The sequence below is a fragment of the Mesorhizobium sp. J18 genome, assembly GCF_007829525.1.
Lineage (GTDB): Bacteria > Pseudomonadota > Alphaproteobacteria > Rhizobiales > Rhizobiaceae > VLJP01.
The window spans coordinates 1-40500 of the sequence record NZ_VLJP01000028.1; the positions used below are offsets into that span (position 1 = coordinate 1).

At 60.9% G+C, this 40500-nt stretch carries 37 protein-coding genes, 1 tRNA gene and 1 pseudogene; 14 read left to right on the top strand and 25 right to left on the bottom strand.

Features of this window, described 5'->3' with window-relative positions:
* Both L598_RS11885 and L598_RS11890 read left to right on the top strand, forming a co-directional pair.
* Nucleotides 1-966, top strand: a pseudogene (locus L598_RS11885) (IS3 family transposase); the annotation flags it as partial.
* 176 nt (nt 967-1142) lie between these two features.
* Nucleotides 1143-1490 carry an RcnB family protein gene (locus L598_RS11890; protein WP_144862742.1) on the top strand — a complete coding sequence of 116 codons (348 nt, stop codon included), beginning with the start codon at nt 1143-1145 and terminating at the stop codon, nt 1488-1490.
* A 709-nt stretch (nt 1491-2199) separates the two neighbouring features.
* Here L598_RS11890 and L598_RS11895 read toward each other — a convergent pair.
* On the bottom strand, nt 2200-4977 hold the full coding sequence (locus L598_RS11895; protein WP_144862743.1) for a glycosyltransferase: 2778 nt from the start codon (nt 4975-4977) through the stop codon (nt 2200-2202).
* A gap of 438 nt (nt 4978-5415) precedes the next feature.
* Here L598_RS11895 and L598_RS11900 point away from each other — a divergent pair, with 438 nt between their 5' ends.
* A complete protein-coding gene (locus L598_RS11900; RefSeq protein ID WP_144862744.1) occupies nt 5416-6846 on the top strand; it encodes a hypothetical protein in 1431 nt (476 codons plus the stop codon).
* A gap of 36 nt (nt 6847-6882) precedes the next feature.
* A complete protein-coding gene (locus tag L598_RS11905) occupies nt 6883-7623 on the top strand; it encodes an FkbM family methyltransferase (protein WP_144862745.1) in 741 nt (246 codons plus the stop codon).
* Here L598_RS11905 and L598_RS11910 read toward each other — a convergent pair.
* Nucleotides 7620-8453 (bottom strand): sulfotransferase family 2 domain-containing protein, encoded by an 834-nt coding sequence (locus L598_RS11910; RefSeq protein WP_186445016.1) that lies wholly within the window; start codon nt 8451-8453, stop codon nt 7620-7622. The genes L598_RS11905 and L598_RS11910 overlap by 4 nt on opposite strands.
* A gap of 140 nt (nt 8454-8593) precedes the next feature.
* Here L598_RS11910 and L598_RS21440 point away from each other — a divergent pair, with 140 nt between their 5' ends.
* Complete coding sequence (locus L598_RS21440; protein ID WP_186445017.1) at nt 8594-8740, top strand: hypothetical protein; 147 nt, start codon at nt 8594-8596, stop codon at nt 8738-8740.
* Between the two features lie 25 nt (nt 8741-8765).
* On the opposite strand, the gene L598_RS11915 is transcribed toward L598_RS21440, so the two are convergent.
* A complete protein-coding gene (locus L598_RS11915) occupies nt 8766-9128 on the bottom strand; it encodes a hypothetical protein (protein ID WP_186445018.1) in 363 nt (120 codons plus the stop codon).
* Nucleotides 9129-9414: 286 nt separating this feature from the next.
* Between L598_RS11915 and L598_RS11920 the strand changes: the two genes are divergently transcribed.
* Entirely contained in the window at nt 9415-10341 is a 927-nt protein-coding gene (locus tag L598_RS11920; protein WP_144862771.1) for a carbohydrate kinase, read from the top strand.
* 72 nt (nt 10342-10413) lie between these two features.
* On the opposite strand, the gene cysQ is transcribed toward L598_RS11920, so the two are convergent.
* The 4 genes from cysQ to L598_RS11940 form a co-directional block, all read right to left on the bottom strand.
* Nucleotides 10414-11238, bottom strand: a complete 825-nt coding sequence (gene cysQ, locus L598_RS11925; protein ID WP_186445019.1) for a 3'(2'),5'-bisphosphate nucleotidase CysQ — start codon at nt 11236-11238, stop codon at nt 10414-10416.
* Entirely contained in the window at nt 11238-13160 is a 1923-nt protein-coding gene (gene cysN / locus L598_RS11930) for a sulfate adenylyltransferase subunit CysN (protein WP_144862748.1), read from the bottom strand. The genes cysQ and cysN overlap by 1 nt, the downstream gene beginning before the upstream one ends.
* 2 nt (nt 13161-13162) lie before the next feature.
* Entirely contained in the window at nt 13163-14068 is a 906-nt protein-coding gene (gene cysD, locus L598_RS11935) for a sulfate adenylyltransferase subunit CysD (RefSeq protein ID WP_144862773.1), read from the bottom strand.
* A 181-nt stretch (nt 14069-14249) separates the two neighbouring features.
* On the bottom strand, nt 14250-15395 hold the full coding sequence (locus tag L598_RS11940; protein WP_144862749.1) for a DegT/DnrJ/EryC1/StrS aminotransferase family protein: 1146 nt from the start codon (nt 15393-15395) through the stop codon (nt 14250-14252).
* Between the two features lie 262 nt (nt 15396-15657).
* Between L598_RS11940 and L598_RS11945 the strand changes: the two genes are divergently transcribed.
* A complete protein-coding gene (locus tag L598_RS11945) occupies nt 15658-17028 on the top strand; it encodes a phosphomannomutase (protein WP_144862750.1) in 1371 nt (456 codons plus the stop codon).
* Between the two features lie 115 nt (nt 17029-17143).
* Here L598_RS11945 and L598_RS11950 read toward each other — a convergent pair whose 3' ends face one another.
* Both L598_RS11950 and L598_RS11955 read right to left on the bottom strand, forming a co-directional pair.
* A complete protein-coding gene (locus L598_RS11950) occupies nt 17144-17392 on the bottom strand; it encodes a hypothetical protein (protein WP_144862751.1) in 249 nt (82 codons plus the stop codon).
* A 109-nt stretch (nt 17393-17501) separates the two neighbouring features.
* The gene (locus L598_RS11955; protein ID WP_144862752.1) at nt 17502-17711 is read right to left on the bottom strand and encodes a cold-shock protein; all 210 of its coding nucleotides are present in this window, start codon (nt 17709-17711) and stop codon (nt 17502-17504) included.
* Nucleotides 17712-17974: 263 nt separating this feature from the next.
* On the opposite strand from L598_RS11955, the gene L598_RS11960 reads away from it, so the two are divergent.
* From L598_RS11960 to L598_RS11970, 3 genes are read left to right on the top strand one after another with little or no spacing between them, the layout of a single operon-like run.
* Nucleotides 17975-18550 carry a hypothetical protein gene (locus tag L598_RS11960; RefSeq protein ID WP_144862753.1) on the top strand — a complete coding sequence of 192 codons (576 nt, stop codon included), beginning with the start codon at nt 17975-17977 and terminating at the stop codon, nt 18548-18550.
* The gene (locus tag L598_RS11965; RefSeq protein ID WP_144862754.1) at nt 18547-19131 is read left to right on the top strand and encodes a hypothetical protein; all 585 of its coding nucleotides are present in this window, start codon (nt 18547-18549) and stop codon (nt 19129-19131) included. Before L598_RS11960 ends, L598_RS11965 begins: the two co-directional genes overlap by 4 nt.
* Nucleotides 19128-19715, top strand: coding sequence for a hypothetical protein (locus tag L598_RS11970; RefSeq protein ID WP_144862755.1), 588 nt, complete (start codon nt 19128-19130; stop codon nt 19713-19715). Before L598_RS11965 ends, L598_RS11970 begins: the two co-directional genes overlap by 4 nt.
* A 2-nt stretch (nt 19716-19717) precedes the next feature.
* On the opposite strand, the gene L598_RS11975 is transcribed toward L598_RS11970, so the two are convergent.
* Nucleotides 19718-20983: a hypothetical protein gene (locus tag L598_RS11975; RefSeq protein WP_144862756.1), complete on the bottom strand. Its 1266-nt coding sequence runs from the start codon at nt 20981-20983 to the stop codon at nt 19718-19720.
* A 190-nt stretch (nt 20984-21173) separates the two neighbouring features.
* Here L598_RS11975 and L598_RS21445 point away from each other — a divergent pair, with 190 nt between their 5' ends.
* Nucleotides 21174-21311: a hypothetical protein gene (locus L598_RS21445; RefSeq protein ID WP_186445020.1), complete on the top strand. Its 138-nt coding sequence runs from the start codon at nt 21174-21176 to the stop codon at nt 21309-21311.
* 7 nt (nt 21312-21318) lie between these two features.
* On the opposite strand, the gene L598_RS11980 is transcribed toward L598_RS21445, so the two are convergent.
* From L598_RS11980 to L598_RS11990, 3 genes are all read right to left on the bottom strand, one after another.
* On the bottom strand, nt 21319-21738 hold the full coding sequence (locus tag L598_RS11980; protein WP_144862757.1) for a DUF983 domain-containing protein: 420 nt from the start codon (nt 21736-21738) through the stop codon (nt 21319-21321).
* 87 nt (nt 21739-21825) lie between these two features.
* Nucleotides 21826-23229 carry a mannose-1-phosphate guanylyltransferase/mannose-6-phosphate isomerase gene (locus L598_RS11985; RefSeq protein ID WP_144862758.1) on the bottom strand — a complete coding sequence of 468 codons (1404 nt, stop codon included), beginning with the start codon at nt 23227-23229 and terminating at the stop codon, nt 21826-21828.
* A 94-nt stretch (nt 23230-23323) separates the two neighbouring features.
* Nucleotides 23324-24682: a DUF2793 domain-containing protein gene (locus L598_RS11990; protein ID WP_144862759.1), complete on the bottom strand. Its 1359-nt coding sequence runs from the start codon at nt 24680-24682 to the stop codon at nt 23324-23326.
* A 317-nt stretch (nt 24683-24999) separates the two neighbouring features.
* On the opposite strand from L598_RS11990, the gene L598_RS11995 reads away from it, so the two are divergent.
* Nucleotides 25000-26952: a nucleoside-diphosphate sugar epimerase/dehydratase gene (locus L598_RS11995; RefSeq protein ID WP_144862760.1), complete on the top strand. Its 1953-nt coding sequence runs from the start codon at nt 25000-25002 to the stop codon at nt 26950-26952.
* A gap of 2 nt (nt 26953-26954) precedes the next feature.
* On the opposite strand, the gene L598_RS12000 is transcribed toward L598_RS11995, so the two are convergent.
* Both L598_RS12000 and L598_RS12005 read right to left on the bottom strand, forming a co-directional pair.
* Complete coding sequence (locus L598_RS12000; protein ID WP_246658730.1) at nt 26955-27395, bottom strand: hypothetical protein; 441 nt, start codon at nt 27393-27395, stop codon at nt 26955-26957.
* A 193-nt stretch (nt 27396-27588) separates the two neighbouring features.
* Nucleotides 27589-27663 (bottom strand) — tRNA-Gln (locus tag L598_RS12005).
* 404 nt (nt 27664-28067) lie between these two features.
* Between L598_RS12005 and L598_RS12010 the strand changes: the two genes are divergently transcribed.
* Nucleotides 28068-29315: an O-antigen ligase family protein gene (locus L598_RS12010; protein ID WP_186445021.1), complete on the top strand. Its 1248-nt coding sequence runs from the start codon at nt 28068-28070 to the stop codon at nt 29313-29315.
* Here L598_RS12010 and L598_RS12015 read toward each other — a convergent pair.
* The 9 genes from L598_RS12015 to L598_RS12055 all read right to left on the bottom strand — a co-directional run bounded on the left by L598_RS12015 (nt 29281) and on the right by L598_RS12055 (nt 38245).
* Nucleotides 29281-30489 (bottom strand): glycosyltransferase family 4 protein, encoded by a 1209-nt coding sequence (locus L598_RS12015; protein ID WP_144862762.1) that lies wholly within the window; start codon nt 30487-30489, stop codon nt 29281-29283. The genes L598_RS12010 and L598_RS12015 overlap by 35 nt on opposite strands.
* A gap of 3 nt (nt 30490-30492) precedes the next feature.
* The gene (locus tag L598_RS12020; protein ID WP_186445022.1) at nt 30493-31167 is read right to left on the bottom strand and encodes a sugar transferase; all 675 of its coding nucleotides are present in this window, start codon (nt 31165-31167) and stop codon (nt 30493-30495) included.
* On the bottom strand, nt 31164-32303 hold the full coding sequence (locus L598_RS12025; protein ID WP_144862764.1) for a DegT/DnrJ/EryC1/StrS family aminotransferase: 1140 nt from the start codon (nt 32301-32303) through the stop codon (nt 31164-31166). The genes L598_RS12020 and L598_RS12025 overlap by 4 nt, the downstream gene beginning before the upstream one ends.
* Nucleotides 32304-32313: 10 nt before the next feature.
* Entirely contained in the window at nt 32314-33168 is an 855-nt protein-coding gene (locus tag L598_RS12030; RefSeq protein ID WP_144862765.1) for a sulfotransferase, read from the bottom strand.
* Complete coding sequence (gene wecB, locus L598_RS12035; RefSeq protein WP_246658731.1) at nt 33161-34315, bottom strand: UDP-N-acetylglucosamine 2-epimerase (non-hydrolyzing); 1155 nt, start codon at nt 34313-34315, stop codon at nt 33161-33163. The genes L598_RS12030 and wecB overlap by 8 nt, the downstream gene beginning before the upstream one ends.
* Nucleotides 34315-35415 (bottom strand): NAD-dependent epimerase/dehydratase family protein, encoded by a 1101-nt coding sequence (locus L598_RS12040; protein ID WP_144862766.1) that lies wholly within the window; start codon nt 35413-35415, stop codon nt 34315-34317. The genes wecB and L598_RS12040 overlap by 1 nt, the downstream gene beginning before the upstream one ends.
* A gap of 2 nt (nt 35416-35417) precedes the next feature.
* Entirely contained in the window at nt 35418-36440 is a 1023-nt protein-coding gene (locus tag L598_RS12045) for a polysaccharide biosynthesis protein (protein ID WP_144862767.1), read from the bottom strand.
* 108 nt (nt 36441-36548) lie between these two features.
* Nucleotides 36549-37535: a UDP-glucose 4-epimerase GalE gene (gene galE / locus L598_RS12050; protein WP_144862768.1), complete on the bottom strand. Its 987-nt coding sequence runs from the start codon at nt 37533-37535 to the stop codon at nt 36549-36551.
* A 104-nt stretch (nt 37536-37639) separates the two neighbouring features.
* Nucleotides 37640-38245 carry a biotin transporter BioY gene (locus tag L598_RS12055; protein ID WP_144862776.1) on the bottom strand — a complete coding sequence of 202 codons (606 nt, stop codon included), beginning with the start codon at nt 38243-38245 and terminating at the stop codon, nt 37640-37642.
* 118 nt (nt 38246-38363) lie between these two features.
* On the opposite strand from L598_RS12055, the gene L598_RS12060 reads away from it, so the two are divergent.
* On the top strand, nt 38364-39269 hold the full coding sequence (locus L598_RS12060; RefSeq protein WP_144862769.1) for an MBL fold metallo-hydrolase: 906 nt from the start codon (nt 38364-38366) through the stop codon (nt 39267-39269).
* Between the two features lie 8 nt (nt 39270-39277).
* On the opposite strand, the gene L598_RS12065 is transcribed toward L598_RS12060, so the two are convergent.
* A complete protein-coding gene (locus tag L598_RS12065; protein ID WP_186445023.1) occupies nt 39278-40057 on the bottom strand; it encodes a DUF1499 domain-containing protein in 780 nt (259 codons plus the stop codon).
* Between the last annotated feature and the right edge of the window lie 443 nt (nt 40058-40500).

Consider the following 40500-nt stretch of genomic DNA (forward strand, 5'->3'; position numbering starts at 1 on the left):
GAAGCTGAAGAAGCTGTTGGCCGACCAGATGCTGGAAGCGGCCGCGCTTAAGGAGCTTCTGTCAAAAAAATGGTAGGGCCCGCCGTGAAGCGCGAAGCCGTCGCGCATCTGCAGGCCGTCATGGGCCTGTCGGAACGGCGGGCCTGTTCCATCGTCGGAGCGGACCGGAAGATGGTGCGCTACCAGTCGTGCCGTCGGCCGGAGACAGAGTTGCGCGGTCGGCTACGGAATCTCGCCAACGAGCGCCGCCGCTTCGGCTATCGTCGGCTATTCATCCTGCTGCGGCGGGAGGGCGAACCATCGGGGGTCAATCGCATATACCGTCTCTACCGGGAGGAAGGGCTGACGGTTCGCAAGCGCCGATCACGACGACGAGCAGTCGGCACACGTGCTCCGATCCTGGTTGAGGCAAAGGCAAACGCTCGATGGTCGCTGGACTTCGTGCATGACCAGTTTGCCTGCGGGCGGCGGTTCCGGGTGCTGAACATCGTCGATGACGTGACGCGGGAATGTCTTGCCGCAATCCCCGACACCTCGATCTCCGGCAGGCGCGTTGCTCGTGAACTGACCGGCCTGGTCGCTCGCCGCGGTAAACCGGGGATGATCGTGTCCGATCACGGCACCGAGTTCACTTCGAACGCAATCCTGGCCTGGTCGAAGGATCATCGTGTCGAGTGGCACTACATCGCGCCCGGCAAACCGATGCAGAACGGCTATGTCGAGAGCTTCAACGGGCGGATGCGCGATGAGCTCCTGAACGAGAGCCTGTTCTTCGGCCTCGACCATGCCCGCAGCGCCATCGCCGAATGGGTGGAGGATTTCAATACGACGAGGCCGCACTCCTCGCTTGGCTATCAAACCCCGGCGGCTTTCGCCGGGCTTCTCGCCGCAACCGCCAATCCGGTTGCTCAACACGCGCCTCAGGGCGTAACACAAACGGACGAGGCTCTAATCGCCGCTGGATGAAAGTTCAGTGGCAGGTCAGTTGGAACATGCCGTTCGAACCGTTCAAGAGAACTTTGTGCGCTTGAATTAACCTTCCTAAATCCCTCGGTTCATTACATAAACTTAATGAAGGCGTTCATCCTGGGTTCACTGTCCGGGCATCACATTCCATGCATCGGAAACAGGAGAAACCATCGATGAAACGCCTCAGCAAAATCCTTCTCGCCGCCGTTGCCGCCTCTGTGATGATGGCTCCGCTGGCAAATGCCCAACCCCGCCACGACAACCGGCCTCCGGCATACCAGCATGTCGAGAAGAAGCGTCCGGCAGTGTACAAGAAGCATGTTTCAAAGCAGCATGCCCGTCACCATTGGAAAAGGGGCGATCGGATATCCGACTGGAAGAAGCGGGCTGCTGTCCGTGACTATCACCGCCATGGACTGAAGAAGCCGGCACGGGGGCAACAGTGGGTCAAGGTCGATAACGACTACCTGCTGATCAGCATCGCGACAGGTGTCATCGCCGGCATTGTGGCCAGCCGATGAACTCCACAGGGCCTCGCCGTCGGGCGAGGCCCTGCCCTACGGCTTGGCCTCTTTCCTTCGTCCGATGCTGTCTCGCGAGGCATCGGGCCGGATCGGGCGCGATATGGTGAGACAGTCCCTTATTCTGTTTCTGCTCACCGTCGCGATTCGAGCGACCGGCTATTCGACCGCCATGCAAAACCCCTGAACAACAGCATATGTTCCGGCCGGCGGGTGCGGCTCCCTTCAATGAGCCCGAACAGAATTGCCGCGCGAAGACGGGCACAATTTCACGAATGTCAACTCCCCATTATTGACCGGGCAGAATCCGCTAGTCGGCTGCCGCGATGCGAACTGCTAAAGGGTGCGCCCGTAAAGGTGCAGGAACCAAAGCCACCAAGCTGACACCGCACCAGACAGAACGCCGTCGGCTGCCCTAGCGGGGGCTTGGGTGCAGTGCAGCCGACGGCGTAAACTCTTCCCAAGCGACGCAACCCCATCGCCAGGATGGAGTGACAATCACGCCGGCCGTAACCCTCTTTTATTTTCTGCAGTGGCGAGCGCGGAAAAGCGCATGGGCCAGGGTTCCAGGCGCCTCTGGCGCGCAAGTTGCTGAAGAGTGGTCTTCCTGCTTGCGGGAAAGCCGGTCTCCGAGCGCGGAGCCAGAGGCATAAGTGCAAAGGCATGCCCAACTTCGCCTTGCCGCAAACCTCAGGCCTAGAACCTCATCTCATTGTAACGCGCTTGCCAAATCCTCGACTTCATTTCGATATGCGCGCCAAATATTGGCGAATGGCAGGTTATGTCCATTCCATGGTTTGTTGATGCCAACAAAATGAACAAGCTTGGGCTGATTCAATATCTCCTGTGTCGGCCAGGCGTTCCAGTCTTTCGGTAGCGGGCACCAGTTGCCGGCGGCAAAACAGTTCAACAATTCTTGATCGTTCAATCCGTACCTGGTCACATAAGGAAGAAACTCTTCACAAAACCGGATCTTACGCATCTGTTCCAGATCCAGAACGAGAACTCCAGCATTGAACGTGGGAAATGCGAGATCCGAGCGCAAAGCCATTCGTCGCCGGAATTCATTTGCGAAATTCGGTGCCAACCGTATCGATGCCGGGATAACATAGGAGAACCCACCAGAGGCTTCCGGTGCGATACTCCCGCGCGCTGCCAGTGGCATGCCCCCTAAATCGATGTCGTAAAGCGTACCGACATCACCTAGAACGACAACATCTATGTCGATATAAGCAATTTTTCTGACATCTGGCAGGATATATGGAAGCAGCAGGCGATCCATGGTTGAGAATGTCGTCCGAGCATACATTCCTACGATATTTCCGTAGTCGATACTATCGAACGGAAGAAACTGAACACAGCATTTACTCGAAGAGAGCCGTTCTCCAATGAGATTGTAATGCTTTTCCTCAAGGCCCCGCGACAGGATGTGAAATTGAACCGGTCTTTCACTGTTGCGGAGAATAGATTGCAGAACGACGCACAGATAGGATGCGTATCCTCTATCCGCAGCCAGGGCGACATGCACTATCGAGGCCGGATCGACATCAGGGCTGAATTCACCGTAGGAAACTCGCCCGCTTAATGGTTCGGCCACCAATGCTTTGACGTCATCTGCCGACAACCGGATATCCGGGATATTTGCACATCGGCCCTTTGCTTCATCCACATCTTCTCGGCACATGTCGGACCAGGCTGAATAGACTTGATCCGCGTCAACTCCGGTCGCAATGAGGTTAAGAATTGCCGCTGTCTTTTCCAGCAAGGGATTTCGGATGCTTTCAATCATCTCATGGTCAAGATCAAGCAATCCCTCAAAGCGAATGTCAGACTGTCTGTTCGGCCTGAACTCCACAGGCAATCCCATTGCCGCGCAAGGCAGATAGGCGTGAAGTCGTGACGTTACGATCCGATCATATTGGGTGCGGTACTCCTCAAGAAGGTCTACCGCCTGTCGAAGATTGGTGGAGAAATCTGTCCATCGATATTCGGCCTTCCCATGCGTAATTTTCCTGCTGCAATTTCCCTGTTCGTCAGCCAATGACGGTGCATCGATAAAGGCCGTTTGGCCAGACTGGCTTCCTGTCTCGCGCGGGGCGAACAGAGTATCGATGGTTGTCGTCACGCATCCTGAGAAAAAGGCTGGAACCCCCCGCGACTGCAGAAGGTATACGGTGGTCCAGTCGCGGCATCCTATGGGAGAGTAGCGTCTTAAGTATTCGATACCTTCATCGTTTAACATCTCCGGCTTGTTGCAGTGGAAAGAAAGAAAGATCGGCCGGACATTGGGATGATAAGGAAACGCCAACCTGCCGGAAAATGATTTGTGCATATGCCACCCGAACGCCAGCAGCCAGGTGCCGGGCGGCGGCGGCGCGTCATAGGTTGCGTCGCGGTCCAGCACCGTCAGAGCAATTTTTGCTTTCTGTCCTGTAGCGATCCGGTCCTGACGAACCCTGCTCTGCAATGAAGAGATGGCCGCCGTCAAAGTGCTGTGACCTTCAATGTCAATGTTTGACAGCCGTAGGATGCAGCCAAGCATCGCAAGCGTCTGGATATAGTCCCCAATATTGATTGAGGTAAAACTCACATCCGGTTGCTTGTAGTCTAGGAGGGCGACGATCGGAGCTCCGGATGCAGCCGCGGCGTCGTGCCATGCGATTTTTTCAAGTACAAATTTCTCGTAGGCTGAAAACCACTCTATCTGGTTCTTGAGGGGGCCAACCAGAATCTTCTTTCGTTCTGGCGCTTGCCTGATCCTATCAGCCAATACCAACGCGCTATCTTTAAGACCGTTTCCGTACAAAGCACGGATCAGCGAGTGCAGATAACCGGGGTTCTCTTCCCCAACCATCATATTGGCGAGAAAATCCCGTTCCATCGTGACTTCATCAGGGCATTTGCTCGCCAATGCGCTGATGAACTCCGGATAAGCGAGCTTTCTTAATTCATCTCGATCAGCACGCAGGAACGCATCAAGCGCAGAGGGCAAGAGATTGCGCCTCGCCAACAGAACACCGAACGCAAGATATCCTGCCGACATTGTTGAAGGATTGGCGAGAAGTGAAAGAACGATCGGCATGGGAAATGGCGCGTCGCCCCATGCCATCTGGGTTCTGGTTGTCTTTACCGCCGCTTCCGATAGCGAACACCCCTGCTTCAGGGCGTCAACGAACACGACATCGTAGAGCGAGCGTGCGATACGAACGGCATCCTTATTTCCGAACTCAGACCGCAGGGCCGCCAGCGTGACATTGCTGACTTTGCCTTCCAAAAGGTCGATCAGATGGTCTTTTCTACTTGCCTCAAAAGCCGCTTGGCTTATGTCGCGCTCGAGTGACGCGAGGCTTCCTGCCAGGCTATCGGCCCGCTGCCGCTCGCCAGCTAACTCGTCCTCAAGCTCCTTGATGCGGTCTCTGAGAGCCCTGGTTTTCCCGTTGGACAGGATGTCGCGAATTGGATTCCATCCGGCCAGGCTCCGTTTCAATGCGCCCCCCAACTATAGCTGCCCCTCTACCCCCCTACTCAAGATAACGGAAAGTTACAAATGGAAATTATTAGGCACAGGGAATTGTGGGTGGCGCAACCTGCCCAGGCATGTCTCGGTAAGGTATCAACTAGAGGTGGCTTCCCTTTCCAGAAATTACGGGATGATTCGGGTCGCTGACGCAGGCCAGAATCCGGGCCTTTTTAGCTCCCGTGCGGCTGTCCGCATTCCTGCAGCCATGACTGTCCCTGCGCAGGGAGGGCCTCCTCACCCTTCACATAGAGCCTTGATGGTGCTTGAGGGGCTGGCAGGCCGATAAGATGGTCATTTTCGGCTCGAGGGCAGGTCGCCAGGGCGCTAAAGCCTTGCAGTCACGCTGATTTTGCGATTTCTGTGCGGCCAAGGTCGAAGGCCAAGACCGTCATCAGAAGCGATGCTATGACCAACGAAAAGAGATTTCCGGAGATCCTGTTCTGGGCCTTCTGTCTGATCGTCTTTTCCAAGATCGTCTGGTACGACATTCGCGTCTATTGGCCCGCGGCCGACCGTCGCGATATCATGACCACCTTCTATACCGGGTGGATCGCGGCCCAGGGCCTCGTCTACCTTCCCATTCTCGTTCAATTGCTTAGACAGTTTCGCCCCGCCGTCCTTGTCTTCGTTGCGGCCGTGACTCCCTACCTCCTGCTCGGAGCGCTGGAGGGCCGGATCAATGTCTTCCTATTCGGCGATTTCGCCCGTTACGGCGCCTCTGCCGGGTTCCTGCTCTTTTCGCTCTGGGCGGTGAAGAACGTGCCCGCGAGGACGATGCTGACGGCGATCCTGACGACAATGGCCGTTTATTTCGTGCTGCGGATCGGCCTCCATCTCTTCCTGGCGGAAGGCGGCAGGATGCGCTACGGCCGCGACTGGGAGGTTCTGTTCTCGACCATCCTCATCGCGTCGGCTGCCATGACCCGGGGCATACGGTTCGGCCTGCTGCTCGTGGCGATAGCGCTCATTGTTTTCGTGACGGCATTCGGCCTCACACGATCGCTCATGCTCGGCATCGCGATCGGAGCCGTTTCCGTCATCGGCCTGTCCTTGCTGGACGGCCGCTTTTCGTGGGCCAGAAATGCTCGCATTCTGGCGGCGGCGGGCGTGGCGGTGGTGGCTGTCGGCATTCCCATGACTGCTTCGATCCCGGTCTTCGACCGGCTCAGGATCTCGCATGTGATCGCGGAATCGGACCGCATCCCCCAAAAGGCCGGAGAGCCCGCCATCGAGACGGATGACTTTGTCACCCGCTCGACCACAAGCCCGACGACAGCCAGCGGGGAACCTGCGAACAGCAAGCCGTCCCGGATGGACAAGGCACTCGCGGACTGGGAAAAGGCGGTCGCCGTAGGCGATCATTCGATGGATTCACGGATCGCCGAATCCGCCTTCTTCCTGGAGGCCATGCGGCAGAGCGCCAAGACGCTGCTTTTAGGATCCGGAGGAGGCGATTACGTTACCCTTGCCACCCCAAGCGCCGAACGCAAGGTTCGCGGCGCGCATAACACCTATGTCACGCTTCTCTACCGGCATGGCGTGATTCTCGGCGCGGTCCTCATCTGCTTCCTGGTCTTCTTCGGTCTGCCGACCAATTTCATGCAGTTGCGCGCTTCCGATGAGCCGGCCTGGCAGATTCTGCTCTCCGCCCTGATCGGCTACCGCATATCAGCCGCCGCTCTGGCATATCTACACCAGGGCCTGATGGATGATCCGCTCGTCTTCCTTTCGATAGCCATAGCTCTTGCCGGACCGTCGGCGCCATCCTTCACGCAGGCCTTCAGAGAACGGCAGCAGCAGGATCGCGCTATTGCGGCCGGCAATGTTTGGCATTAGCCCGTGTGGGCAGTTAGGGGCAAGGAAGGGGATGTCATGCCTGCCAGGCGGGACCAAGGCATACTGCTTCCGCTCAAGTTCCTGATCGGACATCGCGCCTATCGTGCAGCATCGCGCCCGGCCGCCTTTGTGCTCAGCCATACTCCGGACAGGGTGAAATACGGCATTGGCGAAAAAATGCGCCGCTCCAAGATGCCCTATTCGATCATCCGGCACGGCGATGTGGTTGTTCAGGTGGGCGCGCCCCGGGACCTGGTCCAAGCAGGCCGTTCGCGTTCGGTTTATTTCCTGCGGTTGGTCGGCCCTGCAGGCCGCGTCGTCGTGTTCGAGCCCGATCTGAAAAGCGCCGCCTGTCTCGAGGATTTCGCCGCCGGCAACGGCCTGGCTGACCGCCTCGTCATGGTGCGCAAGGGTGCCTGGTCGACGGACGGCACTTTGGCCTTTCTGTCAAATCCCAATCATCCGGCATCCAATCTCGTCAAAGGTGCGCTCGATATCGACACGAGCCGCTATGTGGAGACTTCCATATCCGTGACGTCGATAGACGCGGAGCTGAAGCGCCTGGGCATCCCGACGCCAAGGCTTGTAAGCATCACCGCGAACGGCTCGGAAACGGTCATCCTGTCGGGAATGAAAGGTGTCATTCAGGAAGGCCTGGCCTATATTGCGCTTGCGGTAACGGGCGCGGACTATCCGACGATGATGAAACAGATCGGCTACGAACTCGCCGCAAATGACGACCGGGGTTTCACCTTCCGCAAGGCTGGAGCAACCTAGTCGAAGCTTGCCAGGCCGAGGGCTTCGGCTTTCTGTGCATTGACCGCGTTTACCGGCAACATGTGATGCTCGAACGGCATCATGCCAAGCTTGGGCTTGTACCAGAGATTCCTGAGCAGGATATTTCCGTATTCACCGAAGCCCCGAAAATTCCGGGCTTCAACCGCCGATCTCGCCATCCATTCCGGCAGACGCTCCCGGTAGAGATCCTGCGCGAAGCTCAGCAGCTCCATGTCGAGGCCGTTGCGTTCCTCGGCCTTTGCGCGCTGCGCCTCGGTCAGTTCCAGACTTGTCCTGCTCTTGTTCTGAGGCGCGCTGCTGGCACTGGAAAACGCCGCCATGCCCAGATTTACGCCGACCAGCCGCAGGAATTCGTCATAACTGTCCGTGAAGCCGAAGAATTCCAGATTGTTTTCGAGAACTTTCTTGGCCTGCGAGAGATCACGGATACCGGCGATGAATTTGGTCTGATAGTTCCACCTCGAGCGCAATTCCATCCAGTCATCCAGCGATCCCTGGAAACCGCGCCTTTCGCTGTCGTGCTTGAACTCCGAGAGATAGCGGTCGACCGGATCGCGCAGCAGAGTGAATTTGGCGGATCTCGGTCCATAATCGATATGCGGCTTGAGCGAATGGCCTGCCACGGTGACGGCGAAAGGAGCAGCCGCCAAGGTGGCATCGAAATCGTCGATCGTGGCTTCGTTCGCCCTTATATCGACGGGGATCAGATCGACATGCCTTATGCCTAGGATCGACCTGAATAACCGGATGAGGGTCGTGCCGCCGTTTTTTTCACAATGGCAGAAAACAAGGCGTCGCGGATCGCTCACTTTGGCCTCTCGCTTCAAGGCGTCAATATCGCGCAGCCCATAGGAACTCAAGGCGCCGAAGATGTGGCATATCCGGCTACTCGGAAAAGGAAAATTCTGTTACAGCCCGGTTTACCTCCATAGCGCGGATTCCTCGCCACATGAAACCGAACCTTCTCTACATGATTATCGGCGCGCTGGTCGTCCTCGTCCTCGGCCTTGGCGCCTATATCCTCCGCGAAGAGACAAAGCCGTCCGGCGTCGAACTGAGGATCGACGAATCGGGCATCCAGCTTCAGGAAAACTGAGCCGCAGGGCGGCCCATGCCGCGGCTCAATTGTCCCAACGATGCTCGGGGTCGCAGGGAGTGACCTCGTAGATCAGGCAATTGGCGGGGTTTCCCCTGATGCCCGATACCCGTCGATGAGTGATGGTTTCGCCCGGCTTCAGAAACGTTTCGACGGCGATCTTTCCGTTCTCGGATTTCATCGTGAAGCTGCAGGAGGCGTAGTGGTTCGTTGTGTTTGCATAGGTCAGGCGCGGGCTGCTCCACAGAACCTGGATTTCCGATGGCCTGGCGGGACGGTGATTGGCCGCATCCGATGCCAACGCGCAATCCTCGGCCTGCACCGGGGACAAGAACGCGGCCGAAAAGATCGACAGCAAAATGGCAGCCAGCAGGGCTGTTCTTTTCATAAAGCCTCACCACAAAACACTTGACGCCAGGCGTTTATCACACATCACGGATTATTTCTCCTCCCACATTTTGGTGAGGCGCCGGTGATATATTCGGGCGCACAAGTTGCGGTCATTCCGTCGGGACAGCAGCAATGGTTCGACCCAACCTTTTGATTGACTTCAACCGGCACTCGTCCCATTCGGAAACCGCTTTGCTCGGAAGATGTGACCGGATGGGAGGTGGAATGTCCGACATCAGCACATGGACCCGCTGTCGCGCCCGCCGGAAGACGAGGCCGCGCCCATGATCCTTTGTTGCGGCGAAGCCCTGATTGACATGCTGCCGCAGACCACGGCAGAAGGCGTCCCGGCTTTCGTGCCTTATCCTGGCGGCGCGGTCTTCAACAGCGCCATCGCGCTGGGCAGGCTCGGCGTGGCGACGGGTTTCTTTTCCGGCCTGTCGGAGGATCTGTTCGGCAAGCAGCTTCAGGCCGCCCTGGCCGCAAGCCATGTGGATATCCGCTATGCCAAGATTTCGAACCGGCCGACGACGCTCGCCTTCGTCAGTCTTGCCGGCGGCCAGGCAAGCTATGTCTTCTATGACGAGAACACCGCCGGCCGGATGATCACCGCAGGCGATTTGCCGGATATCGGCAATGATGTGGACTGTCTTCTCTTCGGCGGCATCAGCCTGATCCCGGAACCCTGCGGCTCGGCCTATGAAAGCCTCATGGCGCGCGAGCACAAGCGTCGCGCCATCATGTTCGATCCGAACATACGACCGGCTTTCATTCCCGACCGGCAGGCCCATGAGGCGCGCATGCGCCGGATGGTCGCCATGGCCGACATTGTAAAGATTTCGGAGGACGATCTGGTCTGGTTCGGCGAGACCGGACCGCAGGAGGAGATCGCGCGGCGCTGGCTGGAACTCGGGCCGAGGCTGATGGTGATCACGCGCGGCGGCGACGGTGCTACGGCCTTTCTGCATGGCGGGCCGACGGTCCATGTACCTGCGCGTCCTGTTCAGGTCGCCGATACTGTCGGCGCTGGCGACACTTTCAACGCCGGATTGCTGGCCGCCCTCCACGAGCGCGGATTGCTGAGCAAGCAAGGGCTGGCGGAACTCGATGAAAGCGAGGTGCGGGATGCCCTCTCCTTCGCCATCGGCGTGGCCGCTGTGACCGTCACCCGCGCCGGGGCGAATCCGCCTTGGCTGCATGAACTGGGGTGATTTTGCTGACGCTCACATTTCGTCAGGGCAGATCGCCGAAGCTGCTTCCCGCCGCCGACAGGAACCGGTGATTCACCCGGCGACCGCCCAGGCCTCAGAGACGAAAAAGGGATTGGCGAAGTCCGTATCGTCCGGCTGGTTGCGCTTGCCATAGGTGAGCGGCTCGCCTTCGAGCGTCAGTGTGCGGCCGCCTGCGGCACGCAGCACGGCATCGCCGGCGGCCGTGTCCCATTCCATGGTGCGGCCGAAACGGGGATAGAGATCGGCGGCACCCTCGGCCAGAAGGCAGAATTTCAGCGAGGAGCCGACCGAAACGATCTCCGCGCCGGGAAATTTGGCGATGAAGGCGTCGGTTTCAGGCGTGCGATGCGAACGGCTGGCAACGACCGTCGGCACGTCCCTCGGTTCGCGGACCTTGATCGCCTTGCGGCTCTCGACCCTGTGGTCGGGTGTGGTGACGAGCAGTTCCGCCTGTCCCGGCCGGCCGGAATAGAGAGCGGTCTTGGCTGGCGCATAGACGGCGCCGAGCACCGGCACGCCCTGGCGAACGAGTGCGATATTGACAGTGAAGTCATTGCGCCGGTTGATGAATTCCTTCGTGCCGTCCAGCGGGTCGACGAGAAAGAACTCGCCGTCCAACCTGCCAGGCAAACGACCGGCACTCGCCTCCTCCTCGGCGACGATCGGCGTGTCGGGATAGCTCTCGCGCAGGCCCTTCAGGATCACCGCCTCGGCCAGTCGGTCGGCTTCCGTGACCGGCGAACAATCGGACTTCCTCTCGACATCGAAGCCGGTTTGGTAGATTTCCATAATGACGCCGCCCGCGGCCAGCGCCAGTTCCTCCAGCCGCGCCACAATAGCGGCTTCGCGCTCTGCCACGTCCGCCCCGGCATCCATCAGCAGTAACCCCGCTCGCGCAGCCAGTCTTCGAGATAGTCCACCATCTCCTCGGGCGACCGGCCGACGGTCTGCAGATGGATATCGGCCTGTTCCGGCGGTTCATAGGGCGAATCCACGCCGGTGAAGTTCTTGATCTCGCCTTTCAGCGCGCGCGCATAGAGACCTTTGGGATCGCGCTTCACGCATTCCTCGAAGGGCGTATCGACGAAGACCTCGATGAATTCGCCCTCCTCCATCAGCTCGCGCGCCATGCGCCGCTCGGCCCGGAAGGGCGAGATGAAGGAAACGAGCACGATAAGACCGGCATCGGCCATCAGGCGCGCCACCTCACCGACGCGGCGGATGTTCTCGACACGGTCTTCCTCGGTGAAGCCGAGATCGCGGTTCAGCCCGTGGCGGACATTGTCGCCGTCGAGGATGTAGGTGTGGCGGCCGGAGACGTGCAGCTTCTTCTCCAGCAGATTGGCGATGGTCGACTTGCCGGAGCCCGAAAGGCCGGTGAACCAGAGAACCGCGGGCTTCTGGTGTTTCTGCTCGGCGCGCGAATGCTTGGTCACGTCCAGCGCCTGCCAGTGGATATTCGCCGCGCGGCGCAGCGAATGGGTGATCATGCCCGCGCCGACCGTGGCATTGGTCAGCCTGTCGATGAGCACGAAGGCGCCCGTCGTCCTGTTCTCGCCGAAAGGATCGAAGGCGATCGGTGACTGGACGGAGATATTGCAGACGCCGACCTCGTTGAGTTCGAGCGACTTTGCCGCTTCATGGGCGAAACTGTTGACATTGATCCGATATTTCAGCTCGGTGATCGTCGAGTTCACCTGATCCGTCTCGGTGCGCAGCAGATAGGAACGGCCGGGCAGAAGTGCGTGCTCGTTGAACCAGATTATCTTGGCCTGGAACTGATCGGCCACTTGCGGGCGCGCATCGGGAGCGACCAGCATATTGCCGCGCGAGACCTCGATCTCGTCTTCCAGCATGATGGTGACGGCCTGCCCCTCGACAGCCTGCTTCAGATCACCGTCATAGGTGACGATGCGCTTCACGCGCGAGGGCTTGCCGGACTTCGCCACCACCACGGGATCGCCCTCGGCGATGGTGCCGGAAGCGATCGTGCCCGCAAAGCCTCGGAAATCGAGATTGGGCCGCAGCACATATTGCACCGGAAAGCGGAACGGCCTGTTCTCCGCCGAAGGCTGCGCGTCGACCGTTTCCAGATGCTGGAGCAGCACAGGACCATCATACCAGGGCATGTGCTCGGAAACACGGGTGACATTGTCGCCGTAGCGGGCGGACATCGGGATCGGCACGATGCTCTCGAAGCCAAGATTGCCGGCAAAAGCCTTGTAGTCGGCGGCGATACGCTCGAACACCGTCTGGTCGAAGCCGACGAGGTCGATCTTGTTCACCGCGAGCACGATATGGCGGATGCCGAGCAGCGAGGCGATGATGGAATGCCGCCGCGTCTGTACCAGCATGCCCTGGCGCGCATCGACCAGAACGATGGCGAGATCGGCCGTCGAGGCGCCGGTCGCCATGTTGCGCGTATATTGCTCATGGCCCGGCGTGTCGGCGACGATGAACTTCCGCTTCGATGTGGAGAAGAAGCGATAGGCCACGTCGATGGTGATGCCCTGCTCGCGCTCCGCCTCCAGCCCGTCGACCAGAAGGGCGAAGTCGATATCCTCGCCCGCCGTGCCATGCTTTCGCGAATCGCGTTCAAGGGCTGCAAGCTGGTCCTCGAAGATCAGCTTGGTGTCGTAAAGGAGACGGCCGATCAGTGTCGACTTGCCGTCGTCGACCGAGCCGCAGGTGAGGAAGCGCAGAAGCGTCTTGTTCTCCTGCTCTGCAAGATAGGCGCGGATATCCTGCACCTCGGCGGCTTGGGTTTCGGCCAGGGCCTGCTCGGCAATGTTCCGCATGATCAGAAATACCCTTCGCGCTTCTTCTTCTCCATGGAGCCGGCCTCGTCACGGTCGATCAGGCGGCCCTGGCGCTCGGATGTGCGCGCCGTCAGCATTTCGGCAACGATCCCCTCCAGGGTATCGGCCTCGGAATCGATAGCGCCCGTCAGCGGATAGCAGCCGAGCGTGCGGAAGCGCACCATGCGTTCCTGCACCTTCTCGCCGGGCCGCAGCTTCATGCGGTCGTCGTCGACGAGGATCATCATGCCGTCGCGCTCCACGATAGGCCGCCGCTTGGCGAAATAGAGCGGCACGATCGGGATGTTCTCCTGCAGAATGTATTGCCAGATGTCGAGCTCGGTCCAGTTCGACAGCGGAAACACACGGATCGATTCACCCGGCGCGACGCGGGTATTGTAGATCTTCCACATTTCCGGCCGCTGGTTCTTCGGGTCCCAGGCATGGCTGGACGTGCGGAAGGAGAAGATGCGCTCCTTGGCGCGCGACTTCTCCTCGTCGCGCCGCGCACCGCCGAAAGCAGCGTCGAAGCCGTATTTGTCGAGCGCCTGGCGCAGCGCCACGGTCTTCATGACATGGGTATGGGTGTTGGAGCCGTGATCGAACGGATTGATGCCCTGACGAACGCCTTCCTCATTGATATAGACGAGAAGATCGAAGCCGCGCTCGACAGCCATGCGGTCGCGGAAGGCGATCATCTCGCGGAATTTCCAGGTCGTATCGACATGCAGGAAGGGGAAAGGCGGTTTGGCTGGATAGAAGGCCTTCATCGCCAGATGCAGGAGGACGGAGGAGTCCTTTCCGACCGAATAAAGCATGACCGGCTTGGTGAAGGTAGCCGCCACTTCACGGAAGATGTGGATCGACTCGGCTTCGAGCCTCTGAAGGTGGGTCAGCGGTGCATGCATACTCACGGAACCTTTGCGAACAGTCGTCAGCCGAACTCGCCGGCCACTATCACGCGAAATTTGGCGGTATCAAGTTGATGCCGTCCAACAAACCACTCCTCCCGGAAGTCCTTTTGCTCTCTGCCGGCAAATGGCGGAAAGCCTTTCCTGCGTCTCCCTCCCAGCCTGCAATCGCGCCGTATCACCTCCCCGCGACGTGGCGCTCCGGCGCCTCGGACACAGCCGAGCGGACCGTTTCGATGATGCGATCCTGATCTCCCTTTTCGAGATAGGGATGCATCGGCAGGCAGAGTATGCGATCTGGCAACGTCTCCGAAACCGTCAGGCCCGAAGGCGTGCGCGGATAGTGATCATAAGCCTTCTGCACATGCAGCGGCTTCTCATAATAGACGACCGAGGGGATACCTTCCTCACGCAGGCGCTGGCGCACGGCGTCGCGCCTGTCCGTCTCGATGGCATATTGCGCCCAGGCCGAGCGCGAATGCTGGGCTATGACGGGCACCTTGACCACGTCAGAAAGGCCCTCCGAATAGCGTCGTGCGACTTCCTGCCGCTTGTCCATCTCGTCGGGCAGTATAGCAAGCTTTTCGATAAGGATCGCCGCCTGAATGGTGTCGAGGCGCGAATTCAGCCCGATCCGCACATTGTCGTACTGGCTCGCGCCCTTGCCGTGAAATGCAATGGAGCGAAGCTTCTCGGCAAGGTCGCCGTCATTGGTGAACATGGCGCCGCCGTCGCCGTAGCAGCCGAGCGGCTTGGCCGGGTAGAAACTGGTGCCGGCCACATGGCCGAAAGCGCCGCACTTGACGCCGGCCCGCTCGCCGCCGATCGCCTGTGCGGCGTCCTCGACCATGAAGAGCTTTTCGCGCTCCGCTATGGCCAGGATAGCGTCATAATCGGCGGAAAGTCCAAACAGATCGACGGGGATGATCGCCTTCGGCGTGAAGCGGCCTTCGCTTCGAACGGCGGCGATTGCCGCCTCCAGGCTTGCCGGATCGATATTGTAGTTGTCCGGGTCGATATCGACAAAGACGGGAGCCGCGCCCGCAAGAGCCACGACTTCGGCCGTCGCCGCAAAGGTGAAGCTCGGGCAGAAGACCGCGTCGCCGGGGCCCACGCCGAGCGCCATGAGCGGGATCAGAAGCGCATCCGTGCCGTTGGCGCAGGCCACCGCATGTTCGACCCCGACATAGTCGGCGATCCGCTTTTCGAATTCCGTCACTTCAGGCCCGAGAATGTAGCGTCCCTCCGCGACGACCTTTGCTATCGCGGTTTCGAGCCTGTCCTTGATACGCTCGCGCTGCGCGCCGAGATCGATGAACTGCATTTATGCCCCAATTCAGCCGATATAGACTTCGTCCACCCCATGTCGGTCATTAGGAGGCTCCAGGACTTTTCGCAACCGCCGGTATCGTTCAATCTCGGTCCTGCACTGTTATATGAGTTGAAGTGCAAGCACGGGGAACGGCGGATAGCAAAAGGCGTTCATACTGCCGCCAGAACATGACCATTAGCATCGCTATGTTTCAGTATAGCAAAGATTTGCCGCCGGCCCCGCCCGCGGCGTGTGAGAAAGGGAAAAATCACGCATGAGTTCCCCCTTCAAAGCCTACGACATTCGCGGCCGGATACCTTCCGAGATCAACGTCCCGTTCGCCTACCACTTCGCGCAGGCGACGCGAAAGCTGCTTTCGCCTTCGAGCGTCGTCGTCGGCCATGACATGCGCAAGGAAAGTCCCGCACTTGCCGCCGCCCTGATCCAGGGCCTGCTCGACAGCGGGGTCAGCGTGCTGCCGGTCGGCCGCTGCGGCACGGAGGAAGTCTATTTCCACACCGCGCGATCGGGAGCAGATGCCGGGCTGATGGTGACCGCGAGCCACAATCCGCCGGACTACAACGGCATCAAGATGGTGCTGCACGACGCGGCGGCGGCCACCACGGACAACGCCTTCGGCCCGATCGAGAAGCTGATGAATTCCGGCGAGGCGCTCGCCACGGTGGACGACTATGCGAAGCGGGGCCAGCTTCACGGCGAGCAGGACCGCAGCGCCTATATCGACCGTCTGCTGGAGGAGGTCTCCGATCTCGACCTCAAGCCGATGAAGATCGTCTGCCATGCGGGCAATGGCTGCGCCGGGCCGATCATCGATCTTCTGGAAAAGCACCTGCCATTCCAGTTCATCAAGATCGATCATGAACCCGATCCCGACCTGCCGAACGGCGTTCCCAATCCGCTGCTGCCCGAAAAGCGCGAGAAGGCGAGCAAGGCTGTTGTCGAGCACGGCGCCGATCTGGCGATCGCATGGGACGGCGATTTCGACCGCTGCTTCCTGTATGATCACAAGGGCCGCTTCGTCGAAGGCTATTATCTGGTCGGCCTGATCGCCAAGCGCATGCTGGCCAAGGAGCCGGGCGCGACGATCCTTTACGATCCGCGCATGACATGGAACACGATCGACATCGTGGAAAAGGCGGACGGCATCGCCAAGCCCTGCCGCACGGGTCATGCCTTCTTCAAGAAGATGATGCGCGAGGAAAACGCCATCTATGGCGGCGAGATGAGCGCGCATCATTATTTCCGCGATTTCAGCTATTGCGATTCCGGCATGATCACCTGGCTTGCCGTGATCGCCGAACTCCATGCGACGGGAGCAAGCCTTGCCGACCTCCTGGAAGAGATGATCTCCGCCTTTCCCTGCTCGGGCGAGATCAACTTCACCGTGGCTGACCCGAAGGCGGTGCAGGAGCGCGTCTCCGAGCATTTCATGCGCCAAAACCCGACCATCGAGACCATCGACGGCCTCGGCATGGCCTTCGGCGACTGGCGCTTCAACCTGCGCGCTTCCAACACCGAGCCCCTGATGCGGCTCAATGTGGAAAGCCGTGGAGACCGGAAGCTGCTCGACGCCAGGGTGGCGGAGCTGCGCGCGCTGATCGATGCAGACGGCAATGCCGGATAAGAGCCTGCCCTAAGAAAGATCGGAACAGTAGACCTAAGGCCTCTGCCGGACGGCAGGGGCCATTATCGATAGGCAACCGCTGACGCCGGCCATCGGCCACCGCCCTGCCTTTCGGTTACCTGCCCGCCAGGCGCGTCTTCGGCGTGGCTTTCCGGGGCCTGGACTTCCTGGCAGCAGGTGCCGTGTCGGTTGCCTCGGCTTCCTTCTTCAGCCTCAGTTCCTTCAGACGCCGGCTCTTCGCCTCGCGCGCGGCAGCCTCCTGCTCGATGATCGAGCGGGCGACCTGTGTGGTGATGTCGCTCTTCGTCTCCGCCCTTGAGGGCTTCTGTATGAAGAGAGTATCCTTGGTAAGTTGCATGGGCATATAGCGCCTCCATATGAAACGAAAAAGGCCGGGAACTCCCGACCTTCTCCTGTTCGCCTCAACGGCCAGTGCCAGTACATCCGTGGTCAAAGACCGGAGGCAAAAAACGTCAGGCGGCCTGAAGATTGGCGGCCGCGCTCTTGCCGGACCTCGCATCGCGAACGACTTCGAAGTTGAGCTTCTGGCCTTCCACGATGGAGTTCAAACCGGCCTGCTCAACGGCAGAGATATGGACAAAGACATCGGGATTGCCGTTGTCGGGCGCGATGAAACCATAGCCTTTGGTGGTGTTGAAGAACTTTACGGTTCCAGTGGTCATGACGATTTCCTTTCAAATCAGTCAATGGAATCTGCCGCCGGCCGAGTGCCTGGCGCGGCAGTAGGTCGATATTGAAAGAGAAGATCGTCAGAGCGCCCAAGGCGCAGAAACAAAGTTCGACAAGCAAGATCGATGGACAATACATAGACGTCCATTGTGTTCATTACAAGGCGGATCACCATCCTGCCGGTTCCATCCCGCTCGTTTCCCAACTAATCTTGTTCAATCGGGGGGTGCGAATCGGAAAAGGCGGGAACGCTTTGATGTTCGCCTCCATGCGCAGCAGGGTCAGGGCCTGGATCACCATCGGCGCCGGTACGGTGGCCGCGATTCTTGCGGCCAATCTGCTTGGTGCCTTCGGCGCCCTGCCGGAACCGGAGATACCCGTCTTCGCGGCAGGCCAGGAGATTGAGACGGGGCAATGGCGGGTCACGCCCTTGCGCGCCTTCGTCACCGATCAGCGGATCTATGACGCGCCGATAAGAGAGGGTCAGAAGGCGCTGGTGCTCGAAGTCGAGATGACCAATCGCACGGCCGCCTCGACCACGGATTATTTCACCCTGTTCAAGCACGGCCTGCCGGTCGGCGAGGAATCCGAAACTCCGTTCGTCATGCTTACACGTGATCCAAGCATGACGCCCGAACTGCATCCGGCGATGAAGGAACGCGTGGCTTTTGTCTGGGCGCTGCCGGAATCGGCCACGTCTCCTGGCGAAATCCCCTTCTCGGTCAACACGAAGACCTACAAGCCGATCGACAATCTCTACGGCGTTCCCGGCTGGTACAATGAGCAAGAGCTCGGCCGTCTGGTCATTCCGGTCAGCGAGGCAAGCGGATGATCGGGCACAGGCTTGCCAATCTCGCGATTCTCGGGCTGGCAGCGGCAATCTGTTACGGCATGCAGACGTCGAAACCGCATTATGCCGATCTCACCGGACCCATTCCCGTCCGCGGCGGCATGGGCGACGATGTGAAGGCGCGGCTTTTCCAATTGCGCGTCGACAAGGTGGAATTCGCCAAAATCCTGGCGGTCAGTGAATTCGGCAAGGACAGGACACTTACGACAGGCGGCTTATGGGCCATTGTCACCGTCGAGCTTGCCGCGACCAACAGCACCACGACCATCAGTGAGGCCACCTGGCAGGGACCAACCGGCCTCGGCTATCGCGAAACGGAAAGGCTGGCCATGGTTTCCGGCCTGCCGCCTTTTACGGTGGAGCCCGGTCTGCCGGCGCGCGGACGCTTCGTCTTCGAAGTCCCGCCATCGGAAATCTCCGGCGCTACATTGCTCGTCTCGAACGAGCGCGCCTTCGCCCTCGATTCGCAAGCCCGCATCACCCTGGACGGTCTGCGCCTGAAGCCTGACGGCACGCCGGAAATGGTGGCCGACATCTACGACATGGACGAGCCGATCCAATGAGTGCGGGTGCTGCAGTCTCCACCGGGGCGGCCGAAATCGGCCAGTCCGAACGGCGCTGGCGCCGGCGCTCGCTGTGGGCTCTCCTGATATTGCTGCCGGCGACGCTGGCTCTCGGCAGCTACACGCCGGTCAAATGGCTTTTTGCGGCCAAGGACCTGTTTCCCCGTGACGTGGAGCCCGGGTCCACCGTGCGGTTCGGCGGCAGCGACTGGAAGCTGGAAGCCATGCTGACGACGAAGGATACCGGCTCGGTGAAGCTGCCGGAAAATGCCGTCCCCGTCTTCGTGGATTTTTCGGTCACGATCGGTGATCCCGACCTGCAGAAACTTTGGACGGGTTGCCGGATCACGCTCGCTGATGCTGCGGGACGATCCTGGCTTCCGACCTCTCTGCCCATCCTTCGCTATTCGGACGACTGGTCTGACTGCAACTCCGCCACCTTTTCCGGTGCGGCGGCCGGCGCCACGCTCAAGATCAGGGAGGCCTTCGTCGTGCCGAAAGACGCCATCCCCACGATTGAACCGACGCTGGGGCTTGGAAGCGAACGCCCCTACTATCTCCGCTTTCTGCGCGCCAAGGACTGAGATCATTCGGCAAGCTGGGCCGCCGTCGCTGCCCGTTTCGGCAGGGAGAAGGCGGTTTCAAGCACCGCCGCCAGGAAGCAGATTCGGACAGGCTCGATAAGGATGCCCATGGAGGAGTCCTGATAAGGGCTGCCGAAGAGAAGCGTCACCCCTTGCGAGAGAACCTGCCAGACTTCGAGGTCGTGCGGACCGACAAGATGTGCGGCCCCCAGCCAAAGCCATGCCGCGGCCCAATCGATGAAGCGATAGCCGACGATCAGCGCCGCGATCAGCAGGACACCGGAGCTCAGTGTTATGCGGACGCCGTTCGCGATCGGCAGGTAGCGGGAGCGGTAGCCCCTGATGAAATGCTCGACGAAATCTCGCAGGAACTTCGGCACGGCCTTGTAGCGCTCGCCGAACTGCTCGACACGCCGATGGATGCGCATCAATTCCTTTTCGTCGCGCACGTCATAGCCGTAGATCAGCGCCGTCATGACCAGCCAGATGATCGGCAGCATCATGTACCAGAAAAGATTGTTCAGCACCGTCGCCAGTCCGATGGACGACACCTCGGCTGGCACCATCGTGGCCGCATGGGCGGAAGTGACGAGCCAGTCGTTCATGGCGGTGAAAAGCGACCATAAATTGCGGCTCGTGACCCATGCCAGGAATTCATCTTTCCAGCGGCTGATCACGTAGAGACCGACGAAGATCCAGTTCGTCTCGCAGATCACCACGACGATCTGCCAGAAGGATGCGGCCGAGCGCCCTTGCATGAATTTGGCAAACCGCCTGATCACCCAGGAAATGAGCACCGATACGACCAGCCATCGCGAATCGAGCACGTCGAGCGGGCGCATGCTCTCACCGAAGGGTACCATATCGAGAACCGCCCGCGAATATTGCCGGACCGTGTCGCCGAGGAAACCCCAGGCGGCGTAATAGGCAAAGAAGGGCAGGAGCGCGATCGTCACCATGGTGGCAAATGCCGAGCCGCCGCCCTTGCTTGCCCCGGGGCTGGCAGCTTCCGCCTGCGCCTCCTGTATCTCCGGCAGGCCAGGCAAAAGGACCCGGAACATGGCGACGGTCAGGATCAGTTGTGCGAGCGCAACCAGCGTCAACAGGGCCAAGCCCAGCATCTGATTGACGAAGGCCATGCTGGCCGCCAAATGCATAAGCAGATTGTGGGCGATGATGCCAACAAGGACCAGCGCCACGAGTTGCGGCCAGAAGCGCCGGAGGAGGCGGAAGGTGAGCGCGAAAGGCGCCGTCACATCGGCGAGCATGCGAATCCCTCGTCATGCCCCCCAAGGCCTCTTTAGGCGATTTCTACCTTGGATAGAAGCGCGGAGAAGGTGGCCCGTCTCTATGGCAATGCCAACCGCTGACCGTTGAACACATCCGCCTTTGCCAGCGCGGATGTGCGGCAGGTCGGGACCAAACTCTCGACACATCGATGCGCGAGAAACTCTTCCTATGGCTATCGGAATGGCAATAGGCATAGGCTTGGGGGCGGCACTCGGAGCCACGCTCTTCGACAGTGTGGCCATCGGCATTGCCGTCGGCATCGCACTGGGGGCGGCGGCAGGCGCCTGCTTTCAGCGGAAAAGATAGGCGCCCTTCAGTCCGGCCTGGAGGAATCACCGGCCGAGCCCCGGCCCGTTTCCCGGTCGATCCTGCCCTCTTCCGCCTTGTGAAAATATTGCGAGCAGACCAGCCAGCCCTTCAAAGGCCGCAGCAACAGCAAACAGGCAACAAGCGTCACCGGCAATGTGGTGAATACATGAACCCAAACCGGCGGGTCGAAGGTGAACTGCATCCACAGGGCGAAGGCCAGCGCGGGCACCGCCGCTATGGTCATGGCGAAGAAGGCCGGACCGTCCGCGGGATCGGCGAAAGAGTAATCCAGGCCACATACCTCGCATCGTGGCGCCAATGTCAGGACACCCTTGAATAGATGCCCCTGCTGGCAACGCGGACAGCGTCCGAGAATGCCCGTCAGGACAGGATTGTCGGTTTCCCGGAAGCCGGAATCATTCATGGCGCAGTTCCTTGTTCCGCCCACAGGTAGCGCAATCCGCCGGAAATTCCCATGCAGCCCCTGCATTATGCGGCAAAAGGACCGCCTCTACTTCCGCCCGTATTGGTCCTCAAAGCGGATGATGTCGTCCTCACCCAGATAGGAGCCCGACTGAACCTCGATCAGTTCCAGGGGGATCCGTCCGGGATTCTCGAGGGCGTGGATCTCGCCGACCGGAATATAGGTCGACTGGTCCTCGTTCAGCATCATCACCTTGTCGCCCTTCCGTACACGCGCCGCACCACGTACGACAACCCAGTGCTCGGCCCGATGGTGATGCATCTGCACCGAAAGCCTGGCTCCCGGCTTCACCGTGATGCGCTTTACCTGATGGTGCGGGCCCGTATCGATGGAATCATAGTCCCCCCAGGGCCGGTAAACGCGGCGGTGGTTCACATGCTCGCAGCGCGCCTGCCGGTCAAGCTCATCCACCACCAGCCGAACATCCTCGACATGATCGCGATGGGCGATGAGAACCGCATCGGCCGTCTCGACGATGACAAGGTCCTTTACCCCCAGGGTCGCCACCAGCCGCTTGCCGGCATCGACGAGCGTGTTCCTTGTCGAGACCGCCACCACGTCGCCTTTCAGCACATTGCCGTTGCCGTCCTTGTGCCTGACCTTCCACAGGGCCGACCACGAGCCGACATCGCTCCATCCCGCATCCAGCGCAACGACCGCGGCCTTCGTGGTCTTCTCCATCACGGCATAGTCGATGGAATCCTTCGGGCAGGCCCTGAAGGCATCCTTGCCGATGCGCAGAAAGTGCATGTCGGCCTCTCGGGCCTCGAACGCCTTGCGGCATGCGGCAAGGATTTTCGGCGCGTGGCGGCCCAGTTCGTCGAGATAGATGCTGGCGCGGAACAGGAACATGCCGCTGTTCCAGTAATAGCCGCCGGAGGCGAGATGGGCCTTGGCGGTTTCCATGTCCGGCTTCTCCTCGAACCGGTCGACGGCGAAACCTTCCTTCAAGGGCTCGCCCCGCCTGATATAGCCGTATCTCGTCGCCGGCCGATCCGGCACCGTGCCGAAGGTCACCAGCATACCCTCCTCCGCCAGGCGGGCTGCCTTGCCGACGCTTTGGTGAAAGCTTTCCACATTCTCGATCAGGTGATCGGCCGCCAGTACCAGCAACAGCGGATCCTGTCCTGCTTCCGTTGCCTGCAAGGCGGCCAGCGCCACGGCAGGCGCGGTGTTGCGACCAAAGGGCTCGAGAAGGATCGTCGACTCCTCCTGCCCGACCAGCCTCAACTGCTCGGCCGCCAGAAACCGGTGCTCCTCGTTGCAAACGACCAGCGGCGGCAGGCAATCAAGGCCCTCGAGCCTCAGTACCGTCTCCTGCAGCATGGTCCTTTCCCCGACAAGCGCGCAGAACTGCTTCGGGTAGAGCTGGCGCGACAAGGGCCACAGTCTCGTGCCCGAGCCGCCCGCCATGATCACCGGCCGGAACATCTCGCCCTCCGCTCACTTTCGCCCAGGCAACGGCATAGTGCGCAACCCTGAAACTGGGGTAAATCAGGAGCGGCTCAAGGACAACGCTGCCCGTTCATTCGCCGAACAGCTTGCCACAGGGCAGAACGGCCCCGCCTTCAAGGCCGATGCTCACCCAGCCTGCAACGACCCTCGGCAACGCGACCTGGCCTTCGCCGCCGGCCGTGAGATTGATCGCCATGTCGCTCTGCTCATAGGCGAGAGGGGAGCGCGTCAACTGCATTTCGAAATAGACCCAGCCGTCGGAAGGCTCGACAATCACGCCCGCCGTTCCCATTGCGACCGGCAGGCCGTCCCTTGTCAGGCGGTTGATCGCGCCATTCATCGGACGCAAGGCGAGCTTTCCCGAGGAGCAACGCGCAAGGAAACCTGTCGTGTATCGGGCCGGCCGGGGATTGGAGTTACCGATGGTGGCTCGAAAGAATGTATCGGACCCGATCGAGTAGGGCGACGCCGTTCCCTCCCCCGCCACGACATTCATGTACCAGAATTCCGGGCCGTATCGCAGGCCGGCCGGGCCGTAGACCTTCTGGATCAACTCGTCGATCACAGGGTCCAGCGCCCCGGCGGCCCCGCCATAGGTGGTGTTGTTGTGGATGAACTTCGCCGGGAAGCTCAAGGCAGAACCGTTGAAGGCATTGAGATAACCCGGCAATGCTGCCGAACTCGAGGTGAGGTTCGCCTGGCTGGAGGCGCTGAAGCGCCCGCTGTCGGGCAGCAGATTGAGAAAGAGGCTCTTGTCAAGCGCGAGGCCTGCGGAGGGCAGTTCCACCGCGCCGTCCTGCTTGCGCGCGACGAGCACATCGTGCCAGCTGCCGCCGTCCGGCGAAACCTTCACATGCCAGTCGTCATCGCCGGTCAGGCCGAATTCGGCACGGCCCGAGAACCCGGTCTGGAACAATATGCTCGCCGTATCCTCCGGCGCGTTCTTGTTGATCTTGAGCCGATGGCTGTCACCCGAATGGCTGAAAAGACTGGCCGGGCTGGAGACAGCCAGCCTGTTGGCGGCGTCGGCGCTCGCATTGACCCCCAGCAGTTCGATATTCTGCAAGGCGTCAATGGCGGCGGCGATCCCCTCGGCGACCGGAGCCCAGCCCCCTTCGCGGCAAATGATCAACTGTGCCTCGTCCTCCACCCATGCGAGCCAGCCCCCGCGCGGTTCATGGAAGATCCATGCGCCGTCCACGAAATGGGCGACCTGCCCTTCCCTGCCCGCCCATGCGCCGGCCGCGGGACCGGCAACGATGTGCCGTTCGCCTTTCGAGGGTTGCTGCGGAGCTTCGGCAAGCACGCGTGACCGCACCGAAAGCTGCACGAGGCCGTCCAGGCGCCGCAAGGCCTCGTTGTGGGTAACGTGTTTCTGCGCCTGCGACGGCAGGATATAGGGAAGTGCCAGATTTTCGGTTTCGTTCACGGTGCGGTGTCCTTCTGCGCAATTTTCCTCACGCGAAGGATAACCGAGCGTGTCGGGGCGGGGATAAAATCAGCCGTTTCGTCCGAAGCGGTCGCCATCTCGCGGACCTGTGCGGCCGTTATCGGCGCTGGTCGCCTTGGGCTGCCAATGCAGGCTTGCTGCTTCCCGTCATATTGTCGCCTGCAGGATTCTGCTATGAACTTAAGTAGATAGAATTATTTACTCTTTGCAGGTCCACTCAATCTGGCCATGATAGGCGCTCAGGATATATGCACTCAAGCTGAATTGCTGCCTTCGCACATGGTTGGAATGCGCGGATGAAAAATGACAAGCTCCGGGTTCGCCTGCTGCGAGGTGCAGCGGTTATCCACGACCTGGCGGCGTCCCTGGTGGCGTTCGTGGCTGCGAATGTCATTGTTTTCGGTCCTTCCAGAATTGCTGCCGTGCCCGGCTTCGAGGAGAAGGCCGCCGCCTTTGTCGGCATAAGCGCCGTCTGCCTTTTCCTCGCCAGGATCAATCGCGGCTCGTGGCGCTATGCCTCCATCCCCGACCTCACCGCCATCGTGAAAGCCGCCACCCTGGCCGTCGTCATCTTCACCATCGGCAATTTCATGCTGAGCCGTGCCGAAAACGTCTCCCGCCTGGGGATGGCCGTCACATGGATATTCATGATCTTCGGGCTGGGCTGGACGCGGCTGGTGTTCCGGTTCGTGCGCGACAACACCCACTACCTCAATTTCTCGCAGGCCGATACCCGCAAGCTCGTCCTGCTCTATCCCTATTCGGATACGACCGACGCCTATATCCGCGCCGTGCGGCGACTCAAGACGCCGGAAATTCTCGTCGTAGGGATCATAGATCCGCGCGAAAACTACAAGGGCCGTGAGGTGCAGGGGCGCCGCGTCCTCGGTTCCCTCGCCGAACTCGAGGAGATCGTCGAGTATCATCGCAGGAAGGGCCGCGAGATAGACGAACTGGTCGTGACCGATCCCAACATCGCCGGCGCGCGCATGACGGCGATCCTGGAAGCGTGCAGCAGTGCCGAGATCGACATTTCCAAACTGCCGAATCCTCTCGGCCTCCCGAACGAACGTGATGCCGACATATTGCTTCCCAAGCCCGTAAAGCTGGAAGACCTGCTCGGACGTTCGGAAATCCAGATTGATACGGCCCGGATCGCCGCCCTCATCAACGATCGCTCAGTGCTGATCTCCGGGGCGGGTGGCTCGATCGGCTCGGAACTCTGCCGGCAGATCGCCTCTTTCGGCCCGCGTCGGCTGATTCTGGCCGAGCTGTCGGAGTTCAACCTCTATCGGATCGAGGGCGAGCTGACGGAGAAATATCCGGGTCTGGAGATCCAGGCTCATGTCGTGGACGTGCGCGACCAGAACCGGGTCTCCTCGCTTTTCAAGACCTGCAAGCCGGACGTGGTTTTCCACGCGGCGGCGCTCAAGCATGTGCCGATCGTGGAGGCCAATCCTGTCGAAGCGGTCAAGACCAACCTGCTCGGCACCGTGAACATGGCCGAAAACAGTCTCGCTTCGGGCGCGGCTATCTTCATCCAGATATCGACGGACAAAGCCGTCAATCCAACCAATATCATGGGAGCGACGAAGCGCGCCGCCGAGGCCTATTGTCAGGCGCTCGATCTTGCCGGAGCCAAGACGCGCTTCGGCACGGTCCGCTTCGGCAATGTCCTGGGCTCCAGTGGCTCCGTGGTGCCACGCTTCCGCGAGCAGATCGCCCGGGGCGGCCCGGTGACGGTCACCCATCCCGACATCACGCGCTATTTCATGACTATTCCAGAAGCGGTCCGCCTCGTGCTCCAGGCGTCATCGCTCGGGCTGCGCCAGAATGCGGACCGCGGCAAGATCCTGGTCCTCGACATGGGCGAACCGGTGAAGATCATCGACCTGGCGCGGCGCATGATACAATTGGCAGGCTACAAGCCCGATATCGACATACCGATCGAAATCACCGGTCTGCGGCCGGGCGAGAAGCTCCACGAGGAGCTTGTTGCCGATGTCGAGCAGACCGACGTCAGGACGGAAAAGGGCTTCATCCATGCCTCCGCGCGGGTGAGCGACAAGCTGCTGCTTTCGCGTTCAGTGGCCGAAATCGCCAAGGCCTGCGCCGCGGAGGATCGCGATCAGGTCATCCAGCTGCTGAAACATATGGTCCCGACATACAAGCCGGCGGCAGGCCGGCCGCATGATGCCGATCTGCCCGGCGAATTCGATGCCGGCGAAAAGGCGGGGCAGGAAGGCTGACCCTAGCTCAAGCGGCGCGCAAAGTGTTCATATGTCACCTGCCAGGGGTCGCTCTCTGAAGAGCTTTCCTCTCCGATCCAATGGAAGCTGTCGGCGGTGATCTCGGTGAAACGCCATCGAGTTTTCAGGCCGCGCGAATCCTCACCGATCTGGACAATGTCCTTACCCTCGGCCCGCCCGATCTGGCGCGAGTAATCCTGATTGAGCGGATCAGCCCAGATAATGTGCCAGCCGTCGATTCCAGGATCGAAGATGCGCAAAGTCGTGCCATACATGCTGGACGGCGCGGGGCGCCTTGGCCTGATCCAGATGTCCTGAATCGCGCGACCTTCGAGTACCCAGCCGAAATGGATTTCGCCGGTCCATTTCTGGATTGTGCCGTCGCCAGCATGGCGAGCCGTATCCGTTTCCCAGCTACCGATCAGCCACCCATACAGGTCCATGTCTTTCCTTCGGTCAGCCGAAGGACCTTCGGCCCCGAGAGCGGCTAGAAATGGAGAGATAGTCACGGTCGCAAAAGCCTTTGGTTTCCTGCCCGTCATGGCAGTGAAATGTCGCACAGCCCTGCTGACAGCCTGCTGTCAGCAGGTGCGCGCGCGTGTAGATCAACCTACTGAAAATAGTGAAAAGAAAGTGTGGCTGGGGCGCCAGGATTCGAACCTGGGAATGGCGGTACCAAAAACCGCTGCCTTACCGCTTGGCTACGCCCCAATCCGCCGCGCCGGGCGCGGCTTCGGACGCCGCGTCCTATAAAGTCTCCTGCCCGCGCGCGCAATGGGCAAGAGCATTCCGGCGTGGGACGACCGCACGATTTTGCGCGAATCGCCGTCCTTCCTGCATATATCCGATCACTCATATGACCGTCGCAAACGCTCTTTCCTGCGTTGACCTTCGCCCATCTTCGGTCAACAAGCGATCTTAGAAGCCGCTCGGACATCAACAGGCAAGCCGTTCCCGTCATGGTCATGAGTTGCGATCGGACGGACCGGCTTGGAAGCCATGGCGAATTGAATTCCGTGGACAATCATATTTTGCAGCCAACTTCGAGGCAGGGAAAGGTCCCCGCAATCTTCGATACCGGCAGCCGTTTTCGCCGCCTGCGCTCCGATTGGCCGATGGAGCGCACTGACCGATATTTCGCGAAAGCTTTCTTTGCGCTTCCTTGCATCGCCGGCTCGACCGTCAGTTTTCTTCTCGTCGCGGCTTATTTCTGGTCGATCGTCCGGACCGTTCGCGGCGAGTTGCGCGTCAGGCTGCCGGTTCCGCTGATCATCTGTTGCGGCGCCTTCTGCTTCTATTTTCTCGTCACGTCCGTTTCGGCCCTTGCCCGTGGTCTGGATTGGCCAGCCTGGAAGATCGTCTTCGAAACCCTGCCTTTCGTGCTTATCGCCTTTGTCGCGCTGCGCATACGGACCACTCCCGGCGCCAATCTGATTGATCCGATCGTCCTGGGCTCGGCGGTAGGAGCCATGCTCGGTGCCGTTGTCGGGCTGGCGGAAGGCTATCTGCTGCAGACCTCACGCGCCGAGGGCGGTGCGGGCAATTCGGGCATATTTGCCGTCATCGCTCTCCTGCTGTCGTTCCTGTCACTGACGGGGCTTCTCCGGGAAGGACAGCGTTCCCCCCTGCTCCCGATCCTCGGCTTTGTCGGAGGAATGATCGCGCTTAAGGCGTCGGGATCACGCCTCCTCGTCGCCTATGTTCCGGTCCTCGGGCTGATCTTTCTCTACGCCTACGGCAGGATATGCCGGCCGAGCAGGCGCACCTGGGCCATCATCGCCGCCGCCGCGCTGCTCGGGCTGATCATGGCCGCGTTCCTGTTCGACCGGCAGTTGACATCGATCCTGCGCGAGTTAAGCACACTCAACAATCAGGTCGACAGTTCTTCCGGCAAGCGGCTCCTGATGTACAAGGCGGCCCTGGCGGCATTCCTGCAACAGCCGTTCCTGGGCTACGGTCCGCAGAACCTGATGGCGGCCATCCACCCTTATCTTCCGCCGGAATCGGCCGATCTCATCCATTTCAGCCACCTCCACAATATCTTCCTCGACCATGCCATCGGCTCGGGCCTCTTTGGCGTGGCAGCATTTCTTCTGGTGTTCATTTGCCCCCTCTGGTGCGCTTTCCGGATGGAGCCCTCGAGAGAAACCGAAATTCTCCGTTACATGCTCACGATCGTGCTGGCCGTCTTCTTCCTCAACGGGCTGACGAACATCACCTTCAGCCATGACATCATTCTCGCCGTCTACCTGTATTCCGTCACGGCGATCCTGTGTTCGGGGCGGTACGAAGGTTCAGAGACAGGGCTGCCGGAAAGAAACAGGGCGGTCACAGCTCTCCCAGAAACTCCTCCCACCGCCTGACATAGGCTTCTGCAGAGAAGCTCGAGGCAAAATAATCCCCTGCCCTGCGCTTCAGCGCGGCGACGTCTGCCGGCGACTGCGAAAGCGCTTCGAGACGACGGACGGCATCGTGGATCCCATTCGCATCGAAGGCGATGCCGAGGCCGTTCTCCTCGATCTCGCGGGCAATGGAACTGCCACGGGCGATGAGACACAGCAAAGGCAGGCCCATGCCGAGATAGGTGACGATCTTGCTCGGATAGGCGAACCGCGCGCTTGCGTCATCCAGTGAGACAAGACCGAAATCCGCCCGTTCGAGCAATGGCTGGAGTTCCGCGAAAGGCATGGTGTCCAGAAAGCGCACACGCCCGGAATCGAGGCCCGAAAGCGCACCCATGAGCCATTGACGGCGCACGCCGTCGCCCACGAACAGGAATTCGATATTCGGGATCGCCGATACCGCCGCGATCACAAACGGGGCCACAACGTCCAGAGCCTGGAACGCTCCCATATTGCCCGCATAAATGACCTGCAATCTGCCGTCGGAACGCGCAGCGGCCTTGTCCGGCGCGACGGAAGTCGGCTCCAACGATGAAAGCGACAGGTTGTTTATGGCCACGGTACGGCTTTCTGGCGCGCCGCGGCCAACTAGTATCTGCCGCATGTCTTCGGACAGCGTGACCACGCCATGCACCAATTGCAGCGTGAGCTTTGCCAGCATGCCGCCGCCGATCCGATAAAACGGCCGCACTGCCGGGGACAGTTTTGGGGCGGTTATGTCCGGGTGAATGTCCTGCACGTGGTAGAGAATGCGTGTTCCCGCCACTCGGCCTGCAAGAGCGGCGCAGAACGCGGTCATGAGCGGCGGAAAGCTGCCGACCGTTGCGACATCGGGGCGCGCCCTCACAATATGGTGGGCCAGGGCGACCGTATACCGGATCGCGGAGCGCAACTTGCCGGCAAGTCCCTGGCCCGGCTCGATCGCCACCCGGGCAACGGAAATTCCAAGCGTGCCGAGCCGGCGATCCGCCTCCTCGGCCGCCTGCCGCTGTGCGGGATCGAGCGAGGTGAAGACAGAAACTTCATAACCTTTTTCCGCAAAGGCCATGGCCATGAATTCCAGCATCTTCCCGTAGGGCTTCGGGGAAGGCGGAAAATAGATGTGCGAGAAGAGAAGCCGCCGCTTGCCGGGCATCGGCTATTCCCGCCCTCGGGAACGGACGACGGAAACGGCGATGGCACAAACCGTACGGAGGATCAGGCCGATATCCCTCAGCACCGACTGCTCGTCGATATAGCGGATGTCGGCCTGCAGCTTTTCCCGCAATATGCCGGAGACATAGGAGCCGGTGACGTCTTCGTTCCGCACGGCCTCGCGGAAGCGGCGCATATAGAGAAGCGTGCCGGGGCTGGTGATCCCCGGGCGGACGGCAAGCGATTTCATCATCTCGGCGTCGTAGTGCTTCTCGACGATCCCTGGATCCTCGGGGCGCGGCCCCACCAGAGACATGTCGCCCTTGAGGATGTTCACCAGTTGCGGAAGCTCATCGATCTTGGTGCCGCGCAAAAAGCGGCCAAACGGGAAAATCCTGTCATCATTGGGCGCGGTAATGGGCGATCCCTTGTGGCTGTCGGGGCGCATCGTGCGGAACTTGAACATCTTGAACGGCCTGCCGCCGCGTCCGACCCGCATCGCCAGATAGAATACCGGACCGGGAGAGGTGAGCCGTATGCCTGTCGCCGCAGCGAGCAGAAGGGGTGAAACCAGCACAAGCAGGACTGCTGCCACAGCGATGTCGAGCAGCCGCTTCAACAGGGCATTCACTCCCTGATCCGCGCCATCATGCGGAATATGGCGCACTGTCGCGTTCAAGAGAGCACCTGCCTCAGCGACGAGCACACGAAATCGATCTCTCCATCCGTCATGCCGGCATGGATCGGCAGGGAGATAGCGCGCGCGAAAACCCGTTCGGCATTCGGAAAATGCTGGGCGTGAAGATTGTAGCGCTCGCGCCAGTAGGTCATGCGGTGCAGCGGGCGGTAATGAACCGAGCAGACGATGCCGCGGCGGCCCAGTTCGGCGAAGACCGCATCCCGATCCAGCGGGGCCTCGGGCCGGACCTTGACGATGAACAGATGCCAGGAATGGGTCTCCCCATCTGGTGCTTCCGCAGGCAGATCGATCGGCAAACCGTCCAGTTGCTCACGGTACCGCGCCGCCACGCGCATGCGGCCAGAATGGAACTCGCCTACCTTCCGCAACTGATGGATTCCGATCGCCGAGGCGATGTCCGTCAGATTGTATTTGTATCCGGGGGCCACCACGTCATAGACCCATCGCCCGGTCGCGAAACGGTCGAAGGCGTCGCGGTCGATGCCGTGCTGGCGCATGATCTTTGCACGCGCGGCGATCTCCGGGTCCGCCGTCACCAGCATGCCGCCTTCGCCGGTGGTGATGGTCTTGTTCGCATAGAAGCTGAATATGGTCGCCGTCGTCGGCTGTTTTCCGACCAGCACCCCGCCGGAAGTGGCGGGAAGGCTGTGGGCCGCATCCTCGATGATCATCAGCCCGTTCTCGGCCGCAAGGTCGATCAGCGGCTGCATATCGCAGGCCATGCCGCCGAAATGGACGGGCATGATGGCCCTGGTTCTTTCTGTCAGAGCAGGCGCCACGTGATACGCCGTCACACAGAGCGTGTCGTAATCGCAATCGACGAATACGGGATCGGCCCCCAGATAGCGCACGACCTCGGCCGTGGCGGTGAAGGTGTAGGATGGAACGATCACCTCGTCGCCCGGCCCTATGCCGGCCGCTTCGAGTGCAAGATGCAGGCCGGAAGTGGCGGAATTCACTGCGATCGCTTCGACGCCGCCCCCGAGATAGGCGGCGAAATCCTGCTCGAAGCGCTTCGTTTTGGCTCCCGTGGTCAGCCAACCGTTGCGCAGGGAGTCCACGACTTCGGCAATTTCCTCCTCCCCGATCTGCGGGCGAAAAAAGCTGACCTCCATCTTGCCCTCGTCAGATATATCGGTAGCGGCGAAGCATGTCGCCCGCGATCCGCCATATGGTTGCGATCTCGTCCTCCGAAAGCCGGTCGCGCCATTTTTGCATATTGCTGCGATCGGCCTGTTCGGCGAATCGCCGGTGAATGGCCTCTCGCCGATCAATCTGCAGGAAATCGCATAGCCGATCGATTTCCACCACATCCCCCATCAGGTCCTCATAGCGGACCGTATATACACGTTCCTGGGCGACTCGCTTCAGATCAAGCGTCGCCCGCGAGACGGATTGCTCCCACTGCCTGGACACAATATCCAGCAGAGGGAGTTTTTCTATGTCACAAAAGATTCCCGGATAGCGTGGCCCCCAGACTTCCCCGCCGGACCGGCCGCGCAGGCGGCCCCGTACCTGATTGAGGCCGAACCATACAGCATAACCCAGGCTTGACCACGGCAAATCGACAAGCTTGCGCCGCAATCCTTGCGAATCCGGCGGCGCCTGCCACATCCGCATCGCCGATTCCACGACGGCACGACCGTCGCGCACCAGATGAATGAAAACCGCGTCGGGCAGAACCGCGTCGACATAGGGAACGCGCAGGGTGTTGCTTACCGTTTTCTCGAGCAGACGCCTGCCATCTCCGGGCTTTTTCCGTGCAAGACGGTTGAGCGTGTTCCTGATGCGCCACCGCGCGCGATCATCGAGCATGTCCGGTACGAGCACGTCGTGATCGACCCTGGCGCCCATGCGCCAGACATAGTTCACGTCATAGGGAATCCTGGCGAAAACGGGCGAGGCCCCCAGAAGATCACGCACGAATTTGGTGCCGGAGCGCGCCGCTCCGATCAGTATGACCGGCCGGGCCTCATTCATCGTCGAGATCGAGCCCGTGCCAGCGCGCGGACAATTTTGCCGTGCCCAGGATGAGCCGTATGACCCGTTGCGACGTGTTTGCTATCTGATAGTCGGCAGGGACCGGCGGAAACCGGTTTTCATCGAAATCCTCAACGGCCCGGTTCACGCCCGCAACAATCGTCTGCGTATCCAGGCCGGTGATGATGATGGAGCCGGTATCCAGGGCTTCCGGCCGCTCCAGCGCATTACGGATGGTGACCGCGGGGAACCCCAGAATGGCCGATTCCTCGCTGATGGTGCCGCTGTCCGAGAGCACGCACAGCGCCTTCATCTGCAGCTTGTTGTAGGCATGGAACCCAAAGGGCTTAAGGAAGCGCAACCGCGAGATATCGATGCCGGTATCGCCGGCGGCATCCATGCGCTTGCGCGTGCGCGGATGGGTCGAGACCACCACCGGCTTGTCGTGCAGTTCGGAAAGCGTGGCGAGCGCCGCCAGGATCGAACGCAGATGCTTCGGATTGTCGACATTCTCCTCGCGATGAAATGAGGCGAGGAAATAGCCGCGCGGGCTGAGTTCCAGTTCCTCCAGTATCGTGCTGGCCTCGATCTGGTCGCGATAGAGCGCCAGCACCTCGTTCATGGGCGAGCCGGTCAGATAGATCCGCCGATGCGGCAGGCCCTCCGACAGAAGATGCCGGCGCGCATGTTCGGTATAGACCAGGTTGAAATCCGACATATGGTCGACCACGCGCCGGTTCAGTTCCTCCGGCACGTTGAAATCGAAGCAGCGGTTGCCTGCTTCCATATGATAGACGGGAACCTTGTTCTTGCGCGCCGGCAGCGCCGCCATGCAGGAATTCGTATCCCCCAGAAGCAGCAGCGCATCCGGCTTTTCCTCGCGGATCACGCGGTCGGCCTCGATGATGACCTTGCCGATCGTCTCCGAAGCCGTCTGCCCGGCGGCATTCAGGAAGTGGTCGGGCCTGCGCAGGCCTAGGTCGCGGAAAAAGACGTCGCTGAGCTCGTAATCGTAGTTCTGGCCGGTATGGACCAGCACGGTCCTCACCGTCTTCTCCAGCGCCCGGATGGTAGCCGACAGGCGGATGATTTCGGGCCGCGTGCCGAAAACCACCATCACCTTCATGGGATCGAATCCTTCAGCCATCAGACTGCCTCGGCATAGGTATCCGGATGCTCCGGATCGAAAAAGTCATGGGTCCAGAACAGGGTCAGCAACTCGCCCTTGCCCGTATTGGTTATGTTGTGGGCGTGGAAAGTCGGCATGTCGATGAAGCAGGGGTTCTCTCCATCGACGTCAAAATGATGGACTTCGTCGGAAAAGATGCGGCGGACCGATATCCGCGCCCTGCCCGAAAGCACCACGAAGCGTTCGACCTTGTCGAAATGGAAATGGTTGCCGCGGGTGATGCCCGCATGCGTCGAGGAATAGAATACCTGGCCGCCATGCCTGTTCTTGACGCATTCGAAAAGCGAGCCGCGATTGTCGCTGCGCGGTTCCAGCCTGCAAGGGTATCGCGAGGGGAAAAGCACCGAGCGATAGGCGTTGAACAGCCGCAGGTCGAACGGATCGCGCAGATCGGGCACGATCCCGACCGTTCCGTAATCCGCGTGAAAGGCCCTCAGCCTGTCCGCCACGGCAAGGACACTGGTCCGGCGCCCTTCCGGCCGGACGTCGCCTTCGACATCCGACTCCAGAAGACCGGCGATATAGTCGGCCGCCTCCAGGTAATGCATGAGCTCGACGGGATTGTCGCCGTGGATGCTCAGCGCCTCGCCATTGGCGAGCTGGACACAGAACGTGCCGACGAAGGAATTGTAATGGGGCCGCGTAAACTCCCCGAACAGGTTGGGCAGCACCACTTCGACAAAGCGCCGGCCCGACCGGGAGCAATAATCCGCCAGCAGGCGTCCTGCCTGGCGCTTGGCGGCGCCATAGACCGTTCCGGTCCCGCGCTGGATGGACGAGGCATAGATGACGGGCGCATTGCCGCCGGCAGCCTCCAGTGCTCCGATCAGCGCCGTAACGAGGAAGCGGTTGCCTTCCGTGATTTCCTCATCCGTGCCCTTGTTTACTCCGGCCACATGAATGACGGCATCGCATTGCGAGACGAACTTCCGAAGCGCCTCGGGGCTTGAGTAGACGTCCCGTCCGCCGGGAACAACCTCATGCCCGTGATGGTATTGCAGGCGGCAGCGTGCGTGATAGCCGAACTGGCCGTATGCACCCGTAAGGGCCAATCTCATGGTCAAGCCTCGGCCAGTCCGGCCCGTTTCATCGCCTCGGTCACGATAGGCAATCCAAGCAGAAGCTCCTTGGTCTCCTCGAGGTTCAACTGCCTGGTGTTGTGGGAATGATAATCCTCCAGGTGATCTTCCTCGATCTCGCCATCGGTGAAATATTTCCCGTAATTGAGGTCGCGGGTATCGACCGGGATGCGGATATAGTCGCCCATATCCTCCGAGCGGCGGATTTCGGCGGCTGTGGCCAGCGTCTCGTAAAGCTTCTCGCCATGCCTTTCGCCGATCACCCTTATCCCGGCATCCGACCGGAACAGTTCGAGCATCGCCTGGGCCAGCGTGCCCATATTGGTCGCCGGGGCCTTGCGGACGAAAAGATCCCCCTGGCGCGCATGGGCAAAGGCATGCTCGACCAGCGCGACGGTCTGAGGCAGGGGCAGGAGGAAACGCGTCATCCTGGGATCGGTGACCGTCAGCGGCTGGCCGGAAAGGATGCGCTCTATGAAAAGCGGGATGACGCTGCCGCGCGAGCCGGTGACATTGCCGTAGCGGACCATCGACATGATCGTCTGCGAGTCGTGGTAGAGACGCGCCTTTGCAGCCACGACCTTCTCCATCATGGCCTTGGACATGCCCATGGCGTTGATCGGCAGCACCGCCTTGTCGGTGGACAGGAAGACCACCTTCTCGACGCCCTGCTCTATGCAGGCTTCCAGTACGTTCTCGGAACCGAGGATATTGGTGCGCACGGCTTCCATCGGGAAGAACTCGCAGGATGGAACCTGCTTGAGGGCGGCGGCATGGAAGACGTGCTGCACGCCTTTCAGCGCGATGGAGATGCGCTCCTTGTCGCGGACATCGCCGATATAGAAGGACACGCGGTCGTCATTCAGCCGGGTGCGCAGATTGTGCTGCTTCTCCTCGTCGCGCGAAAAGACGCGGACGTTGGTGTAGCCCCGTTTCAACAGATGGTTGAGCATGGTCGTGCCGAACGAGCCCGTACCACCGGTGATCAAGGCAGTCCTTGCCATATCGTCTCCGTGCTGCTCCGTCCGCGGCTGTGCTTAACAGATTGCCGACCTGGGTCAAGAATCGCACTTCGCGCGGAAAAGCGGCCTGTCTCTCCTTGGCGTCGAGACCTACCTGTTGCGTTGGCTCAGACGTTCCTCCCAGCCGAGGGCGTGGGCGACGATCTCTTCCAGATCGTCATGCCGGGGCTGCCAGCCGAAGGTCTCCCGGCAGCGGTCGGCATTGGCCACGATGGCCACGGCATCGCCCGGCCGGCGGGTGCTGACGCGGACCTCGAAATCCTTCCCCGAAACCTTCTTCACCGCGGCGATCACCTCATGCACCGACGCGCCGTTGCCGTAGCCGCAATTGGCCACGATGCTGCCTTTGCCGGCACGCAAATGGCCGAGCGCCAGATAGTGCGCCGCCACCAGATCGGACACGTGGATATAGTCGCGGATGCAGGTGCCGTCCGGCGTCGGGTAATCCGTGCCGTAGACCTCCATGAATGGGCGCTTTCCCGTCGCAGCCTCGCAAGCCACCTTGATCAGATGCGTCGCACCCTTCGAGGATTGGCCCGTGCGCATCTGGGGGTCGGCGCCGGCGACGTTGAAATATCGCAGGGCCGCATAGGCGAAATTGTGTGCGGCGGCGGTGTCGCGCAGCATGAGTTCCGTCATCATCTTGGAAGTGCCGTAGGGCGATTCCGGCTGCAAGCCGGCATCCTCCTTGACGGGAATCTGCACTGGCGTGCCATAGACGGCAGCGGTCGAGGAAAAGATGAAATGCGGAACGCCGCATTCGATCGCGCATTCGATGAGGGCGCGCGATTTGACCGTGTTGTTGAGATAGTAGCCGAGCGGGTCGGATACCGATTCGGGCACGACGATAGAGCCGGCGAAATGGATGATCGCGTCGATCTTCCGGCTTCGCAAAACCTCGCGCACGAGATCCTGATCGCCGATATCGCCGACCACCAGTTCGGCCGCATCCGGCACCGCCCAGTCGAAGCCGGTCGAAAGCCGGTCGAGGACGACGACCTCCTCGCCCTTGTCCAGAAGTTCCCAGACCATATGGCTGCCGATATAGCCGGCGCCGCCGGTGACCAATACTGCCAAAGCTCGTCCCCCTTCTTATTGAGAAGACCGCGGATGTCCCCACCCGCGGTCCTCTAGTTTCCGATTCAGGCCGGTCCGTGACGGCCGTATGAAATTCTTCGACCTCAGCCGCGCTTGCCCGTCAGTCCGGCAAGCACCGCCCAGGCGGCCGGCGCGAGGCAGGCCGCCAGCGCCACCTTGATCAGGTCAGGCAGGAGGAAGGGCACGACGCCGAACTGCCAGGCCTTGTCGGCGCCGATCAGCACTGCGAGCCAGGCGAAGCCGAGCGCCATCATCACCGCTTCGGCCGTCAGCATGGCGCCGAACAGCTTCACCGGATTGCGGTCCCAGCCGCGATCTGCCGCCCAGCCTGCGATTGCCGCCATGGCGACGAAACCGAGGAGATAGCCGCCGGTCGGCCCCATCATATAGGCAAGCCCGATGCCCTTTTCGGGCGTGCTCTGGAACACGGGCAAGCCCATGGCGCCCTCGGCGAGATAGGCCAGCAGCGTCACCGTGGCGAGCCGCATGCCGAAGGCGCAGGCGAGAAGCAGGATTGCGAGCGTCTGCAGCGACATGTCGACCGGCCCGAGCACGACCTTGGCCTTGGCAGAGGCCGTCAGAAACAGCGTGCCGCCTATGACCAGAAGGCCCTGCGCCAGAAGACGGGACGCTCCCGATTCGGGAAGAGCGAGTGAGACGAGTGATCTTGAAGCTATCGCCTGGGCCATGATGCCTCCATTGAAAAACATGCGTTCATTTCCCCTATAAGGGCTTCCATGTTATGCGGCAACTGACGACTTGCTGCACTGCGTTTTCCTGTTCGCTCCTCAACAAGAGCCTTCGTCCATGGCTATTGAATTCGACACGCATTTCGAACCCGCCTATGGCATGGCCGTCGAAGTGGCCCCCGGAGTCCGGCGGATGACGGCCAACAATCCGAGCCCCTTCACCTTCCATGGAACGAATACCTATCTGGTCGGAAGGGAGACGCTTGCCGTCATCGATCCCGGTCCCGAGGACGAGGCCCATTATATCGCCCTGATGAAGGCGATCGGCGGCAGGCCGGTCAGCCATATTTTCGTCAGCCACACACACAGGGACCATTCGCCGCTCGCCGCGCGCCTCAAGGCGGAAACCGGCGCGCCGGTGCTGGCGGAAGGACCGCATAAGGCAGCACGTCCCCTGCGCATCGGCGAGATCAACCCGCTGGATGCCAGCGCGGACCTCGATTTCCATCCTGATGTCGCCCTGGCCGACAATGAACTCACGGAGGGCGACGGCTGGGCGCTGCGCGCCATCCATACGCCCGGTCATACGGCAAACCATCTCGTCTTTGCTCTGGAAGGCACCGGCATCCTCTTTTCGGCCGATCACGTCATGGCCTGGGCAACCTCGATCGTCGCCCCGCCGGACGGCGCGATGTCCGACTACATGGCCTCGCTCGACCGGCTTCTGGAACGGCAGGACAGGCTGCTTCTGCCGGGGCATGGCGGTCCGGTCGCCAATCCCCAGCCCTTCATGCGCGGATTGAGGACGCACAGGAAAATGCGCGAGCGCGCCATACTGGAGCGGCTGAAGGCCGGCGACCGGACGATCCCCGAAATGGTGCGCGCCATATACCGCGACACCGATCCTCGCCTGCATGGGGCCGCTGGGCTGTCGGTGCTTGCCCATCTAGAAGATCTGGTCGCCCGCGGCCGCGTGCAGGCGGAAGGCCAACCCTCCATCGACGGCATATTCATGCCGACTTGATTCTCGTTCTACCGGCTGACGAGCGCTGCCACCTGCGCATCCAGATCGGCCAGAAAGCGTCTGATGCGCTTTGCATTGTCGCCGAAGTCATGCGTGCCGTAGCGAGAGGCCGAGCGCATGTCCACATGGGCGGCGTTTTCGTCCTCGCTGATGCGGATCGCCACATCGGCGGGAAAGCCCAGCAGGAAGGACTTCGCTTCCACCTCGATGGTGACAGGCGTATCGGGAGTGATGCCGCCGGAACGGCGCAGGACCCGCCAGCCACGCGCCGCAACGAGATTGTCGACCACTTCGATGATGCGGTCGCGGGTATATTCGTAGCGGCGCCCCGCCACATCCGGATAGCTCTCGCTTTGAAGCCTGGCCGCTTCCTCGCTGATCGGCTCGACTGGATTGATGCCCGGTCCGGCGCGGCTGGAGGCGACGGTCAGTTCCGGCGGGTCGGCGAGATCGGTAGAGATGTCGTTGATGTTGGGATAAAGGACGATGCGGACTGCCGAGATGGCGAAGGGCGCCAGCACGCAAGCGGCGATGATCAGGCCCCAGACAGCCGCCGACGCGCCGCGCTCTCCTGTATCCCAGATGCGCTTGAGCCCGGCCAGGGCAAGGCCCAGCGCCAGCAGCGCCAGTCCAAAGACGATCGCAAGCAGCCAGAGAAACGGCAGCGTCTCCAGCATTTCCGTCCGATGACCGGCAGCGGACAGAGTGAACAGGACTGCCGCGAATATGCCGAACCGTCGCGACCAGATGGCCGCGGAAGACGATCGCCGCTCCAAAACTGCCGTCATTTTCCACGCCATGGTCCGAAACAAAGCCCGGGACTATTAACGGCTTGACGAGGCGCGGTCAAAGGAGCCGAGCTTAGCCGTCTCATGGTGCCGCATCCTCCTTTCCTCCCCGCAAGCGGGGGAGAGGTGCCCCGTGCAGCCCTGGGCCTGTCGAAGGGGGCGAGAGGGGAGAAGGATGAAGGGCAACGCGGTGAAGGAACACGCGCGGGGATAAATCCGCCGCCCTCTCCGCTCCAAGCCGTTGCTTCCATTCCCCATTCACCAGTCCCCATTCACCATTTCATCCCCGCCTTCCTAACCTGCGCTATCCTTGCCCCATCCCTTTCCGCGGGAAAGCGGGTCGCGACGGCGGTCCCGCGGGAAAGGGACCGGCGCCTCCGTCCTGCCCTCGTAAGGCAGGGCCGGGGAGGTTCCGTCCAAGGGTTCCCCTCCCGGTACTACGG

Bases quoted from the DNA above. Each gene is read 5' to 3' on its own strand.
- L598_RS11955 (WP_144862752.1), bottom strand. From the start codon at position 17,711: ATGACCACTGGAACCGTAAAGTTCTTCAACACCACCAAAGGCTATGGT.
- L598_RS11945 (WP_144862750.1), top strand. From the start codon at position 15,658: ATGAGTTCCCCCTTCAAAGCCTACGACATTCGCGGCCGGATACCTTCC.
- L598_RS11905 (WP_144862745.1), top strand. From the start codon at position 6,883: ATGCCTGCCAGGCGGGACCAAGGCATACTGCTTCCGCTCAAGTTCCTG.
- L598_RS12030 (WP_144862765.1), bottom strand. From the start codon at position 33,168: ATGAATGAGGCCCGGCCGGTCATACTGATCGGAGCGGCGCGCTCCGGC.
- L598_RS11900 (WP_144862744.1), top strand. From the start codon at position 5,416: ATGACCAACGAAAAGAGATTTCCGGAGATCCTGTTCTGGGCCTTCTGT.
- L598_RS11970 (WP_144862755.1), top strand. From the start codon at position 19,128: ATGAGTGCGGGTGCTGCAGTCTCCACCGGGGCGGCCGAAATCGGCCAG.
- wecB (WP_246658731.1), bottom strand. From the start codon at position 34,315: ATGGCTGAAGGATTCGATCCCATGAAGGTGATGGTGGTTTTCGGCACG.
- L598_RS12055 (WP_144862776.1), bottom strand. From the start codon at position 38,245: ATGGCCCAGGCGATAGCTTCAAGATCACTCGTCTCACTCGCTCTTCCC.
- cysQ (WP_186445019.1), bottom strand. From the start codon at position 11,238: ATGGATGCCGGGGCGGACGTGGCAGAGCGCGAAGCCGCTATTGTGGCG.
- L598_RS11890 (WP_144862742.1), top strand. From the start codon at position 1,143: ATGAAACGCCTCAGCAAAATCCTTCTCGCCGCCGTTGCCGCCTCTGTG.
- L598_RS11915 (WP_186445018.1), bottom strand. From the start codon at position 9,128: ATGAAAAGAACAGCCCTGCTGGCTGCCATTTTGCTGTCGATCTTTTCG.
- L598_RS12045 (WP_144862767.1), bottom strand. From the start codon at position 36,440: ATGGCAAGGACTGCCTTGATCACCGGTGGTACGGGCTCGTTCGGCACG.
- L598_RS12025 (WP_144862764.1), bottom strand. From the start codon at position 32,303: ATGGAGGTCAGCTTTTTTCGCCCGCAGATCGGGGAGGAGGAAATTGCC.
- L598_RS11940 (WP_144862749.1), bottom strand. From the start codon at position 15,395: ATGCAGTTCATCGATCTCGGCGCGCAGCGCGAGCGTATCAAGGACAGG.
- L598_RS21445 (WP_186445020.1), top strand. From the start codon at position 21,174: ATGGCTATCGGAATGGCAATAGGCATAGGCTTGGGGGCGGCACTCGGA.
- L598_RS11995 (WP_144862760.1), top strand. From the start codon at position 25,000: ATGAAAAATGACAAGCTCCGGGTTCGCCTGCTGCGAGGTGCAGCGGTT.
- L598_RS11985 (WP_144862758.1), bottom strand. From the start codon at position 23,229: ATGTTCCGGCCGGTGATCATGGCGGGCGGCTCGGGCACGAGACTGTGG.
- cysD (WP_144862773.1), bottom strand. From the start codon at position 14,068: ATGCATGCACCGCTGACCCACCTTCAGAGGCTCGAAGCCGAGTCGATC.
- L598_RS11975 (WP_144862756.1), bottom strand. From the start codon at position 20,983: ATGCTCGCCGATGTGACGGCGCCTTTCGCGCTCACCTTCCGCCTCCTC.
- L598_RS11920 (WP_144862771.1), top strand. From the start codon at position 9,415: ATGATCCTTTGTTGCGGCGAAGCCCTGATTGACATGCTGCCGCAGACC.
- L598_RS12060 (WP_144862769.1), top strand. From the start codon at position 38,364: ATGGCTATTGAATTCGACACGCATTTCGAACCCGCCTATGGCATGGCC.
- L598_RS12010 (WP_186445021.1), top strand. From the start codon at position 28,068: ATGGAGCGCACTGACCGATATTTCGCGAAAGCTTTCTTTGCGCTTCCT.
- L598_RS11960 (WP_144862753.1), top strand. From the start codon at position 17,975: ATGTTCGCCTCCATGCGCAGCAGGGTCAGGGCCTGGATCACCATCGGC.
- L598_RS12015 (WP_144862762.1), bottom strand. From the start codon at position 30,489: ATGCCCGGCAAGCGGCGGCTTCTCTTCTCGCACATCTATTTTCCGCCT.
- L598_RS12040 (WP_144862766.1), bottom strand. From the start codon at position 35,415: ATGAGATTGGCCCTTACGGGTGCATACGGCCAGTTCGGCTATCACGCA.
- cysN (WP_144862748.1), bottom strand. From the start codon at position 13,160: ATGCGGAACATTGCCGAGCAGGCCCTGGCCGAAACCCAAGCCGCCGAG.
- L598_RS11965 (WP_144862754.1), top strand. From the start codon at position 18,547: ATGATCGGGCACAGGCTTGCCAATCTCGCGATTCTCGGGCTGGCAGCG.
- L598_RS11980 (WP_144862757.1), bottom strand. From the start codon at position 21,738: ATGAATGATTCCGGCTTCCGGGAAACCGACAATCCTGTCCTGACGGGC.
- L598_RS11950 (WP_144862751.1), bottom strand. From the start codon at position 17,392: ATGCCCATGCAACTTACCAAGGATACTCTCTTCATACAGAAGCCCTCA.
- L598_RS12065 (WP_186445023.1), bottom strand. From the start codon at position 40,057: ATGACGGCAGTTTTGGAGCGGCGATCGTCTTCCGCGGCCATCTGGTCG.
- L598_RS21440 (WP_186445017.1), top strand. From the start codon at position 8,594: ATGAAACCGAACCTTCTCTACATGATTATCGGCGCGCTGGTCGTCCTC.
- L598_RS12000 (WP_246658730.1), bottom strand. From the start codon at position 27,395: ATGGACCTGTATGGGTGGCTGATCGGTAGCTGGGAAACGGATACGGCT.